This is a genomic window from Paenibacillus antri (genome assembly GCF_005765165.1).
Classification (GTDB): domain Bacteria; phylum Bacillota; class Bacilli; order Paenibacillales; family YIM-B00363; genus Paenibacillus_AE; species Paenibacillus_AE antri.
In genome coordinates, this window is sequence record NZ_VCIW01000018.1 from 56525 (window position 1) to 112280 (window position 55756).

59 protein-coding genes (2 of these 59 cut by a window edge) are annotated in these 55756 nt (G+C 62.4%); 11 read left to right on the forward strand and 48 right to left on the reverse strand.

Annotation, left to right across the window (positions count from 1 at the left end):
• The 9 genes from codY to sucC all read right to left on the reverse strand — a co-directional run.
• Positions 1–664 carry the 5' portion of a GTP-sensing pleiotropic transcriptional regulator CodY gene (codY, locus tag FE782_RS22905; RefSeq protein WP_138196675.1) on the reverse strand. It extends 134 nt beyond the left edge of the window, so 664 of the gene's 798 nt are visible here — the first part of the coding sequence; it begins with the start codon at positions 662–664; the stop codon falls past the left edge of the window.
• A gap of 25 nt (positions 665–689) precedes the next feature.
• A complete protein-coding gene (gene hslU, locus FE782_RS22910) occupies positions 690–2090 on the reverse strand; it encodes an ATP-dependent protease ATPase subunit HslU (RefSeq protein WP_138196676.1) in 1401 nt (466 codons plus the stop codon).
• Positions 2091–2099: 9 nt separating this feature from the next.
• Entirely contained in the window at positions 2100–2651 is a 552-nt protein-coding gene (hslV, locus tag FE782_RS22915) for an ATP-dependent protease subunit HslV (RefSeq protein ID WP_138196677.1), read from the reverse strand.
• Positions 2652–2690: 39 nt separating this feature from the next.
• Entirely contained in the window at positions 2691–3635 is a 945-nt protein-coding gene (gene xerC, locus FE782_RS22920; protein ID WP_338016913.1) for a tyrosine recombinase XerC, read from the reverse strand.
• A 39-nt stretch (positions 3636–3674) separates the two neighbouring features.
• The gene (gene trmFO / locus FE782_RS22925) at positions 3675–4994 is read right to left on the reverse strand and encodes an FADH(2)-oxidizing methylenetetrahydrofolate--tRNA-(uracil(54)-C(5))-methyltransferase TrmFO (RefSeq protein WP_439116453.1); all 1320 of its coding nucleotides are present in this window, start codon (positions 4992–4994) and stop codon (positions 3675–3677) included.
• Between the two features lie 20 nt (positions 4995–5014).
• Positions 5015–7114, reverse strand: coding sequence for a type I DNA topoisomerase (gene topA / locus FE782_RS22930; RefSeq protein WP_138196679.1), 2100 nt, complete (start codon positions 7112–7114; stop codon positions 5015–5017).
• Positions 7115–7135: 21 nt separating this feature from the next.
• Complete coding sequence (gene dprA / locus FE782_RS22935) at positions 7136–8224, reverse strand: DNA-processing protein DprA (protein WP_138196680.1); 1089 nt, start codon at positions 8222–8224, stop codon at positions 7136–7138.
• A gap of 102 nt (positions 8225–8326) precedes the next feature.
• The gene (sucD, locus tag FE782_RS22940) at positions 8327–9259 is read right to left on the reverse strand and encodes a succinate--CoA ligase subunit alpha (RefSeq protein WP_138196681.1); all 933 of its coding nucleotides are present in this window, start codon (positions 9257–9259) and stop codon (positions 8327–8329) included.
• Positions 9260–9294: 35 nt separating this feature from the next.
• On the reverse strand, positions 9295–10455 hold the full coding sequence (gene sucC, locus FE782_RS22945; protein WP_138196682.1) for an ADP-forming succinate--CoA ligase subunit beta: 1161 nt from the start codon (positions 10453–10455) through the stop codon (positions 9295–9297).
• Between the two features lie 262 nt (positions 10456–10717).
• On the opposite strand from sucC, the gene FE782_RS22950 reads away from it, so the two are divergent.
• A complete protein-coding gene (locus FE782_RS22950; RefSeq protein WP_138196683.1) occupies positions 10718–12337 on the forward strand; it encodes a YifB family Mg chelatase-like AAA ATPase in 1620 nt (539 codons plus the stop codon).
• Here FE782_RS22950 and FE782_RS22955 read toward each other — a convergent pair.
• The 13 genes from FE782_RS22955 to FE782_RS23015 all read right to left on the reverse strand — a co-directional run bounded on the left by FE782_RS22955 (position 12334) and on the right by FE782_RS23015 (position 21550).
• A complete protein-coding gene (locus FE782_RS22955) occupies positions 12334–12711 on the reverse strand; it encodes a YraN family protein (RefSeq protein WP_138196684.1) in 378 nt (125 codons plus the stop codon). The two genes, FE782_RS22950 and FE782_RS22955, sit on opposite strands and share 4 nt — an antisense overlap.
• Entirely contained in the window at positions 12708–13010 is a 303-nt protein-coding gene (locus tag FE782_RS22960) for an EscU/YscU/HrcU family type III secretion system export apparatus switch protein (RefSeq protein ID WP_138196685.1), read from the reverse strand. Before FE782_RS22960 ends, FE782_RS22955 begins: the two co-directional genes overlap by 4 nt.
• Entirely contained in the window at positions 13007–14770 is a 1764-nt protein-coding gene (locus FE782_RS22965) for a TP0910 N-terminal domain-containing protein (protein WP_138196686.1), read from the reverse strand. Before FE782_RS22965 ends, FE782_RS22960 begins: the two co-directional genes overlap by 4 nt.
• Before the next feature lie 121 nt (positions 14771–14891).
• On the reverse strand, positions 14892–15509 hold the full coding sequence (gene rnhB, locus FE782_RS22970; protein ID WP_138196687.1) for a ribonuclease HII: 618 nt from the start codon (positions 15507–15509) through the stop codon (positions 14892–14894).
• Positions 15510–15631: 122 nt separating this feature from the next.
• Positions 15632–16501 (reverse strand): ribosome biogenesis GTPase YlqF, encoded by an 870-nt coding sequence (gene ylqF / locus FE782_RS22975; protein WP_138196688.1) that lies wholly within the window; start codon positions 16499–16501, stop codon positions 15632–15634.
• 69 nt (positions 16502–16570) lie between these two features.
• Positions 16571–17155, reverse strand: a complete 585-nt coding sequence (gene lepB, locus FE782_RS22980) for a signal peptidase I (protein ID WP_138196689.1) — start codon at positions 17153–17155, stop codon at positions 16571–16573.
• Between the two features lie 86 nt (positions 17156–17241).
• Complete coding sequence (rplS, locus tag FE782_RS22985) at positions 17242–17586, reverse strand: 50S ribosomal protein L19 (RefSeq protein WP_138196690.1); 345 nt, start codon at positions 17584–17586, stop codon at positions 17242–17244.
• Between the two features lie 213 nt (positions 17587–17799).
• Complete coding sequence (trmD, locus tag FE782_RS22990; RefSeq protein WP_138196691.1) at positions 17800–18576, reverse strand: tRNA (guanosine(37)-N1)-methyltransferase TrmD; 777 nt, start codon at positions 18574–18576, stop codon at positions 17800–17802.
• Positions 18573–19094 (reverse strand): ribosome maturation factor RimM, encoded by a 522-nt coding sequence (gene rimM / locus FE782_RS22995; protein ID WP_138196692.1) that lies wholly within the window; start codon positions 19092–19094, stop codon positions 18573–18575. Before rimM ends, trmD begins: the two co-directional genes overlap by 4 nt.
• Positions 19095–19175: 81 nt before the next feature.
• Positions 19176–19406 carry a KH domain-containing protein gene (locus FE782_RS23000; protein WP_138196693.1) on the reverse strand — a complete coding sequence of 77 codons (231 nt, stop codon included), beginning with the start codon at positions 19404–19406 and terminating at the stop codon, positions 19176–19178.
• Positions 19407–19429: 23 nt separating this feature from the next.
• Positions 19430–19702 carry a 30S ribosomal protein S16 gene (gene rpsP / locus FE782_RS23005; RefSeq protein ID WP_138196694.1) on the reverse strand — a complete coding sequence of 91 codons (273 nt, stop codon included), beginning with the start codon at positions 19700–19702 and terminating at the stop codon, positions 19430–19432.
• A gap of 72 nt (positions 19703–19774) precedes the next feature.
• On the reverse strand, positions 19775–21160 hold the full coding sequence (ffh, locus tag FE782_RS23010; RefSeq protein WP_138196695.1) for a signal recognition particle protein: 1386 nt from the start codon (positions 21158–21160) through the stop codon (positions 19775–19777).
• A 30-nt stretch (positions 21161–21190) separates the two neighbouring features.
• Positions 21191–21550: a putative DNA-binding protein gene (locus tag FE782_RS23015; RefSeq protein ID WP_138196696.1), complete on the reverse strand. Its 360-nt coding sequence runs from the start codon at positions 21548–21550 to the stop codon at positions 21191–21193.
• A 159-nt stretch (positions 21551–21709) separates the two neighbouring features.
• On the opposite strand from FE782_RS23015, the gene FE782_RS23020 reads away from it, so the two are divergent.
• Positions 21710–22345 (forward strand): MOSC domain-containing protein, encoded by a 636-nt coding sequence (locus FE782_RS23020; RefSeq protein WP_138196697.1) that lies wholly within the window; start codon positions 21710–21712, stop codon positions 22343–22345.
• 76 nt (positions 22346–22421) lie between these two features.
• Here the strand turns inward: FE782_RS23020 and FE782_RS23025 are convergent, their stop codons facing one another.
• From FE782_RS23025 to FE782_RS23110, 18 genes are all read right to left on the reverse strand, one after another.
• On the reverse strand, positions 22422–23054 hold the full coding sequence (locus FE782_RS23025) for an ABC transporter permease (RefSeq protein WP_138196698.1): 633 nt from the start codon (positions 23052–23054) through the stop codon (positions 22422–22424).
• Positions 23051–23953: a glycine betaine ABC transporter substrate-binding protein gene (locus FE782_RS23030; protein WP_138196699.1), complete on the reverse strand. Its 903-nt coding sequence runs from the start codon at positions 23951–23953 to the stop codon at positions 23051–23053. The genes FE782_RS23025 and FE782_RS23030 overlap by 4 nt, the downstream gene beginning before the upstream one ends.
• The gene (locus FE782_RS23035; protein ID WP_138196700.1) at positions 23950–24591 is read right to left on the reverse strand and encodes an ABC transporter permease; all 642 of its coding nucleotides are present in this window, start codon (positions 24589–24591) and stop codon (positions 23950–23952) included. Before FE782_RS23035 ends, FE782_RS23030 begins: the two co-directional genes overlap by 4 nt.
• Positions 24592–24598: 7 nt before the next feature.
• Positions 24599–25732 (reverse strand): betaine/proline/choline family ABC transporter ATP-binding protein, encoded by a 1134-nt coding sequence (locus FE782_RS23040; RefSeq protein WP_138196701.1) that lies wholly within the window; start codon positions 25730–25732, stop codon positions 24599–24601.
• Positions 25733–25769: 37 nt separating this feature from the next.
• Positions 25770–26618, reverse strand: a complete 849-nt coding sequence (locus tag FE782_RS23045; RefSeq protein WP_138196702.1) for a tyrosine-type recombinase/integrase — start codon at positions 26616–26618, stop codon at positions 25770–25772.
• Between the two features lie 299 nt (positions 26619–26917).
• Positions 26918–27910: a signal recognition particle-docking protein FtsY gene (ftsY, locus tag FE782_RS23050; RefSeq protein ID WP_138196703.1), complete on the reverse strand. Its 993-nt coding sequence runs from the start codon at positions 27908–27910 to the stop codon at positions 26918–26920.
• Between the two features lie 19 nt (positions 27911–27929).
• Positions 27930–31502, reverse strand: coding sequence for a chromosome segregation protein SMC (gene smc / locus FE782_RS23055; RefSeq protein ID WP_138196704.1), 3573 nt, complete (start codon positions 31500–31502; stop codon positions 27930–27932).
• A gap of 66 nt (positions 31503–31568) precedes the next feature.
• Entirely contained in the window at positions 31569–32270 is a 702-nt protein-coding gene (gene rnc, locus FE782_RS23060; protein WP_138196705.1) for a ribonuclease III, read from the reverse strand.
• A 10-nt stretch (positions 32271–32280) separates the two neighbouring features.
• Positions 32281–33522, reverse strand: a complete 1242-nt coding sequence (gene fabF / locus FE782_RS23065) for a beta-ketoacyl-ACP synthase II (RefSeq protein WP_138196706.1) — start codon at positions 33520–33522, stop codon at positions 32281–32283.
• Between the two features lie 155 nt (positions 33523–33677).
• Positions 33678–33911, reverse strand: coding sequence for an acyl carrier protein (gene acpP / locus FE782_RS23070; protein WP_138196707.1), 234 nt, complete (start codon positions 33909–33911; stop codon positions 33678–33680).
• Positions 33912–33975: 64 nt separating this feature from the next.
• Positions 33976–34716: a 3-oxoacyl-[acyl-carrier-protein] reductase gene (gene fabG, locus FE782_RS23075; protein WP_138196708.1), complete on the reverse strand. Its 741-nt coding sequence runs from the start codon at positions 34714–34716 to the stop codon at positions 33976–33978.
• A 30-nt stretch (positions 34717–34746) separates the two neighbouring features.
• Positions 34747–35688 carry an ACP S-malonyltransferase gene (fabD, locus tag FE782_RS23080; RefSeq protein WP_138196709.1) on the reverse strand — a complete coding sequence of 314 codons (942 nt, stop codon included), beginning with the start codon at positions 35686–35688 and terminating at the stop codon, positions 34747–34749.
• 65 nt (positions 35689–35753) lie between these two features.
• Positions 35754–36743 carry a beta-ketoacyl-ACP synthase III gene (locus FE782_RS23085; protein WP_138196787.1) on the reverse strand — a complete coding sequence of 330 codons (990 nt, stop codon included), beginning with the start codon at positions 36741–36743 and terminating at the stop codon, positions 35754–35756.
• An 8-nt stretch (positions 36744–36751) separates the two neighbouring features.
• The gene (plsX, locus tag FE782_RS23090) at positions 36752–37753 is read right to left on the reverse strand and encodes a phosphate acyltransferase PlsX (RefSeq protein ID WP_138196710.1); all 1002 of its coding nucleotides are present in this window, start codon (positions 37751–37753) and stop codon (positions 36752–36754) included.
• A complete protein-coding gene (gene fapR / locus FE782_RS23095; protein WP_138196711.1) occupies positions 37737–38345 on the reverse strand; it encodes a transcription factor FapR in 609 nt (202 codons plus the stop codon). Before fapR ends, plsX begins: the two co-directional genes overlap by 17 nt.
• A 147-nt stretch (positions 38346–38492) precedes the next feature.
• Positions 38493–38669: a 50S ribosomal protein L32 gene (gene rpmF, locus FE782_RS23100; RefSeq protein ID WP_138196712.1), complete on the reverse strand. Its 177-nt coding sequence runs from the start codon at positions 38667–38669 to the stop codon at positions 38493–38495.
• Positions 38670–38716: 47 nt separating this feature from the next.
• A complete protein-coding gene (locus FE782_RS23105) occupies positions 38717–39217 on the reverse strand; it encodes a YceD family protein (protein WP_138196713.1) in 501 nt (166 codons plus the stop codon).
• Positions 39218–39278: 61 nt separating this feature from the next.
• On the reverse strand, positions 39279–40487 hold the full coding sequence (locus tag FE782_RS23110) for a copper amine oxidase N-terminal domain-containing protein (protein ID WP_158299510.1): 1209 nt from the start codon (positions 40485–40487) through the stop codon (positions 39279–39281).
• A gap of 163 nt (positions 40488–40650) precedes the next feature.
• On the opposite strand from FE782_RS23110, the gene FE782_RS23115 reads away from it, so the two are divergent.
• The 4 genes from FE782_RS23115 to FE782_RS23130 all read left to right on the forward strand — a co-directional run bounded on the left by FE782_RS23115 (position 40651) and on the right by FE782_RS23130 (position 44741).
• The gene (locus FE782_RS23115; RefSeq protein WP_138196715.1) at positions 40651–42318 is read left to right on the forward strand and encodes a PhoX family protein; all 1668 of its coding nucleotides are present in this window, start codon (positions 40651–40653) and stop codon (positions 42316–42318) included.
• A gap of 128 nt (positions 42319–42446) precedes the next feature.
• A complete protein-coding gene (gene tatA / locus FE782_RS23120) occupies positions 42447–42641 on the forward strand; it encodes a twin-arginine translocase TatA/TatE family subunit (RefSeq protein WP_138196716.1) in 195 nt (64 codons plus the stop codon).
• A 20-nt stretch (positions 42642–42661) separates the two neighbouring features.
• Positions 42662–43387 carry a twin-arginine translocase subunit TatC gene (tatC, locus tag FE782_RS23125; RefSeq protein WP_138196717.1) on the forward strand — a complete coding sequence of 242 codons (726 nt, stop codon included), beginning with the start codon at positions 42662–42664 and terminating at the stop codon, positions 43385–43387.
• Positions 43388–43469: 82 nt separating this feature from the next.
• Positions 43470–44741 (forward strand): nucleotidyltransferase, encoded by a 1272-nt coding sequence (locus FE782_RS23130; RefSeq protein WP_138196718.1) that lies wholly within the window; start codon positions 43470–43472, stop codon positions 44739–44741.
• Here the strand turns inward: FE782_RS23130 and FE782_RS23135 are convergent.
• Entirely contained in the window at positions 44693–45760 is a 1068-nt protein-coding gene (locus FE782_RS23135; RefSeq protein WP_138196719.1) for a YlbL family protein, read from the reverse strand. The two genes, FE782_RS23130 and FE782_RS23135, sit on opposite strands and share 49 nt — an antisense overlap.
• A gap of 96 nt (positions 45761–45856) precedes the next feature.
• On the opposite strand from FE782_RS23135, the gene FE782_RS23140 reads away from it, so the two are divergent.
• Positions 45857–47137, forward strand: coding sequence for a nucleoside recognition domain-containing protein (locus FE782_RS23140; protein ID WP_138196720.1), 1281 nt, complete (start codon positions 45857–45859; stop codon positions 47135–47137).
• Positions 47138–47161: 24 nt separating this feature from the next.
• Here FE782_RS23140 and coaD read toward each other — a convergent pair whose 3' ends face one another.
• Together coaD and rsmD are read right to left on the reverse strand one after the other, a co-directional pair.
• The gene (gene coaD / locus FE782_RS23145; RefSeq protein WP_138196721.1) at positions 47162–47674 is read right to left on the reverse strand and encodes a pantetheine-phosphate adenylyltransferase; all 513 of its coding nucleotides are present in this window, start codon (positions 47672–47674) and stop codon (positions 47162–47164) included.
• A complete protein-coding gene (gene rsmD / locus FE782_RS23150; RefSeq protein ID WP_238392623.1) occupies positions 47671–48237 on the reverse strand; it encodes a 16S rRNA (guanine(966)-N(2))-methyltransferase RsmD in 567 nt (188 codons plus the stop codon). The genes coaD and rsmD overlap by 4 nt, the downstream gene beginning before the upstream one ends.
• Before the next feature lie 371 nt (positions 48238–48608).
• Here rsmD and FE782_RS23160 point away from each other — a divergent pair, with 371 nt between their 5' ends.
• The 4 genes from FE782_RS23160 to FE782_RS33145 all read left to right on the forward strand — a co-directional run bounded on the left by FE782_RS23160 (position 48609) and on the right by FE782_RS33145 (position 50256).
• Positions 48609–49130 (forward strand): hypothetical protein, encoded by a 522-nt coding sequence (locus FE782_RS23160; RefSeq protein WP_138196724.1) that lies wholly within the window; start codon positions 48609–48611, stop codon positions 49128–49130.
• A 126-nt stretch (positions 49131–49256) separates the two neighbouring features.
• The gene (gene sda, locus FE782_RS32395; RefSeq protein WP_158299511.1) at positions 49257–49403 is read left to right on the forward strand and encodes a sporulation histidine kinase inhibitor Sda; all 147 of its coding nucleotides are present in this window, start codon (positions 49257–49259) and stop codon (positions 49401–49403) included.
• Positions 49404–49630: 227 nt separating this feature from the next.
• Entirely contained in the window at positions 49631–50131 is a 501-nt protein-coding gene (locus FE782_RS23170) for a CBO0543 family protein (protein WP_138196726.1), read from the forward strand.
• A complete protein-coding gene (locus FE782_RS33145; RefSeq protein WP_274388749.1) occupies positions 50128–50256 on the forward strand; it encodes a hypothetical protein in 129 nt (42 codons plus the stop codon). Before FE782_RS23170 ends, FE782_RS33145 begins: the two co-directional genes overlap by 4 nt.
• Positions 50257–50352: 96 nt before the next feature.
• Here the strand turns inward: FE782_RS33145 and abc-f are convergent, their stop codons facing one another.
• From abc-f to recG, 5 genes are all read right to left on the reverse strand, one after another.
• On the reverse strand, positions 50353–52206 hold the full coding sequence (gene abc-f / locus FE782_RS23175) for a ribosomal protection-like ABC-F family protein (protein WP_138196727.1): 1854 nt from the start codon (positions 52204–52206) through the stop codon (positions 50353–50355).
• A 468-nt stretch (positions 52207–52674) separates the two neighbouring features.
• On the reverse strand, positions 52675–53031 hold the full coding sequence (locus FE782_RS23180; RefSeq protein WP_138196728.1) for a YolD-like family protein: 357 nt from the start codon (positions 53029–53031) through the stop codon (positions 52675–52677).
• 54 nt (positions 53032–53085) lie between these two features.
• Positions 53086–54327 carry a DNA polymerase IV gene (locus FE782_RS23185; RefSeq protein ID WP_238392624.1) on the reverse strand — a complete coding sequence of 414 codons (1242 nt, stop codon included), beginning with the start codon at positions 54325–54327 and terminating at the stop codon, positions 53086–53088.
• 101 nt (positions 54328–54428) lie between these two features.
• Positions 54429–54719: a stage VI sporulation protein F gene (locus FE782_RS23190; protein ID WP_238392625.1), complete on the reverse strand. Its 291-nt coding sequence runs from the start codon at positions 54717–54719 to the stop codon at positions 54429–54431.
• 135 nt (positions 54720–54854) lie between these two features.
• Positions 54855–55756, reverse strand: partial view of an ATP-dependent DNA helicase RecG gene (gene recG, locus FE782_RS23195; RefSeq protein ID WP_138196729.1) — the 3' end only. 1150 nt of this gene lie beyond the right edge of the window; 902 of the gene's 2052 nt are visible here — the last part of the coding sequence; its start codon lies off the right edge, out of view; its stop codon occupies positions 54855–54857.

Genomic DNA, 55756 nt, shown 5'->3' on the forward strand with positions numbered 1-55756 from the left:
GCGCGTTGACGATAACGGAACGCGTGATGCCGACTCGATCCGCCACCTTGCTCGCCACGAGCAAGCCTTCCTTGCCGTTCAGCTCCTCGAAAATATGCTCCACCGCCTCGAGCTCGCTGAAGCTGAGCGAACCGACCGCGACCTGTACGGCCGCCTTCGTTCTCGCCTCCAGCTCGCTCTCCTCGGCCCGCTCTCGCAAAATCTCCATCCCGACGATCGTCGAGCCGTACTCCGCCAAAATCAGGTCGTCGTCGCCGAACGGAGACTCCGCGCGCGTAATCAGCAGCGTTCCGATCCGGTCGCCGGCGCCGAGGATCGGCACGACCGTTACGTACCGATCCTCCATCAGCTCGTGCACCTTCTCGACGAGGTTGCGGTACGGACTGTCGTCGTCCGTATTGCCGGTCGTCTCGTCGATGCTGGAGAACCAATGGTTCGCTTCCTGCGGAAAGCGTCGGTCCTCTAGAACGAATCTGGCGAGGTCTGCCCCTTGCGGATTCCGCGCCAGGCCGCAGCCGAGTATTTTCCCTTTGCGGCTGACGACGAATACGTTCGCGTCGATGACGTCCCGCAGCACCTCTCCCATCTCCATGAAGTTGACGGACGTGCCGGCCGCTTTTTGCAGCAGTTTATTCAACCGCCTCGTTTTGGATAACAATGTCATGTTGATGCACTCAAGCCTCTCGAGATTATAGGATATACTGACTTAAATCGCGGTTTTTCGCTACTTCGCCGAGCTTCTCCCGCACGTATTCCGGCGTGATGACGATGTTCTCCAGCGTAATATCGGGCGCTTCGAAGCTCAGATCCTCCAGCAGCTTCTCAAGAATCGTATGCAGTCGTCTCGCGCCGATATTTTCGGTATTTTGATTCACTTCCGCGGCGATTCGCGCGATTTCCGAGACGGCTTCCGGCGAGAACTCGACCTCGATGCCCTCGGTTCGCAGAAGCGCGGCGTATTGCTTCGTCAGCGCGTTCTTCGGTTCCTTCAAGATGAGCTCGAAGTCGCTCTGGGTCAGCGAGCTTAGTTCGACGCGGATCGGGAATCGGCCTTGCAGCTCCGGAATGAGGTCCGACGGCTTCGCCACATGGAACGCGCCGGCCGCGATGAAGAGTACGTAATCCGTCTTCACCGGTCCGTATTTCGTGACGACCGTAGAGCCTTCCACGATCGGCAAGATGTCGCGTTGCACGCCTTCTCGCGATACGTCCGGACCGTTCCCTCGCGAAGAGCTGGCGATCTTGTCGATTTCATCGATGAAGATGATTCCGGATTGCTCCGCGCGCCGGATCGACTCCTGCGTCACGTCGTCCATGTCGATGAGCTTCTGCGCTTCTTCTTGCGTCAGCACCTTGCGGGCTTCCTTGACGGTCAGCTTGCGCTTCTTCGTCCGCTTCGGCAGGAAGTTGCCGAACATCTCCTGCATATTCATGCCCATCTGCTCGTTGCCGCCGGGACCCGACAGCATGTCGAGCATGTTCGGCGCGTTCTCTTCGACCTCGATCTCGATCTGCTCGTTCTCGAGATGCCCGTTCGCCAGGTTGCGGCGCGCGATGTCGCGACGGTCGTTCAACGTCGGATCGTGTTCCTGCGGAGGCTGTTGCTGCTGCGCCTGTCCGAAAATCATCTCGAGCGGATTTTTCGGCGTCTTCTCGCGCTGCGGCGAAGGGACGAGGATCGAGACGATCCTCTCGTTGGCGAGCGCCTCCGCCCGGTCCTTGACCTTCTCCGTCCGCTCGGCCTTCACCATCCGAATCGCCGTTTCCACGAGATCGCGAACCATCGACTCGACGTCGCGTCCGACGTATCCGATTTCCGTGAATTTGGTCGCCTCGACTTTCACGAACGGCGCGTTCACGAGCTTCGCGAGGCGGCGCGCGATTTCCGTCTTGCCGACCCCGGTCGGTCCGATCATAAGCAGATTCTTCGGCACGACCTCGTCTCGGATCGACTCGTCGAGTTGACTCCGGCGGTATCGATTCCGCAGGGCGACCGCCATCGAACGTTTCGCCTTCTTCTGACCGACGATATATTTATCGAGCTCCGCGACGATTTGTCTAGGAGTATAGGCTTCATTAGATGTAGACATAAGACCTCTCTACCCCTCCATCTCTTCGACGATGATGTTATCGTTCGTATATACGCAAATCTCGGCGGCCATCTTCATGGCGGCCAAGGCGATTTCTTTCGCTTCCATATGGTCGCCCGCGTACCGCTTGAGCGCTCGCCCCGCGGATAACGCGTAGCTCCCGCCGGAGCCGATGGCGAGAACGCCGTCGTCGGGCTCGATGATTTCCCCGTTGCCCGAAATGAGCAGAAGGTGCTGCGAGTCCATGACGATCATCATCGCCTCGAGCCGGCGAAGCACTCGATCGGACCGCCATTCCTTGGCCAACTCCACCGCCGCGCGCTGCAAGTTGCCTCCGTGCTCTTCCAATTTGCCCTCGAATTTCTCGAACAGCGTAATCGCGTCGGCCACCGAGCCGGCGAAGCCGGCCGCGACCTTGCCCCGATACAGACGACGCACTTTCTTCGCGCCGTGCTTCATGACCATCGCGTTGCCGAACGTCACTTGTCCGTCCCCTGCGATCGCTCCCTTGCCCTTATGCCGAACCGCGAAGATCGTGGTGGCGTGAAAGCTCATCTCCATCGTCGCGCGTCCCCCCTTCGAAATAATTATTGTCGGTGCCTACGCTCTCGGATGAGCGCGGTTATAAATCGATTGCAGATGATCCTTCGTGACATGCGTGTACACTTGCGTCGTCGACAAATGCGCATGCCCCAGCAGCTCTTGGACCGAACGAAGGTCGGCCCCGGCCTCCAGCAGATGCGTCGCGAACGTGTGACGCAGCGTATGCGGGCTGATGTCGTTCACGTCGGCGAGCCTAGCGACGTATTTGTCCAGGATGCGACGAACGCTGCGATCGCTGAGCCGGGTGCCGTCGCGGTTCAAAAACAACGCCCGCTCCCCCGCGCCGGAGGCCGACTTCTCGAGAAGAGCGGAGCGCCCTCTCTCTACATATACGCGGAGCGCGTCCGAAGCATGTTCTCCGACCGGAACCCACCGTTCCTTGCCGCCCTTCCCGAGCACGAGCGCCATGCCGAGATCGAGACGAACCGCGTCCATGTCGAGGCCGACGAGCTCCCCGACCCGTAGACCGCTTGAATACAGAAGCTCGAACATCGCCCGGTCTCTAGCTCCGAGGGGCGTCGCTTCGTCCGGCGACGTCAGGAGCCGGAGCGTCTGGTCCGGATATAAGAACTTCGGCAGCGGCTTGTCGAGCTTCGGACTGCGAATGGCCCCCATCGGATTCGACTCGATTCGGCCTTCCTGCATCAGAAATCGAAAAAACGATCGCAGCGCGGACAGCTTTCGCGCGACGGATCGCTTCGCTAATTGCTTCTCATGCAGTCCGGCGAGGAACGTGCGCACCGTCACGTACGTGACGGCGGACAAGTCGTCGCCGGATTGCGTTCGTAGAAATTCCAAAAACTGCGATAGGTCGGAGGCGTAATGCCGGATCGTATAAGGAGAAGCGTTATGCTCCATCTCCTGAGCGAGTAAAAATCGCGTTACCCATTCGTCCGAATTCATGCCGTGATCGATCCCCCCGACGCGTGCGTATGAAGCCAATCTTGCGCTTCCTTCATCGTATCACAGCGCGAATCGCGTTTACAAGACAGGGGCTCTGACGATTGTCGAAAAATTCTGAATTCGCTCGAGCGCCCGATTCGCGATTCGTTCGTTCTTTTCCTTTTTGTTTCGGATTTTCTCGCCGAGCGGCGGGAACAAGCCGAAGTTGGCGTTCATCGGTTGGAAGTGACGGAAGTCGGCCGTCGTGATGTAGTGCGCCATACTGCCCAGCGCCGTATCTTCCGGGAAGACGAGCGGCTCTTGTCCGAGCGCGTATCGAGCGGCGTTAATACCCGCGATCAAACCCGACGCCGCGGATTCCACGTACCCTTCGACGCCCGTCATCTGGCCCGCGAAAAACAAATCGTCGCGGTCCCGATATTGATACGTCGGGCGGAGCAACTTCGGCGAGTTGATGAACGTGTTGCGGTGCATGACGCCGAAGCGGACGAATTCCGCGTTCTCGAGGCCCGGGATCATGGAGAATACCCGCTTCTGCTCGCCCCACTTCAGGTGGGTTTGGAAGCCGACTAGGTTGAACAGCGTTCCGGCGGAATTGTCCTGTCGCAGCTGAACGACCGCGAACGGCTGCTTGCCGGTGCGGGGATCGACGAGGCCTACGGGCTTCAGAGGACCGAACAGGAGCGTCTGCTTGCCCCGGCTCGCCATCACTTCGATCGGCATACAGCCTTCGAAGTATACCTCTTTCTCGAACTCCTTCAGCGGCGCCGCTTCCGCGGTCGTCAACGCTTCGTAAAAGGCGTTCCACTCCTCTTCGTTCATCGGACAGTTCAGGTATGCGGCTTCCCCCTTATCGTAGCGGGAGGCGAGGAATACTTTGTCCATGTCGATCGAATCCTTCTCGACGATCGGCGCCGCCGCGTCGTAGAAGTAGAAGTAGTCCTCCCCGGTAAGTCCGCGGATGCGTTCCGACAGCTCCGGCGACGTCAGCGGGCCGGTGGCGACGACGACGACGCCGGACGGCAGCTCCGGCATCTCTTCGGTGCGCACGTCGATGTTCGGATGCGTCCGAAGCCGGGACGTCACTTCGCCGGAAAATCCGTCGCGGTCGACGGCGAGCGCCCCGCCCGCCGGGACCGCATGCCGGTCCGCGGCGGAGAGGATGAGCGAATCGAGCAAGCGCATCTCTTCCTTCAAGACGCCGACCGCGTTGCTGAGGCCGTTCGCCCGAAGACTGTTGCTGCAGACGAGCTCCGCGAATTTATCGGTATGATGCGCCGGGGTTTTCCGAACCGGCCGCATCTCGTATAACGTGACGCGTACGCCGCTTTCGGCGATCTGCCAAGCCGCTTCGCTGCCGGCCAGCCCCGCGCCGATGACGGTCACATGCGGTTCCATGCTGCTCATATCTCCTTTACTTACGCTTCTTCTTGATCCGTATCCTGTTCCTCCTGCTTATGCGTGCACGCCGTGCATTGGATAACGGCGCCGTTGCGCGTCCGCTTCTTCACCAGCAGGGCGCCGCAATCCGGACAGGGATCGGATACCGGTTGGTCCCACGACACGAAGTCGCATTCCGGGTACACGTCGCAGCCATAGAAGACGCGGCCGCGCTTGCTCCGGCGTTCGACGATGCTGCCCTTCTTGCACTTCGGGCAAGTCACGCCGACGTCCTTGACGATCGGCTTCGCGTTGCGGCAATCCGGAAAGCCGGAGCAGGCGAGGAATTTACCGAAGCGCCCCATCTTGTATACCATGTGGCGTCCGCACTTGTCGCATTGCTCGTCGGCGATCTCGTCCTTCAGCTCGACTTCCTTCATCTCTTCTTCGGCCACTTCGAGACGCTTCTCGAACGATTCGTAAAACTCGCCGAGCACCTTCACCCAGTCGGCCTTGCCTTCTTCGACGAAGTCGAGGTCTTCCTCCATGTGCGCCGTAAATTCGACGTCCAGAATTTCCGGGAAGAACTCCTCCATCATCGCGATGACCATGTCCCCGAGCTCCGTCGGGAAGAACTTCTTCTCCTCCATCGCCGCGTAGCCTCTCCGCTGAATCGTGTCCAGTATCGGGGCGTACGTACTCGGACGTCCGATGCCGAGCTCCTCGAGGGCGCGCACGAGCCGGGACTCCGTATAACGCGGCGGCGGCTGCGTGAAGTGCTGCTTCGGAAGGATCGACTCCGCCTTCAGCTTCTGCCCCTTCTCGAGCGGCGGCAAAAACTTGTCGTCGTCGGTGACGCCGTCGTCATTGCCTTCTACGTACACCTTCATGAAGCCGGGAAACTTCACCTTCGACCCGACGGCTCGGAACAGGACGCCGCCCGCCTCGAGGTCCGCCGTCACCGTGTCCAGCACGGCCGACGTCATCTGACTCGCGACGAATCGTTCCCACACGAGCTTATACAGCCGGAATTGGTCCCTAGACAGAAACGGTTTCACCGCTTCGGGCTCGTAAGCGACGGACGTCGGGCGAATGCCCTCGTGCGCGTCTTGGGCGTTCGCGTTTTTCTTGGAGTAATTGCGAGGCGTCTCCGGCACGAACGCCGGGCCGAACTGCTTCGCGATATACTCCCGCGCTTCCTCTTGCGCGATCGGCGAGATGCGGGGGGAGTCGGTACGCATATACGTAATGAGACCGACCGTGCCTTCCTTGCCGAGATCGACGCCCTCGTACAACTGCTGGGCGATCTGCATCGTCTTGGCGGCGCGGAAGTTCAGCTTGCGCGCCGCTTCCTGCTGCATCGAGCTCGTAATGAACGGCGGCGACGGATGACGCTGCCGCTCGCGCTCCTTGATCTCGGAGACGACGAACGCATTCTTGCCGACGGCCGCGAGAATCCGATTCACCTCGGCTTCGTTCGGGAGATCCTTCTTCTCGCCGCCTTCGCCGTAAAACTTCGCTTCGAACGCGATGTTCTTCTCCGCGAGCGTCGCCGTGATCGACCAGTATTCTTCCGGCTCGAACGCCTTGATCTCCTTCTCCCGGTCGGAGATGAGCTTGACCGCGACCGACTGCACGCGGCCGGCGGACAGTCCCTTCTTTACTTTCTTCCAAAGGAGCGGACTGATCTTGTACCCGACGAGCCGGTCGAGAATGCGTCGCGCCTGCTGCGCGTTGACCAAGTCCATATTGATTTTCCGCGGCTGCTTGAACGCTTCCTTCACCGCTTGCTTCGTAATCTCATTGAACACGACGCGGCAAGGCTCGGTTTCGTCGATCTCGAGATAATGCGCCAAGTGCCAAGCGATCGCCTCGCCCTCCCGATCGGGGTCGGCCGCGAGATAGACGCGCTTGACCTTCTTGCGGGCGTCCTTCAATTCCTTAAGTACGTCACCCTTGCCGCGGATCGTAATATATTTCGGCGTAAACCCTTGTTCGACGTCTACGCCGGTCTGGCTTTTCGGTAAATCGCGGATATGCCCCATCGAAGCCTTAACGATAAACTTGCTGCCCAAGTATTTCCCAATCGTCTTCGCCTTGGCCGGAGACTCCACGATGACGAGCGTATCGGCTGCCATCTCCCCTGCACCCCATTTCCGTCATTTCATTCTTGCGATGTATCGCGAACCGGGAAGCGCCCGGATACGGTTCTTTACGAGTAACGATAACAAAACCGTGTGCAAATGTCCAAAACTGCGATTCGTGCGGACGATCATCTCATCGAGCGTCGCCGCTTCGGCCCCCATCGCCTCGAGCAGTTCGACCTCTTCCGGCGTAAGCGCTTCGTCTTCCTTGGCGGCGCCTCGCGCCGTCTTGGCGATGCCGAATTCGGCCAAAATATCGTCCGGCGACGCCGCCATGAGAGCGCCCGCCCGAAGCAGCCGATAGCAGCCTGCGCTCTTCGGCGAGGTGACGAGCCCGGGCACGGCGAAGACGTCCCGGCTCGCGTTCGTCGCGCACTTCGCCGTATGCAGCGAGCCGCTCTCCGACGCCGCTTCCACGACGATCAACGCTCGCGAGATGCCCGCGATCAGCCGATTGCGCCACGGGAACGTCAGCTTCGACGGCTTCGCGTCCCAGCTGTACTCGCTGACGACGAGGCCGCGCTTCGCGATGGCGCGCTGCAGCGGTTCGTGCTCCGGCGGGTAACAGACGTTCAGTCCGTTGCCGAGCACGGCGATCGTCGCCCCCGTCGACCGCATCGCGCCTGCGTGCGCGTAGCTGTCGATACCGCGGGCGAGGCCGCTGACGACGCTTACCCCCGCTAGAGCAAGCTCCGCGCCGAACCACTCGGCCACTTCCCGGCCGTACGCGGTCGGGTGCCGCGTGCCGACGATGCCGCAGCAATTGCGCTGCAGCAGCGAGACGTCGCCCTGCGCGTACAGCACCCACGGCGGCTTCTCGATGCCGTGACGCAGCAGCGGGGGATACGTCGGATCGAAGTATGTGATCGGAACGACGCCGCGACTCTCGTAGAACCTAAGTTTACCTAGAATGTATTCATTCGTCAAAAGCGTTTGGATTCGCGCCGCTTTGCTCCTCGGAACGTCCGTCCCGGCCAAGAGCTCCGTCGCGGGGCGATCCAAAAAGCTGCGGAAATCCGGCACCGCGTCCACGATCTGTCGCATCGTCTCCCAACCGATGCCCTCCATCTCGTGGATCGCCAGCATGATTTGGTTTTCGTTCAACGTCGATCCCTCCCCGGAAAATGAAAAAAACCTCCCGCCTTCGGCTTGTCCGCCGAAAACGAGAGGTTGCTTACCTGCTCGGATGGTAAAGCTTCTATTAAATTATTTGCGAACGATGCACTTCTCGAGCAGACCCTTCTCCTCGAGCACCGATACGAGCGTCGAGCCCATCTCGGACGGCGTCGGAGCGACCTTCATGCCGCAGCGCTCCATCGTCGCGACCTTCTCGGCCGCCGTGCCCTTGCCGCCGGACACGATCGCGCCCGCGTGGCCCATCCGGCGTCCCGGAGGCGCCGTCTGGCCGCCGATGAAGCCGACGACCGGCTTCGTCATGTTCGCCGCGATCCACTCGGCCGCTTCCTCTTCCGCCGTACCGCCGATCTCGCCGATCATGATGACCGCATACGTCTCCGGGTCTTCGTTGAACAGCTTCAAGATGTCGATGAACTCGGAGCCCTTCACCGGGTCGCCGCCGATGCCGACCGCGCTCGATTGGCCGATGCCGCGGGACGTCAGCTGGTGCACCGCTTCGTACGTAAGCGTACCGGAACGGGAGACGACGCCGACGTGGCCCGGGAGGTGAATGTAACCCGGCATGATGCCGATCTTGCATTCGCCCGGCGTGATGACGCCCGGGCAGTTCGGCCCGATTAGGCGCGTCTTCTTGCCTTCCATGTACTTGCTTACGCGAACCATGTCGAGCACCGGAATGCCTTCCGTGATGCAGATGACGAGATCGAGTTCGGCGTCGACCGCTTCCATGATCGAATCCGCGGCGAATGCCGGCGGAACGTAAATCACGGACGTATTCGCGTCGGTCGCCGCTTTCGCTTCCTTCACGGTATTGAACACGGGGAGCGATACCGTCGAACCATTTTCCAGCGTAAAGTCGACCTTCGTGCCGCCCTTGCCCGGCGTAACGCCGCCGACCATCTGGGTGCCGTAGTCGAGGCCGCCCTTCGTATGGAACATCCCGGTCGAACCGGTGATGCCTTGGGTAATGACGCGGGTATTCTTGTTAACTAAGATACTCATGGGTACTCCTCACATCCTTATAGTATAATGAGGCTCTACTTCACAAGAGCGACGATCTTCTGCGCGCCGTCCGCCATCGAATCGGCAGCCGTAATGTTGAGGCCCGACTCGTTGAGGATCTTCTTGCCGAGCTCCACGTTCGTGCCTTCGAGACGCACGACGAGCGGCTTGTCGAGGCCGAGCTGACGCGCCGCGCCGACGACGCCGTTCGCGATGACGTCGCACTTCATGATGCCGCCGAAGATGTTGACGAAGATGCCCTTCACCTTCGCGTCGGAGAGGATGATCTTGAACGCTTCCGTGACCTTCTCTTCCGTAGCGCCGCCGCCGACGTCGAGGAAGTTCGCCGGCTCGCCGCCGTAATATTTAATGATATCCATCGTCGCCATCGCGAGGCCGGCCCCGTTGACCATGCAACCGATGTTGCCGTCGAGAGCGACGTACGACAGATCGAATTTCGACGCTTCGATTTCCTTCTCGTCTTCTTCGTCCAAGTCGCGAAGCTCGACGATGTCCTTATGACGGAACAGCGCGTTCGAATCGAAGTTGAGCTTCGCGTCGAGCGCCATGACGTCGCCGTCGCCCGTGACGACGAGCGGGTTGATTTCCGCGATGGAGCAATCCTTCTCGACGAACGCTTGGTACAGCGCCGTCATGAAATGAACCGCCTTGTTCACGAGCGGACTCGGAATGTTGATCGCGTACGCCAGCTTGCGCGCTTGGAACGCCGCGAGACCGATGGACGGATCGACGACTTCCTTGAAAATTTTCTCCGGCGAATGCTCGGCCACTTCTTCGATTTCCGTGCCGCCCTCTTCCGAAGCCATCATGACGACGCGCCCCGTCGCCCGGTCGACGACGAGACCTATGTAGTATTCTTTCTTGATATCGCAGCCTTGCTCGATCAAGATTCGCTTCACTTCTTTGCCTTCCGGCCCGGTCTGGTGCGTCACCAGCGTCTTGCCGATCAACTCGGATGCATAATTGCGAACGTCGTCGAGGCTCTTTGCAATTTTAACGCCTCCGGCTTTACCGCGGCCGCCGGCGTGGATTTGCGCTTTCACGACAGTCACCGGCGTGCCGAGCTTCTTCGCCGCTTCCACCGCCTCGTCCGGGGTGAACGCCACGTAGCCTTCCGGAACTTTCACGCCGTACTGCTTGAGCACCGCTTTCGCTTGATACTCGTGAATGTTCATCTCGAAACCTCCTATTCGATTCTCTGGACACAACTTCTCTATTGTATCACGAACGTGAAACATTTTCCTCTTTCGCGCGCGTCGATTCGACATTAAATTTGGTTGTACCCCTAATAACTTTTCCCAATAGCGGCGGATTAACAAGAACTTTGGTGAAAAATTTAATTTCTCGGGAAAATGTGGTATACTCCTCGCAAACGAGCAAGCGATGAGGAAGCACCTCTCCTTCGAAGCATTACATTCGAAGAAGGGGTGTTTTTTTATGTACGGAACCTGTTACGGGGCATGCATGCACGGCATCGACGGGCGGACGGTGACGGTGGAGATCGACCTGGCCAACGGGTTGCCCGCGTTCTCTATCGTCGGTCTGCCCGACAACGCGGTGCGCGAATCGACGGAGCGCGTGCGCGCCGCGCTGAAGAACGGCGGATTCGAGTTTCCGATGCGGCGGATTACCGTCAACCTCGCGCCGGCCGACGTGCGCAAGGAAGGCGCGTCGTTCGATCTCGCGATCGCGGTCGGCATCCTGCTCGCGAGCGGCCAGTGGCCGGCGAGCGTCGCCGACGGCGCGATGTTTCTCGGCGAGCTCAGCCTGCTCGGCGACGTGCGGCCCGTGCCAGGCGTCCTGTCGATGGCGCTCGCCGCGAAGGATGCCGGCCTTGCGCGCATCGTCGTGCCCGCGGAGAACGCGCGGGAGGCGTCGCTCGCGGGCGGCATCGACGTCGTGCCGGTCGCGCGGCTGCGCGACGTGCTCGACGCGGCGCTCGGCGTCGACTACGCCGGCGAGCAGTCGCGGACGGCGGACGATCGGAACGCTGCGGCCGGCGACTCGGACGAACTCGACTTCTCCGACGTGGTCGGGCAGATGCAGTCGAAGCGGGCGCTCGCGATCGCCGCGGCCGGGCGGCACAACATCGTCTTCATCGGTCCGCCGGGCTCCGGGAAGACGATGCTGATGCGTCGGCTCGCCACCATTCTTCCGCCGCTCGAGGACGACGAGGCGCTCGAGGTGACGAAGATCTACAGCGCGTCGGGCCAGCTCGCCGACCGCGGGGCGCTCGTCCGGCGCCGGCCGTTCCGCTCGCCCCACCATACGATATCGCCCCAAGGGCTCATCGGCGGCGGGGCGACGCCTCGCCCCGGCGAAGCGAGCCTCGCGCATCGCGGCGTCTTGTTCCTCGACGAGCTGCCGGAGTTTCCTCGGACGGCGCTGGAATCGCTCCGCCAGCCGCTCGAGGACGGGGCGGTGACGATCGCGCGGGCGCGCGGCGCGTTCACGTACCCCGCCCGTTTCGCGCTCGCGGGGACGATGAATCCGTGCCCGTGCGGTTACGACGGCTACGAAGAAGGCGGCCGGTCCTGCACGTGCTCCCTCCCCCGCAAGCTGGCGTATTTGTCGCGGTTGTCGGGGCCGCTCATGGATCGGATCGACATGACGATGGACGTGCCGCGGCTGCGGCCGGAAGAGGCGGAGCTGCGCATGCGCGAAGGCGAATACGGAGCCTTAGGCGGTCCCCGATGGGATACGAAGTCGCTGATCCGGCTCGTCGACAAGGCGCGGGCGGCGCAGCGGGAACGATATGCGGGGCTTGGCATCCGCTCGAACGCGGAGCTGTCCGGCAAGCTGCTGCATCGATTTTGCCGGCTCGGCGCCGAGGCGTCCGGCAAGCTGATGCGCGCGTACGGCGCGCTGGAGTTCAGCGCCCGGGCGCATGACCGGGTGCTCAAGGTGGCGCGAACGATCGCGGACGCGGAAGGGTCGGAACGGATCGAGCCGGAGCATATGAACGAGGCGCTGACGTATCGGGCGTTGGACTTTCGCCGGCAGCGTCTGCGGGACGGGGATATGAAAGAAGCGACATCGCCCGCGGGAGGCGATTAGAACGCGTTGTCGACGTGGTTGATGGAGACGGACCTGCCGTCCGCGTCGAGCACGACGCCGATACAGTCGAACCGGACGGCGGCGGGGGCCGACGGCAGCCGCTGCAAGTACGACTGCGCGCATCGGCGCAGCGTCGCTTGTTTCTTCGGGGTGATCGACTCGAGCGGCGCGCCGAAGCGGCCCAGCGTGCCCTCCGAACGGGTGCGCACCTCGACGAAGACGAGCGCGCCGTCCTTCGCCTCGGCGACGAGGTCGACCTCGCCGTAACGGCAGCGCCAGTTGCTCGCGACGACGGCGTACCCGACGCTTCGGAGATACGCGGCCGCCGCCGCTTCGCCGGCCGCGCCGGTCGCCTTCCTTCGTCCTCCGTTCATCGATCCCCGTCCTTCCTCGTCGCCCGATCTTGCGCCGCTTGGTCCGCACGGTAGACGAAGCTTAGTATTTCCGCGACGAGCCGGTACAGCTCCGGCGGAATTTCTTGCTCAAGGTCGAGCTTGGAGAGCACCTCGACGAGCGAAGCGTCCTCCCGCACCGGGACGCCGTTCTCGGCGGCGATCGCCACGATCCGCTCGGCCGTCTCGCCCTTCCCCTTCGCCTTGACGACCGGCGCGGCCGCGGCGTCCTTCGAATACGACAGGGCGACCGCTTGTTTCGGTTGCGATGATTTCGTCATACGCGAAAGTCGACTCCTTTGTACTTCGGCGGGGCGTACGCCGATGAGACGTTCATCTGCCCGCCCGGCGCCTGCGACTCTGCGTCGGTCGCGGCAGTCTCCTTCGGCTTTGCGGAGTGCTTGAACGTCAGGAGCTGATACCCGATCTCCCGCAGCGCCCCTTCCATCCCCGACTTCTGCGTCTCCATCAACGCTTGCGCGGCTGGATGATCGTTCCAGACGTGCAGCCCGACGATCTTGTTCATCACCGTTACGTCGACCCACGTTTCGCCGAGCGAGGCGAGCGACAACTGGAACCACAGGCGGCAGTTGTCCGCGTCGAGCTCGCCCTTCTTCCCGCGCCGGGTATGGATTTGCACCGACGCATTGCCGTCGCCTTCGCCGTCGCGCCCCTTCAGCGGGACGAACATCGTGACGTGCGCGAACGGCGCGGACTTGTCTTGGGCCATGAGCAGCTGCTGGCCCGTTATCGACTGCAGCGCCGTTTGCGCCGCTTCTTTGAGCGCCGGAGGCACGTCGGCGTCCGCCGCGATTTGCGACAGCAGCGACTTCAGCGTCTCGACGGGCGCCTTGTCGGCCGCGGAGGACGGCGACGCGGCCCCGTCCGCGGCGTGGGCGGCGGTCGGCGGCGCCGGAGGCGGCAGCACGTCGAGCGGCCGGAGCGGGCGCTCCGCAAGCGGCGAAGGCTTCGGCGCTTCGCCGCCTTCCGGCGCATCCATAGGCTGCGACTGCGCTGCCGCCTCCTGCGCTGGCCGCGGCGGCGGCGAAGCGGCGAGCTTCAGCCATTCGCGCTCCGCGTCGACGCCGAGCAGCTTCAGGAACGACAGCAGCGGCGGTCGTTCCGGGGCGGCCGGCGGCGGAGCGCTCGTCGGCGCGCCGCCGGGCGCGGGCAACGCCGACGCGGGCGCCCCGGTCGCGGCCGGCCCCGGCGCTTGCGCCGTCGGCGCGGCCGCCTGCGGTCCCGCGGCGCTCGCCGGCGCCCCAGGCGCCGCAGCGGCCCCGGGCGCGCTAGGCGGCGCCCCCGCCCCGGCGGCCGGCGCCCGCGCGCCGCCGGCATCCGCTGCCGCCTGCGGCCGCAGCGCCTCCCCCAGCAGCGCGTCCGCGCGCTGCAGCACCTCCAGCAGGCGCGTCGCCGCCTGCTTCGCCGCCGCGCTCGTCCCCGGCGCGGCCAGCGCGTCCCGCGCGCCCGTCTCGAGCGCGCGATGCAGCTCCGTCGGCGACGGTCCCGTCATCGCCGTATGCAGCGCGCGCACCGTCTCCGCGGTCGGCGGCAGTCCGCGCTTCGCCGCGGTCGCGGCGGCGCGCAGCAGCGCGTCCGTCTCGGCGTCGCCGGAGGGCGCCAGCGCCTCGACCGCCGACGCGACCGCCCCGTTCGTCGCGCGCGACATCGGCACGCCCTCCTCGTGAAGCACGCGCACGACGGCGCGGTTCAGCGGCGTATCCTTCATGCCGAAATTCTTCAACACGCCCGCGAACGACTCCGTCGCGATGTCGACCGTCGAAGCGGACAACGGCTTCAGCAAGACGGCGAGCGAGCCGGAATCCGGCTGCACCTGAAACAGCGTCGCCTGACCGACCGGAATCGGCGTCTCCAGCTTGGCGCGCATCGTCGTCCCGCCTATATTGAGCAGCGCTTCGTTTTCCGCGAACAGCTGCAGCACGATGCCCCGAACGACCTGCCCGGGTTTCAACTCGAGCGTCTTCGGCTCCGCGGGCGCCGCATCGCCCAGCGCCGCGCGCATCAATCGACCGACGTCCATCTTCCCGTCCCCTTCCGTCCGGATCTTGCGAATATCCTTATATATCGACGGCGAATCCCGAATTCGTTACGTGTTTTTCCCAATCCGCGATCCGTTCGCGGATTCCCGCGTATCCCGAGGATTAAAATAATTCCAGCTGCTCCATCCGTTCCGCGAACAGCTTGCCGAGGAACGACTGCCGATGCATCGGGCTCGCGCCGAACGCGAGCAGCCGCTCGCGGTGCAGCTTCGTCGCGTAGCCCTTATGTCCGGCGATGCCGTATTCCGGATACAGCGCATCCCACTCCCGGCACAACCGGTCCCGGGTCACCTTCGCGACGACCGACGCCGCGGCGATCGACAACGACAAGGCGTCGCCGTGAATGATGGCCGTCTGCGGCACGTCGACATCCACCGATTCCGCGTCGACCAACAAATGATCCGGCGTAAGTCCTAACGCGCGAACGGCCTTCTTCATCGCGAGCCGCGACGCCTGGCGAATATTGATCGCATCCACCGTCTCGGCGTCGACGCGCCCGACGCCGATGGCGATCGCCCGTTCCTCGATCAACGGCAGCAGCGCTTCGCGCTGCTTCTCCGTCAGCTTCTTCGAATCGTCCACGCCTTCGAGCGAGCAGCCCGCCGGCAAGACGACCGCCGCCGCGACGACGTCGCCGAACAGGCAGCCTCGCCCGACCTCGTCCACCCCCGCGACGTGCGCGCGGCCGGCGGTCCATAATTCATTTTCGTATGTAAGCATAACCCCGATCCTCCAACGAAACAGCGATAATAACCCCCATTGTACAGCAAAAAAAGCCCATCGTCTTCGATGAGCTCTTCCCAATGTTTCCCGCCGCACGCGGCGAACGCGCGCCGATCGAATTATACTAAACCCGGCAGCTCCAACGTAATCCGCCCCAGCTTGCCGCTTCGCAAATCGTGCAGGAAGACGTCGGACGCCTTGGCCAGATTGATCTTCCCGCCGCTCATGACCGCGCCGCGCCGGCGGCCGATCGCTTCCAGCAGCTCGACGACCTGGTTCGGATCTTCGAGATCCTCCGGAAGGGTTTCGATCCCGTACCGCTCCTGGAACACGCCCGGATACCGCTTGCATAGAAACTTCGCCGTGAAGAACGCCACGTCTTCCGAATTCAAGATTTCGTCCCGGATCGCTCCCGTCGCCGCCAATCGAAACCCGACTTGCGGATCTTCGAACTTCGGCCACAGAATGCCCGGCGTATCGAGCAAATCCATCTCCTTGCCGAACTTGATCCACTGCTGCCCCTTCGTCACGCCCGGCCGGTCCCCGGTCGCGGCGACGGCTCGCCCGGCGAGCCGGTTGATGAGCGTCGACTTGCCGACGTTCGGAATGCCGACGATCAACGTGCGGATCGGACGGGGCTCCATCCCTTTCTTCCGCCACGCCTCGTACTTCGGCGCCATGAGCTCCTTCGCCCGAGGCAAGATGTCGCGCACGCCGGTTCCCGTGCTCGCGTCGATCGGAAGCACCCGCACTTGATCCGCCGCCAGCTTCTCGACCCACCGTTCGGTCGCCGCCGGATCCGCCAGATCGCTCTTATTGAGCAGTACCAGACGGGGCTTCTGGCCGAGAATGTCGCCGATCATCGGATTGCGGCTCGAAGCCGGCAATCGGGCGTCGAGCAGCTCGATCGCCACGTCGATCAATTTCAGCTTTTCTTCGATTTGCCTTCGTGCCCGGGTCATATGTCCCGGAAACCATTGAATCGTCATCGCTTGCGCCCTGCCTTCTATCGCAGCCGTCCTCGAAGCGGAACGAACGTCCACGCTCCGGGCGGTCGATTAATGATGTCCGATCAACCGAATGTCCCCGATCGGCCAAATGACGACATCCGCCCGCCCGACGATTTCCTCGTACGGGACGAACCCGATATCCCGGCTGTCGTGCGAATTCGGCCGGTTGTCGCCCATTACGAACACATGCCCTTCCGGGACCGTCTGGGCCGAGAAATCTTTGTTATTGTAGGTTCCCCCCGACGCCGCGGCCGTATCCACCGGCTCCCGGATATACGGCTCCGGCAGCGGCTCCCCATTGACGAGCACCGTGTCGCCGCGCACCTCGACCGTCTCCCCGGGCAGCGCGACGACGCGCTTGATGTAATCCGCGTCGTATCCGGAATGAAAGACGAGCACCTCGCCGCGCTGAGGCTTGCGGATGTCGTACAATATCTTATTCACGATGATACGCTCCCCGGTATGGAAATTCGGCTGCATCGACGGCCCGTCCACGATATAGGGGGAAAACAGAAACCAACGAATGACGACGACGAGCACGCCGGCGACGATCAACGCCTTCGCCCAGTCGACCGCTTCCCGCTTCCACTCCGAAGCGGAGGATTGTTGTTGCCGAGACTCTTGCTCCTCCATGACGTCGGTCCTCCCGAAGCGTAAAAAGATTTTGGGATAAAGAAAAAGGACTTGGTGTGATGAACCTTACCAAGCCCCCTGTATTCTTATCGAATTTCTTTAATTCTCGCCGCTTTACCGCGCAGGTTGCGCAGGTAGTACAACTTCGCGCGACGAACTTTACCTCTGCGAAGCACTTCGATCTTATCGACGCGCGGGCTGTGAAGCGGGAACGCTCTCTCGACGCCTACGCCGTAAGAAATCTTACGAACCGTATACGTCTCGCTGATACCGCCGCCGCGACGCTTGATAACGACGCCTTCGAAAATCTGGATCCGCTCGCGCGTTCCCTCTTTAACCTTTACGTGCACGCGAAGCGTGTCGCCGGGGCGAAAGTTCGGGAGATCGCTGCGAAGCTGCTCGCGAGTGATTTCTTGAATCAGGTTGCTCATGGTTTGACCTCCTTCCGCCATAGGCGTTCGTATCGCTCCCGGAATGTCAGGCATTCCGTTCTCTGCTTAATAGAGGACCGCCCGTTCCTTCAAAACACACAACTAAGATCATAGCACAGCGCCCAGAAAAAGACAAGTGGAAACTCCCGGATTCGTTTCATCGTTTTCGACTTTCCGTTCCCGGTTTCCGAAGAGCCGTTCACGCTCTCCGGATTATTTCGTTTCCTTTTCCTTCTCTTCTTCCTTCCACCGTTCGATCAGCTTCCGCTCTTTGTCGTTCAGCTCCGCGCGTTCGAGCAAGTCCGGGCGGCGGCGCCACGTCCGGTACAGCGACTGCTCCCGGCGCCAAGCGTCGACGTTCACGTGATGGCCCGAGATCAGCACGTCGGGCACCTTCCATCCCCGAAACTCGGCGGGACGCGTGTAGTGCGGATGCTCGAGCAGACCGGTGCTGTAGCTGTCCGTAACCGAAGAAAGCTCGTTCCCGAGCGCTCCCGGCAGCAGCCGCGTGACGCTGTCGACGATGGCGCACGCCGCGATCTCGCCGCCCGTAAGCACATAGTCGCCGATCGAAATTTCGTCGGTGACGAGATGCTCCCGGATTCGTTCGTCATACCCCTCGTAATGGCCGCATACGAGAATGATATGGTCTTCCTTAGCGAACTCCTCCGCCTTCCGCTGCGTATACGTCTCGCCCTGCGGGCACATCAGCACGACGCGCGGCGCCCGCGGCTCCCGTTCCCCCGCCTCGGCGCGCGCCGCGGCGACGACGTGCTCGACCGCGTTGAAGATCGGCTCCGCCTTCAGCACCATGCCGCCGCCGCCGCCGTACGGATAATCGTCGACGGTATGATGCTTGTTTCCGGAAAATTCGCGGAAGTTGATCGCGTTCAGCGAGACGATGCCCTTCTCCTGCGCCTTGCCGAGAATGCTCGTCGTGAACATGCCGGAAAACATCTCGGGAAACAACGTCAACACGTCGAACCTCATTCGAGCAACCCTTCCATCAATCGGATCGTGACGACCTTCCCCGCCACGTCCACGTCAAGCACGACGTCCGCAATGTAAGGGATGTACGCCGTCTTCCCGTTCGTCCGCTTCACGACCCACACGTCGTTGGCGCCCGGCCGCAAAATATCGGTGACGACCCCGACCGCCTCGCCTTCCTCGGTCCGTACGTCGCAGCCGATAATGTCGTGGAAGTAAAACTCGTCCCGATCCAGCTTCGCGCGTTCTTCCGACGATACCTTCAGGCTCCAGCCCTTATAAGCTTCCACTTCATTGATATTGTCGAATTCTTTGAATTTCACGATGTATACCGTCTTTTGCGGTCGCGCGGTTACGACGGTAAGCGGCATCGTCTTGGCTTCGTCCGGAGAGACCAGCAGCAGTCCCGCGCCGCTCTTGAAGCGCTGCTCCGGGAAGTCCGTCTCCGGCCACACCTTGAGCTCGCCGCGGATGCCGTGCGTGTTCGCGACCTTGCCGACGGTCAACAGTTTCGGTTTCATGATTGTCCTCGCTTTTCCTTGGGGAAGTCCGCGGATAGATACGCAAGAGGGCTAGGACCCGTGTCCTAACCCTCTCGTTCATTATGATGCGATTTCCACGGCGATTCGCTTGCCGCTCTTCGCGGAAGCGGACGTCACGACGACGCGCACCGCTTTGATGATTCGGCCGCCCTTGCCGATGACCTTGCCCACGTCCTCCGGATGAACGGTAAGTTCATAGAGGACGGAATCGTCGTCTTCCGTTACATCCACGCGCACGTCGTCCGGATGGTCGACCAACCCTCTGACGAGTGTTCGTACCAATGCTTCCATCTCGCACCTCCGTGCCGCCGCGATTACTTCTGCAGCTTGGACTCGTGGAACTTCGTCATAATGCCGGCCTTGCTGAACAAGTTGCGAACCGTGTCGGACGCTTGCGCGCCGCTTTGGAGCCACTTCAGCGCCTTCTCCTCGTCAAGCGTTACCGCTTCGGAGGAAGCAAGCGGATTGTATGTGCCGATCTCTTCGATGAATCGACCGTCGCGCGGGGAGCGCGAGTCGGATACGACCACGCGATAGAAAGGTGCCTTGTGAGCGCCCATACGCTTCAAACGGATACGTACTGCCATGAAACTGTCACCTCCTTCAAAGGATGAACCGCATCGGCGAAAATATACGCTTCGCCCGATATCGATCTATGATCAGAACGGGAATCGTCCGCCGCCGCCGAAACCGCCGCGTCCGCCCTTCATCATCTTCTTCATTTGCTTCGAACCCTTGCCGCCCATCATGCCCGAGAGAGACTTCATCATCTTCTTCATGTCCTCGAACTGCTTGAGCAGCCGGTTCACGTCGGCCACCGTCGTGCCGCTGCCGGCCGCGATGCGCTTGCGGCGCTTCGCGTCGATGACGACAAGCCCTTGCTTCTCCGCTTTCGTCATGGACAGCACGATCGCTTCCGTTCGCGACATCTGCTTCGGGTCGATCTTCGCGTTCTGCAGCTGCTTCATATTGCCCATGCCCGGAAGCATCTCGAGGATGTTCTCGATCGGGCCGAGCTTCTTCACTTGCTGCATCTGCTCCAGGAAATCTTCGAACGTAAATTCCGCCTTGCGGAACTTCCGCTCCATCTCCTTCGCCTTCGACTCGTCGAGATTCATCTGCGCCTTCTCGATGAGCGACATCATGTCGCCCATGCCGAGAATCCGGGACGCCATCCGCTCCGGATGGAACGGCTCGAGCGCGTCGAGCTTCTCGCCCATCGCCGCGAATTTGATCGGCTTGCCTGTGACGGCTTTGACCGAAATCGCGGCCCCGCCTCTCGTATCGCCGTCGAGCTTCGACAGGACGACGCCCGTCAGCTCGAGCTGCGAGTTGAAATGTTCGGCGACGTTCACGGCGTCCTGACCGGTCATGGCATCGACGACGAGCAAGATTTCGTCCGGCTTCGTCGCCTCGCGGATGTTATGAAGCTCGCCCATCAACGTCTCGTCGATGTGAAGCCGGCCCGCGGTATCGATAATGACGTAATCGTTGCCGTGCTCCTTCGCGTGGGCCAGTCCCGCCTTCGCGATGTCGACGGGATTCGCTTGATCTCCTAGCGTAAATACCGGCGCCTTCACTTGTTCGCCGAGCACCTGGAGCTGCTTGATCGCCGCCGGACGGTAGACGTCCGCCGCGACGAGCAGCGGGCGATGGTTTTGCCCAAGCAGCATCTTCGCCAGCTTGCCGGTCGTCGTCGTCTTGCCCGCGCCTTGGAGACCGACCATCATGACGACCGTCGGCGGCCGGTTCGAGCGAGCGAGCTTCGATTGAGAGCCGCCCATCAGCTCGGTCAGCTCTTTGTTGACGATGTTCACGACCGTCATCGCCGGATTGAAGCCCTTCTCGAGCGTTTGCCCGACCGCTTGTTCTCTCACCTTCGCGACGAAATCCTTCACGACTTTGAAGTTCACGTCCGCTTCCAACAATGCGAGCCGCACCTCGCGAAGCGCTTCGTTCACGTCGTCCTCGGTCAGCTTCCCTTTGCCTCTCAGCTTGCTGAATACGTTCTGCAGTCGGCTGGACAATCCTTCGAACGGTGCCATGGGCCGCCCCCCTTTCCTACAATGCTGCTTCTAAATTACCGACATCAACTCGCGAAGCCGCTCTCTTGCGCGTTCCGCCTCCGGGGAAGGGCCGAGCTTCCCGAGCTCGTCCTCCACCCGCTTCGCGGCCGCCTCGCGGCGTTCGTGCTTCGCGAGCAGCTGCAGCTTCGCTTCGTATTCTTCGAGCGCCGTCTCGGCGCGCTTGATATGTTCATAGATCGCTTGTCTCGATACGGAAAATTGCTCCGCGATCTCGCCGAGCGAGTAATCGTCATGGAAGTAAAACTCAAGGAACGTCCGTTGTTTCTCCGTCAACAGCGGTTCGTAGAAGTCGAACAGCGAGTTGATGCGGTTCGTCTTGGCCAGCGCGTCGCGCTCCCGCTCCGTCATCCGGTAAGTCCCTCCGCCCGTTCCCGACGTCGTCAAGTCCTAGCGCTTTACAGCGACATTCGTTAGTGTACCGGATAGCCCGAACGTTGTCAAGGTTCAATCCTTGATAGGCGGATTTCCGATATGATACAGTTGCAATCATAGGGAGGGGAACGGTACATGGAGCTTGAACTCTTTTCGTTGAACGTCGGCAAGCCGACGACTGTGCTGTATAAAGGGAGAGAAGTCGTTACCGCCATCGCGAAGTCTCCCGTCGCCGGGCCGTTGCGACTCGACGCGGCGCCGCTCCCGGGGGACGAACAAGCCGACGCGGTACATCACGGCGGACCGGATAAGGCGATCTGCGCGTATTGTTACGAACATTATCCTTATTGGGAACGAACCATCGGGAAGCCGCTCTCGCCCGGCGCCTTCGGCGAAAACTTCACGCTGCTCGGCGCGACGGAAGACGAGGTTCGCATCGGCGACACGTTCCGCCTCGGCGACGCTCTGCTGCAAGTATCGCAGCCGAGAGTACCCTGCTTCAAGCTGTCGGCCCGTCACGAACGGCCGACGCTGGAAGCCGAAGTGACGGCGTCGGGTTTTACAGGCTTCTACTTACGGGTTCTGAATCCGGGCGCGGTCGCCGCCGGAGACCGCCTCCGGCTCGAAACGCCTCATCCGGCCGGCGTCACCGTCGCCGAGGCGAACCGGATCATGCATCGAGATAAGCGCGATGCAGCCGGGCTTCGCAGACTGCTCGACGTCGATGCGCTCGCAGATAGCTGGCGCTCCCAATTATCCAAGCGACTGTAACGCGAAGAAGACGCCAGGCCGATGATGGGCGTTGGCGTCTTTCTTCTTTGATTAATCTCAATAATATTACACGTCGTTAACTGTTTTTGACGTTAAGTTTTCGTTCCCAACGGCCGAGGGACGCATCCGCGACGATCGCCAGCAACGCGGCGGGAACCGCGCCGGCGAAGATGCGAATATCGTTGCGCAAATTGATGCCGGCGTAAATTTCCTTGCCGAGACCGCCTCCCCCGATGAGCGGAGCGATCGTCGCCACCCCGATCGCGATGACCGCGGCTACGCGGATACCCGCGAGGAGGAACGGCAGCGACAACGGGAACTGCACCTTCCAGAGCAGCTGCCAAGCGTTCATTCCGATGCCCCGCCCCGCTTCGACGACGACCTTATCGACTTGCTTCAAGCCAACGGACGTATTCCGGATGATCGGCAGCAGCGAATATAAAAACAAGCCGACGACGACGGTTTTAAATCCGAGGCCGAGTACGATCATAAGGAGCGCCAACAACGCAAGACTCGGAAACACCTGAATGACGTTCGCCGCGCCGAGAATCCACCGCCCCAACCGTTCGCGTCTGGCGCACACCATGCCGAGCGGGATGCCGACGAGTAAAGCGAGCCCGAGCCCGGACGCCACCATCGCGATGTGATCGATCGTCATGCTTAAGATCGTATCGCCGTGCTTTGCCACGTACTCGAAGAAGTCGTTCATTGCAGCAAGCCTTTCTCTTGAAGGAATTCCTTCGCGACCTCGGCGACGTCACGCTTATTAACGTCCACCTCGAAGTTCAGCGCCGTCATCGTCTCGGTGTCGATTTGCCCGACGAGCAGCTCGACGACTTCCTTCAATTCCGGATGGCTCTCCAAGACATCGTTGCGTACGACCGCCGAGCCGTCGTACGGCGGGAAAAATTGCTTGTCGTCCTTCAGCACCTTCAAGTCGAACTCCTTCAGGCGCGGATCGGTCGTGTACGCCAAGACGACGTCGACCTCGTCGTTCGCGACCGCCTCGTATACGAGACTGATTTCCATCGGGAACGTCTCGCCGAATTCGTAGCCGTAGAACTCCTTGAACGCGCCATATCCGTCATTATCCCGCTCCAGCCAGGTCGTATCGACGCCGAGCCGCATCTCGCCCGCCGCCTCGGCCAAATCCGACACCGTCTCGAGACCGTATTGCTCGGCTACGTCCTTGCGCACGGTGAAGCCGTACGTATTCTCGAAGCCGTAGCCGTCGAACCACGTAAATCCGTAGTGCTCGTCGAAGCCGGCTTGCGCTTGTTCCATGACGCGAGCGCGGTCTTTCGTCTGTTCGATGTCGAAATACCCGTTGAAGATTTCGCCCGAATACAAGATGGACGCCATCTGAATCTCGTTTTCCTTCATCGCGTTAATGACGACCGGACTGGCGGCCAGATCGGGCACGATTTCCGCGGTCAGCTCCGTGCGGTCCTCGATCAACGCCTTATACATCTCCGCGACGATTTTCGGCTCCGTATACGTTTGGGTTCCGATCTTGATCGAGTCGCCTCCCGAACCGCCTTGCGCTCCGCATCCGGCGACCACCCCTGCGACGACGGCCGATAGTACCGCTAAACCTAGTTTTTTCATGAAACGACTCCCCCTTTGAATGCTTTTTCGATTTTTCCTAAGACGAGATCCGCCGCCAAGGCGAGCGCGATCGCCGCGGCCGCTCCGGTAAAGATGAGCTCTTCCTTGTTGACGCCGAGTCCCGAAAAGATGAGCTGCCCGAGACCGCCGGCCCCGATTAACGTCGCGAGCGTCGTCCAGCTGATGACGTATACGGTCGTCACCCGGATGCCGGACATGATGTACGGGAACGCCAGCGGCAGCTGAATGGTCCACAACCGCTGCCAGCCGCTGTACCCCATGCCTCTCGCCGCTTCCAAGATGCCGGCGTCGACCGAGCGGAACCCGGCGAACGTATTCCGGAGAATCGGCAGCAGCGAATACAAAAACAAGGCGAACACCGCCGGGCGCAGCCCGATGCCGAACAACGGAATCAATACCGCGAGCAAGGCGAGGCTCGGAATCGTCTGGAACACGTTCGCGATTCCGAAGACCGTCGTCCGGACCCATCCCGGCCGATCGCCGGAAATATACGCCCCGAGCGGTACGGCCGCGAGGCAGCCGAGCGCGACGGCGATTCCGGAAATCGTCAGATGCTCTCCCGCGGCACGCAAGACGTCGGGGTATCTGTCGAGCAGGAACGTCCAGTAATCGTTCATCGCAACGTCACGCCCCCTCCGTCGGGTAGACGTCCGCCAGATGCTTGACGACGCTGCCTCTCGTTACCATGCCGAGGAACCGGCCCTCCCGATCCGCAACGGCGACGTATGGCGCTTGATGCTCCGTCATGATCCGCAGCGCTTCGGACAGCGGCGTCCCCGACGGAAGGACGTGCGGGAACGGCCTCGCCAGCTCGGCGAGCGTCTTCGTCTCGTCCCGGTAATGCTCGAGCACGCTGTATACCGTTACGGTGCCGCGGAGCTTCTTCCATTGATCGACGACGAGCAGCGAATCGACCCGTTTGTTTTGCATGATTTTGACCGCTTCGGCCAATCCCTTGGTAGGCTGGGCCGTGACCGGCTGCGTCGTCATGACGTCGTCCACCGTCGGAATGTCCGAGAAATCCTGCCCGAGCAGACGCTTCTTCCCGACGAAGCTGGAGACGAATTCGTTGGCCGGGCGCCTTAGGATCGCCTCCGGGCTGCCCTGCTGCACGACGCGGCCGTCTTTCATGAGCACGATATGGTCCGCGATCTTGATCGCTTCGTCCATGTCGTGGGTGACGAAGACGATCGTCTTCCTCAGCTCCTGCTGCAGCCGAACGAGTTCGTCCTGCAGCTGCTCCCGGCTGATCGGGTCGAGCGCGCTGAACGGCTCATCCATCAAGATGATATCCGGCTCCGCGGCGAGCGCCCGAATGACGCCGATCCGCTGCTGCTGCCCGCCGCTCAGCTCCGACGGATACCGGTTCCGATACGTATCCGGATCCAATCCGACGAGCTCGAGCAGCTCGTCGACGCGCCGTTCCGTCTTTTTCGCGTCCCACTTCAGCAGCTTCGGCACGACCGCTACGTTCGCCGCGATCGTCATATGCGGGAACAACCCGATGCTCTGAATGACGTAGCCGATGCTGCGGCGCAGCGTCACCGGATCGATCGCGGAAATATCCTTGCCAGCGACTGAAATTTTCCCGCTCGTCGGCCGAATCAACCGGTTGATCAGCTTCATCGTCGTCGTCTTCCCGCAGCCGCTCGGCCCGATCAAGACGTTGAGGTCTCCCTCGCGGAATTGCAGTTCGATATCTTGAAGCGCCTTGAACCCGTCATCGTACACCTTATTGACATGTTCTAACGTAATCATTGCTCGATTCGTCACTTCCTCTCTTACCTATAGATCTTCATAGATCTTCGAAATAGCGAACGGTCGTCTGCGGCGACTTGTGTCCGGCCCAATCCCGGATCCGCTCGACGCTCGCCCCTTCCCGAGCGAGCCGTCTGCAGTACGAATGCCGCAGCGCGCTGCAGCGTACGGGAAAGCCCGCCTTCGCCGATAACGACTCGACGGCGAACTGTACCGCTCTCGGCTGCATGAACCCCGAGCGTTCCGTTACGAACAAGAAGTCGCTTTCTTTATGCTTCGAACGAATCGCCTCCGACCGATGCCGGCGCCAACAGAGGAGCGGGACGAGCGCGCGGTCGTCCAGCGGCACGCCCCGGAGGAACGAGCCTCCTTCGTCGGACACGACGAGCCGCGAGCCTTGAAGACTGTCCAACCGAAGGTACGAAACCTCCTTCACGCGAAGACCGGCGTAGAGCATCGCGGCGAGCAGCGCCTCGTTCCGAACGCCGTTCTCGTCGGTCAATGCGTTCGAGGCGGCGGCGAGCAGCGCGCGCTCCTGCGCTTCGGACAGCCATTGGATCGGAGGCGGCGCGTTCGCGTCGAGGCGCAGCCCCTCCGCGGCCGACGAATCCGCGATGCCTTCGCGGCCGGCCCACTGGAAGAACGTTCGCGCGATCGACATCCGTTTGTTGATCGTTGCCGGCTTCATGCCGCCGGCTTGCAAGTCGTTCCGGTAGCGGAGCAGGTCGTCCGTCGTCGCCTCGGCCAAGCCGCCCGGACGTTCGCCGAGCTTCGTCAGGAGCGCTTCCAGCTCGGCGACGTACAGCTTAATCGTGCTTTCCTCCTTTTTCTCGTTCCGTAAGTAAAGCGCGAACGCTTCGAGGAGCATCCGGTTTACCCGTTCCACGAAGAGTCACCTTCTTTCCGCGGGACATTCACGGCCGATTAATTCCGCGATGAATTATTAATTCTATGATGAATATTATATGGGCTTCTTTGCCATCGCTCAACCCGGCTCAGACGCCTCCTTCCTGCTCTATCCAGCCTCAGCCGGGCTCACGCCCGGATACATAAGCAATCCTTATAAATCCTCCCCGATCCTCCCGGATGCTGTAACGTCGGTTTTCTCGCCGGAAAAAGAAAAGAACCCGTCGCCGCTTTCCGGCAACAGGTCCTTCCTCGTTCGCTTCTTATGAAATTGCGTAATTACTCCGCTTCCTCCGCCGCGCCTCCGAGCCCCAGAAACAGCGCGTTCACGAACTGCTCGGAATCGAAAGGCTGCAGGTCGTCGATCTTCTCGCCGAGCCCGACCATCTTGACCGGAAGCTCCATTTCCTGGCGAATCGCGATGACGATGCCGCCCTTGGCCGTGCCGTCCAACTTCGTTAACACGAGGCCGGTGACGCCGGTTTTCTCGCCGAACAGCTTCGCCTGCTGCAGCGCGTTCTGCCCCGTCGTCGCGTCGAGCACCAACAGCACCTCGTGAGGCGCTTCGGGCACCTCGCGGCGGATGACGCGGAAAATTTTGTTCAGCTCTTCCATCAAGTTCACCTTGTTTTGCAGTCGACCCGCCGTATCGCAAATCAGCACGTCGACGTTCCGCTGCTTCGCGGCATGGACCGCGTCGAAGATGACGGCCGCCGGATCGGAGCCTTGCCCTTGCCGGATCACGTCCACGCCGGCGCGCTGCCCCCATACTTCCAGCTGCTCGATCGCCGCCGCGCGGAACGTATCGCCGGCCGCGAGCAGCACGGACTTGCCGTCTTGCTTCAATCGATGGGCGAGCTTGCCGATCGTCGTCGTCTTGCCGACGCCGTTCACGCCGACGACCAAGTAGATCGTCAGCCCGTCCGGCGCCGTCTTGAGCCGCTCCGTCTCTTCTCCGCCGGAGAGCAGCTCGACGAGCTTCTCGGTTAGAATCGGGCGCAGCTCCTTCGGATCTTCGATCTTCCGCTTGCGCACTTCGACGCGCAGCTCGTCGATCAGCTTCAGGACGGTATTGATGCCGACGTCGGCGCCGATCAAAATTTCCTCGAGCTCCTCGTAGAACGCTTCGTCGATCTTTTTCCGACGGGAGAACAGATCCTCGACCTTGCCGACGAACGCGTCGCGCGTCTTGGACAAGCCTTCCTTAAACTTATTCGTGACCTCTTCCGCCTTGGAAGAGATGCTTTCTCTCAGCCTTTTAAAAAAGCTCATGCTTTTCGTTACACGCTCCTTACGCTGTCATCGGCTGTTCATCTTGATCGAGGCGCACCGACACGAGCTTCGATACGCCGCCTTCTTCCATCGTGACGCCGTACAATACGTCCGCCTCTTCCATCGTCCCCTTGCGGTGCGTTACGACGATGAATTGCGTATGCATCGAGAACTCGCGCAAATACTGCGCGAATCGCGCGACGTTCGCTTCGTCCAGCGCCGCTTCGACTTCGTCGAGCACGCAGAACGGCACCGGCTTGATCCGGAGTATCGCGAACAGCAGCGCGATCGCCGTCAGCGCCCGCTCGCCTCCCGAGAGGAGCTGCAGGTTTTGCAGCTTCTTGCCCGGCGGCTGAGCGACGATGTCGATGCCCGTCTCGAGCAAGTTATGCGGCTCCGACAAGACGAGATCGGCCCGTCCGCCGCCGAACAGCCTGGAGAAGACGTCGGTGAACTGCTCCCGGATCAACTCGAACGATTGCAGGAACCGCTTCGACATCTCCTCTTCGATCTCGCGAATGACGCCGTACAGCGTCGTCTTCGCTTCGATGAGGTCGTTCCGCTGCCCCGCCAAAAATTCGTAGCGCTCGGACACCCTCGCATATTCCTCGATCGCGCCGAGATTGACTTCGCCCAGCGCCGAGATCGCCCGTTTCAAATCGCGAACCTCGATCTGCACGGCGGGCACGTCCTCCGGCACGTCGTAGCGTTCCTTGGCGAGCTCGTAGCTCAACTCGTAATCCTCCGCGAGCTTGCGAAGCAAGTTGTCCAGCTCCACGTCCAATCGGTTGACGCGAATATCGGTTTGCCTCGTCTGCTCTTCGACCGAACGAAGCCGGTTCCGTTCCTCGCGCGTCGCGTTCTCCTCGCGCTCGAGCGCGGCGGTCTTCTCCGCCCGCTCCGCGCGGGCGAAATCGAGCTTCTCGGCGCAAGCGTCCTTCAAGATGCGCAGATGGTTCGCCTGCTCCGTCCGCGCGTTCGATTCGCGTTCGTACCCGGCGAGCTCTTCCAGCAGCCGCGCTTCCGCTTGCAGCGCCGTCGCCCGCTCTTCTTCGAGCGCGTCGGTTTCGGTTTGGAGCCGGGTCAGCTGCGCGGTCACGGCCATCTTGTCCTGCGCCGCCGCCGCCGCCTTCACCTTCCACTCCGTCAGCTGCTGCTGCGTCTCTTCCTTCGCCGATTGGGCCGCCTTGCGGCGAAGCTCCGCTTCGCGGATCGCCTCCGTCAGCGCCGTCTCTTCCCCGGCGAGCCGTTCGATGCGCTCCGCGAGCTCCGCCCGCCGGTCCGCTTCGGTGGACGTTTCTTCGGCGAGGGTCGCCGCGTCCGCTTCGAGAATGTCCAGCTGCTGCTTCGCCGCGCGAAGCTCGGAGTCCATGCGATTGAGCTCCGATCTCGCCTCGGTTTCTTCCCCGCGCTTGCGCTCGCCCGCGTCGCGGCATCCTTCCAGCTGCTTCTGGAGCGCGGCCGCTTCGGCGCGAACCGCGTCCACCGACTCGCGCAGCTTGCCGATTTGCTGTTCGGCCGCCTCGATCTCCTTCGTCAGCTCGTCGATCTGACGCGTTCGGCCGAGCAGCGACACGTTCTTCTTCTGCAGGCTTCCTCCGGTCATGGAGCCGCCCGCGTTCACGACGTCGCCTTCGAGCGTGACGACGCGGTACCGGTACTGCAGCTTCGCCGCGATCCGGTTCGCGTGCTCGAGCGTGTCGGCGATGACGACGTTGCCGAGCAAGCTGTGCACGATGCCCGAGTACGCCGCGTCGAACGAGACGAGCTCCGCGGCGACGCCGACGAAGCCTTCGGCGCTCGACGCCGCGCGGCGTTCGCTTTCCGGAATCGAACGCGGCTTAATGACGTCGAGCGGCAGGAACGTCGCCCGTCCGAGCTGGCGGGATTTCAAATATTGAATCGCTTCCCGCGCCCGCGCTTCGTTCTCGACGACGATGTGCTGCAGCGCGGCGCCCAGCGACGTCTCGACCGCGAGCTCGTAAGCGCCCGGCACGCGGATGATTTCCGCGACGGCGCCGCGAATGCCTTGCAGGGAGCTCTTCTGCTTCGCCTTCAGCACCTCCCGGACGCCGAGCGCGAAGCCGTCGTAATCGTCCTGAAGATCTTGGATCGTCTGCTTCCGCGAGACGAGCGCGTCCACCTTCTGCTCCCACTTTCGGACCGTCGCCTGCACTTCTTCCAACAGCCCTTGCTTCTCGTGGATCAGCTGGCTGAGCTCCATGTATCGATTTCGCTCGCCTTCGATTTGCGCCTTGAGGGACTCGAGGCGGGCCAGCCAATCTTCCCGGCACGCTTCCAGCTCTCGAAGCCGAACGCCCGCTTTCTCGCGGTCTTCGGCGAGTCTGGCGGCGCGCCGGCCGGATTGCTCCGATTGCGCCTCGACGTATTTCAATTCGTTGCGGGCCGACGCCAGCTCGTTCAGCTTGTCGAGCAGCTCCGCCTTCAGACGCTCTTCGGTCTCGCCGAGGGCGCCGCCCGTCTCCGCGAGCAGCCGATCCTCCTCGAGGCGAATGTTGCGATTGAGCTCGTCCAACTCTCGCGTGATCGCGTCGCGCTGCGTTCTTAGCTGCTCGTTTTCCGCAACTCGCTCTTCCAGCTTTCTCGCGAGCGACTTCGCCGTGTCCCGCTGCGTCTCGACGTTTTCTTCCGCGTGCTTGCGCCGCTCCTTCAAAATCTCGCCGGCGCTGATCGTCTTCTCCAGCTCTTCGCTCGTATGTAACAGCTCGGATTGCAGCCCTTCGAGCGTCTCGTCGAGCTTTCGCAGCGCGAGACGCCGGTCTTCCAGCTCCGCGTCGTGGGCGGAGACGACCGCGGCGAGCTTCAGCTCCTCGTCCTTCAATCGCTTCAACGTCTCCGTCGCTTCCGTCCACGACCGGTGAAGCTCGCCGATGCTATGCACGTACAGCGAAACCTCTTTCGACTTCAGAAGCTCCTTCAACCGCTTGAACTCGACGGCTTTCTCGGACTGCTTCTTCAGCGGCTCCAGCTGATCCTCGAGCTCGGAGGTCAGATCGCGGATCCGCACGAGATTCGCTTCCGTCTCCTCGAGACGCTTCGAAGCTTCTCTCTTCCTGGACTTATATTTGACGATCCCGGACGCTTCCTCGAAGATGCCGCGGCGGTCTTCGGACCGCGTGCTTAAAATCTCTTCGATGCGGCCTTGTCCGATGATCGAGTAAGCTTCCTTCCCGATGCCGGTATCCATGAACAGCTCGGTGATGTCCTTCAAGCGGCAAGGCTGCTTGTTAATGAAATATTCGCTCTCGCCGTTGCGGTGCAGTCTGCGGGTGACCGTCACTTCGCTGAAGTCGAGGGACAGCGCGTTGTCGCCGTTATCGAGCGTCAGCGACACTTCGCTGAAATTCACCGCTTTGCGCGCGTCGCTGCCGGCGAAGATGATGTCCTGCATGTTGCCGCCGCGGAGGCTCTTCGCGCTCTGCTCGCCGAGCACCCAGCGAATGGAATCGGATATGTTGCTCTTGCCGCTGCCGTTCGGACCGACGACCGCCGTAATGCCGGACACGAATTCCAGCTCCGTCCGGTCGGCGAACGACTTGAAGCCGGCCAGCTCTAGTCTCTTAAGAAACAAGTGAAATCACCCCAGCCTATTGTAGCACAACAACGACGCCTTCCGCCTAAAAAAAGAAGCCCGCCGCTATCGGCGAGGCTCGCGGCCCGCCGCGGCGAACCGTTGCAGCGCTTCGGCCGCGGCTTCTTGCTCCGCCTCTTTCTTCGTGCGGCCCGAACCGGCGCCGTACGATTCTCCTTGAATGCGGGCTTCGATGATGAATTCCCGTTCGTTGGCGGGCCCGCGCTCTTCGCGGACGACGTATTCGACGGCGCCGAGCGCGAGCTGCTGCACCTTCTCGTGCAGCCGCGACTTCGCGTCGATGACGCCGCGCTCGACGTACGCTTCGATCTCGGGGAACATATGCGCCGTCAGAAACTTGATGACGGCGTCCCATCCGGCGTCGAGATACAAAGCGCCCACGAACGCTTCGAACACGTCCGCCAGCAGCGAGGGCCGCTCTCTGCCGCCGGACAAGTCCTCGCCGCGCCCGAGCAGCAAATATTCGCCGAGCGACAACGTCTTCGCCAGCTTGCTTAGCGCCTGTTCGCGGACGATCGCCGCGCGGACGAAGGTGAGCTTTCCTTCCGGCCAGGAGGGGTACAAGCGGTACAGGTGCTGGGACACCGCGAGCTGCAGCACGGCGTCGCCCAGAAACTCGATCCTCTCGTTATGCGTAGCGTCCTTATGCTCGTTAACGTAGGAAGAATGGGTAAACGCTTCGCGTAATAGCGAAGCGTCCCGGAATTGAATATTCAATTGCGCTTGAAGTCGTTCGAATCGGTCCATCGGTGATCGCCTATGCCTCTTCGTATTTCCGCAAGATGATCGTCGCGTTATGACCGCCGAAGCCGAAGGAGTTGGACAACGCCACGCGGACGTTCGCCTCTCTCGGCGCGTTCGGCACGTAATCGAGATCGCATTGCGGATCTTGGTTGTCGAGATTGATCGTCGGCGGCAGCTTGCCGCGCGTCAACGCCAGCGCGCAGATGACCGCTTCGACGCCGCCGGCGGCGCCGAGCAGATGACCGGTCATCGACTTCGTGGACGAGACGGCCAGCTTGTAGGCGTGGTCGCCGAACGCCGTCTTGATCGCCGTCGTCTCGGAGACGTCGCCGACCGGCGTCGACGTGCCGTGCGCGTTAATGTAATCGACGTCCTCCGGCGCGATTCCCGCGTCCGAGAGCGCCTTCTTCATGCAGCGCGCCGCGCCGTTCGGATCGGGATCGGTCATATGGTGCGCGTCGCCGCTCATCCCGTAGCCGATCACTTCGCCGTAGATGCGAGCGCCGCGCTTCTTCGCGTGCTCGAGCGTCTCGAGCACGAGCACGCCGGCGCCTTCGCCCATAACGAAGCCGTCGCGATCGACGTCGTACGGGCGGCTCGCCCGCTCCGGCTCATCGTTGCGGGTCGACATCGCCCGCATGGAGCAGAAGCCCGCGAGTCCCGTCGGACGAATCGTCGCTTCCGCGCCGCCGCACAGCATGACGTCCGCTTCGCCGTTCTGCAGCAAGCGGAACGAATCGCCGATCGTATGCGTGCCCGTCGCGCAGGCGGTGACCGTCGTCGAGTTCGGCCCCTTCGCCCCGGTAAGGATCGACACTTGGCCGGAAGCCATATTCGCGATCATCATCGGGATGAAGAACGGGGAGACGCGCTTGGGTCCCTTCTCGAGCAGCGTGCGGTATTGATCCTCGAACGTGCCGAGGCCGCCGATGCCGGAGCCGATGTAGACGCCGACGCGCTCCGGATCCGTGTCGTCCTGAATCGACAGGTTGGCGTCCTTCAGCGCGAGTCCGGCCGCCGCCACCGCGAACTGCACGTATCGATCCATGCGGCGCGCTTCCTTGCGGTCCATGTACGTCTCCGGATCCCAGTTCTTGATCTCGGCCGCGATCCGGGTCGGATATTCGCTGACGTCGAACGCTTCGATCGGCGTTACGCCCGACTTGCCTTCCATCAAGTTGTTCCAAAACGTATCTAAATCCTGGCCGAGCGACGTAACGGCGCTCATGCCGGTGATTACGACTCTTTGTTTCATGACGACCCACCTCAACGTTTCCGATTGTGTTGTGGAAAACCTTACATAATAAATCCGCTTGCCATGCTATGTCATAACGCAAGTCGATGCGTTCGGTAGATGTGGAGAAGTCCCGCTCCTTGGGAGAGACGGGACTTGCGTTGGTGTCCACTCGATTACGTATGAGCTTGTATGTAATTCACTACTTCGCCTACGGTAGTGATCTTCTCCGCGTCTTCATCGGAGATTTCCATATCGAACTCATCTTCCAGCTCCATTACCAATTCGACGACGTCAAGCGAGTCGGCGCCCAAGTCCTCCTTGAAAGAAGCTTCAAGCGTCACTTCAGCCTCATCTACGCCAAGGCGGTCGACGATAATTTTCTTCACGCGATCCAATACGTCGGACATCCGGTTCACCTCCTCATTTGGTATTATACGAGACGGACAAGCAAAAAGCCATATCCTGCAAGTCTTACATATACATGCCGCCGTCGACGTGAAGCGTCTGGCCCGTCATGTAAGACGACTCGTCGGACGCGAGGAACCGAACGACCTTCGCGATCTGTTCGGGCTGGCCCAAAGCGGCGAGCGGAATTTGCTTCAGCATCGCTTCTTTCAGCTCCGGGGTCAGCTTGTCGGTCATATCGGTTTCGATGAAGCCCGGAGCGACGCAATTCACGGTAATGCCCCGGGACGCGAGCTCGCGCGCGACCGACTTCGTGAGCCCGATGACTCCCGCCTTCGCCGCCACGTAGTTCGCTTGCCCCGGATTGCCGAGCGCGCCGACGACGGACGAGATGTTCACGATGCGCCCGCTCCGCTGCTTCATCATAGGCCGGGTCACGGCCTTGATGCAGTTGAATACGCCCTTCAGGTTCGTGTCGATGACTTCGTCGAACTCTTCTTCCTTCATCCGCATGAGCAGATTGTCGCGCGTGATGCCGGCGTTGTTGACGAGAACGTCGATCTTCCCGAACCGCTCGATCGCGCCGGCGACCATCGCGTCCACCTCCGACGCGGACGCCACGTTGCACTTGACCGCCGCCGCCGACCGTCCGAGCGCTTCGATCGCGCCGACGACCTCGAGCGCGGCCGCTTCGTTGCCCGCGTAATTGACGACGACGTCCGCTCCGCTCTTCGCGAGCTCGATCGCGATCGCCCGGCCGATGCCGCGCGACGCGCCGGTGACGAGCGCCACTTTGCCTTCCAGCATGCCGATTCCTCCTCCCGCGCGCAGGCGCGGCTACAGCAGCGTCGGAACGGCGGAGACCGCCGCTTCCGCGCTGTTCACCGTCACGATGCGCACGTCTTTATTGATTTTCTTAATCAATCCGCTTAATACCGCCCCCGGGCCGAATTCTACGAACGTATCGACGCCGAGCGCGATCAGGCGCAGCACGCTGTCTTCCCAAAGCACCGGAGCGCACACCTGCTTCACGAGCAGACCCCGGATGTCCGCCGGGTCGACGACGACGTCGGCCGTCACGTTCGCGACGAGCGGCGTCGACGGCGCGGCGAACGCGACTTCGCCGAGCAGCGCGTCCAGTCGGTCGGCCGCGGGCGCCATGAGCGAGGAATGGAACGGACCGCTCACCTCGAGCGGAATGACGCGCTTCGCGCCCGCTTCCTTCCCCCGCGCCGCGACCGCTTCGACGCCCGCCCGCGAGCCCGACACGACGATCTGCCCCGGACAGTTCACGTTCGCGAGCTCTACGCGGCCCGCTTCGCCGGAAACCGCTTCGCAGAGCGCCTGCAGCGCCTGGCGTTCCGCGCCGAGCACGGCCGCCATCGCGCCTTGCCCGCCGGGCACCGCCTCTTCCATGAAGCGGCCGCGCAGGTGCACGAGCCGAGCCGCTTCGGCCGCCGGGAGCGCCCCCGCCGCCGCAAGGGCGGTCCATTCGCCGAGGCTGTGCCCGGCGACATAATCCGGCGTCAGCTTCGCGCCGCCCGCCTCGCGGAACGCCTCGAGATACGCGAGGCTCGTCGTAAGCAGCGCCGGCTGCGTATTGGCCGTGCTCTTCAGCCGCTCTTCCGGCCCGTCGAAGACGATGCCGGACAGCGCATACCCGACCGCCTCGTCGGCGGCCTCGTACAACCGCTTCACCCCGGGGATATGTAATGCGTCCTTCCCCATGCCGACCGCTTGCGCGCCTTGGCCGGGGAAGACGAATGCGATCTTGCCCATCGTTCGTTCGCCCTCCCGATATTCATCCTTCCGTTCCCTGCGCGAATCCTACGCGGAAGCGCGTCTTACCAAGTCAAGACGGCGCCGCCCCACGTAAGGCCCCCGCCGAAGCCGACGAGCACGACCGTGTCGCCCTTGGACACGCGGCCGGCCTCGACCGCCTCGGACAGCGCGATCGGAATCGTCGCCGCGGAGATGTTGCCGTACCGGTCGACGTTGATCATGACTTCGTTTTCGGTCAGCTCGAGCTTGTCCATGGCCGCCTGAATGATGCGGATGTTCGCCTGGTGCGGGACGAGCAGCTTGATGTCTTCCTTCGACTTGCCGGCTTTGGCGAGCACGCTTTCCGTCAAATTTTCCATGATCCGCACCGCGAACTTGAACACTTCCCGGCCGTTCTGCCAGATGTAATGCGTTACGCCCTCCGGCAGACACTCCTTGTTCGGATAACGCGATCCGCCGACGCAGCCCCCGCGAAGAAGCGGGCCGCCCGCGCCGTCGGCGCCGAGCTCGAACGCTTCGAAGCCGCGGCCTTCCTCCGTCGCGCCCAGGACGACCGCGCCCGCGCCGTCGCCGAACAGAATGCACGTATTCCGGTCGGTGTAATCCGTTACGCGGGACAGTACCTCGGCGCCGACGACCAGCACATAATCGTACATGCCGGAGGCGACGAAATTCGCGCCGTTGGCGAGGCCGTACACGAAGCCGGAGCACGCCGCGGCGAGATCGAACGCCGCCGCCTTCTTCGCGCCGAGCTTATCCTGCAAGATGCACGCCGTCGACGGGCACATGACGTCCGGCGTCATCGTCGCCACGATGATCAAGCCGAGCTGATCCGCCGCGATGCCGGCATTGGCCAGCGCCTTCTGCGCAGCTTCGTAGGCCAGATCCGACGTAGCCTGATGGTCGGCCGCGATCCGGCGCTCCTTAATGCCCGTCCGCGTCACGATCCACTCGTCGTTCGTCTCCACCATCGCTTCCAGCTGCGCGTTCGTCAGCACCTTCTCCGGCACGTAGTGTCCCGTCCCGAGGATGCCGACAGGTCTCCCTATCATCATGCCGCTCATTCCCCTTTCCCCAATTCGGAGCGGATCGTACCTACGACGTCGGAACGTATCGCGGATACGGTCTGTCTCACAGCGTTCTTAATCGCCCGCGCGTCGCTCGAGCCGTGGCTCTTCATGACGATGCCGGTCAGCCCGAGCATCGGCGCCGCGCCGACCTCTTTATAATCCATCTTGTTCTTGAACTTGCGCAGCCCCGGCTTTAAAATCGCCGCCGCGAGCTTGCTGATCGTATTGCGGGTGAACTCTTCCTTCAGCGCGCCGAACAGCGCGGCGGCGGTCCCTTCGAGCGACTTCAGCATGACGTTGCCGACGAAGCCGTCGCAGACGAGCACGTCGCAGACGCCGTTCAACACGTCGCGCGCTTCGACGTTGCCGACGAACCGAATCGGCGCCGCTTCCAGCAGCGGATACGCCGCCTTCGTCACCTCGTTGCCCTTCCCCGGCTCCGTGCCGACGTTCAGCAGTCCGACGCGCGGCGAAGCGATGCCGTGCGCTTTGGCTCGGTACACGCTGCCCATGACCGCGTATTGCGTTAGCTGCTCCGCCGTCGCGTCCATATTGGCGCCGAGATCGAGCGCCAGCACGCCGACGCCGTCCATCGTCGGAATCATCGGGGCGAGCGCCGGACGCTCGATGCCCTTCAGACGTCCGACGACGAGCAGACCCGCCGTCATTAAGGCGCCTGTGTTGCCTGCGGAGATGACGGCGTCCGCCTCTCCGTCCTTCACCATCGCGGCGGCGACGACGAGCGACGCGTCCTTCTTGCGCCGCACCGCTCGGACCGGCTCCTCGTCGGTCGAGATAACCTCCGACGCATGGCGCACGGAGAGGTTCGGGAGCGCCGTTCCTCCGTTCGCCGCGATCAGCTCCCGGACGCGCGCCTCGTCGCCTACGAGCGTGATCGCCGCTTCCGTATATTCTTTCGCCGCTTCCACGGCGCCCGCTACGATTCCTTCCGGGGCGTTGTCTCCCCCGAACGCGTCAATGGCGATTCGCATCGACCGAATCTCCTCTCATGGCATCGGCCGACTTGCCCGACCGATATATTACGAAATGTCCTTGAAACACTAGATCTTCACCGACGTACGTGAAAACTTCGACCTTCGCCTTCCCCTTGTCCCCCGGCGCCGACTTGACGTAGCCCTTGGCCACGCATCGCTCGCCGAGCCGAACCGACCGCAAATATCGGATGTCCGCCGACGCCGTCAGCGCGACCTCGTCGTTGATCAAAGCGACCGCCAGCGAGTTCGCCTGCGCGAAAATATGATGTCCGCGCGCGATGCCCGTGCGGGAAAACACGTGCTCCTCGCCGATTTCCATGATCGAGATGCCCGATTTGTCCAACTGCAGATCGATGACGTCTCCGATGACTTCGTCCATCGGCAACGACCGCACGATGCTCTGCGAGACGGCGGCCATCTGCTTTATTCTTTCCCGAACCTCGGGAATTCCGAGCTCCATCCGGTCGAGACGAATCGTCTGGATGCTGACGCCGAAGTCCCCCGCCAGCTCCTCGTCGGTGACGAACGGATTCGATCGCAAGGTTTCCGCCAGACGCTCCTGGCGCTTCGGTTTCGGTAATCGCTCCATGACGGACACCCCCGGGTGCGCAACGTTAATCTTCTATGACGTTAAAGATTAGTACCTAGTCTTAATACTAGTATATAGTACTTACCCAAAATCATGCAACAAAAAAAGCACCTCGATCGAATCGAGATGCTTCTTTTATCCGAATGATCAGCCTTGCTTCACGATGTCGCGAGATTTGTACGTCCCGCAAACTCCGCATACGTGATGGGCTAATTTCAACTCGCCGCAGTGATCGCACTTGACCATGCCCGGAACTTCCAATTTGAAGTGAGTCCGGCGCTTGTTCTTGCGCATCTTCGACGTTTTTGCAAATGGTACTGCCATGTTCCCACCTCCTTGCGAGAGTGCTCGTGAAACAACACCGTAGTTTGTTAAGATTTGAAAAAATCTTTGAGACCGGCGAGCCGCGGATCGACCCTCTCCTGTACGCAACCGCAGGACTCGACGTTCCGGTCCTTGCCGCAGACGGGACACAGCCCCTTGCACGATTGTCCGCATACCGCCGCCATCGGCAGCTGTACGACGAACGCGTCGCGAAGGTACGGCGTCAAGTCGACGATCTCCTCGTGGACGAGATGAACATCCTCGTCGCGCTCGGCGATTCCGCGCTGCAACGTGAACAACTCCGTTACCGGAACCTCCGTCTTCTCCGAAACCGCCCGCAGACACTTCGAGCAGATCAGCTCTAAGTCGGCCGACAGCGTTCCGTTCACGATCGCCGTTCCGGAATCGGAACGCGCGGTCAATCTTGCTTCCAACGGCCCGGCGACTCGAATGTCGTTCCGTCCGGTTACTTCCTCTTCGAGGGGCAGCCGGCCGTTCAATTCGATCGGAGCGCCGCGGAGCGCAAGCTCGCGCAAATTCAGGTTCACGAAGCATCACCTCAAACACACAAAGTTTATTATATCCAGTGCACCAACGGTTTGTCAACAACTATTGCGGAATGGACAATGCCTCGGCTTTGCCTTGGATCGTGGCGTATAGTTTCCACTGTCCGTTCGCGAGCCGGAGCGTATGGATCGAACGCGTCCGCACGTCGGCCAGCTTCGGTCCGGCGGACTTCCGCATCGCCTGCACCGTATGGACGTACATCTCGTCGCCGGAGCGCTCCAGCACCCGGACGTTCTCCAGCTCATGCGTCAGCTCGTACGTTTCGAACATCCAGGCGAGCGTCTTCTCGGTCGCGCTTCGCATCGGCGAATCGGCGTGAACGAGACGAAGCGCCGCGGTGAGATCTTCTCGATTTAATGCTTCCATATATGATGCGATTGTATTCCGAGCGATCGTCTCGTCGGCCGCATCGACGTCCGCGCCCGTGTCGGCGCCGAACGGCTGGAGCCACTCCTGCCCCAGCGTCGCGGCGTCGTAGATCGCCCACGCCCCGCTCGCGTCCTGGCGCATCGATACCTTCAGATCGACGCGGTTGTCGACGTAATAAGCGCCGGCGGTTCGCCGATTCGATTCGGTGACGAGCACCGTCGCCTGACCGCCGTGCAGCTCCTCGACGACGAGCGACTCGACCGTCGTCTCGACGTCGCGGCGCGCGAACGCGTCGGCCGCGGATTTGTACAGCGTCGTCCGCAGCGGCGACTGCGCGTGCAGCGCGCGCAACACGGCCGAAGCGTCTTCCCGGTTCGCCGCCGCGACGTACGCCTCGTACGCGGCCCGCACCGCCGCTTCCCGTTCCGCGATCGACGGTCCGGTGACGATCGCGATCAGCCGCTCCGCGCCGTTCCAGGCGACGTCGGCGCCGGCGTTCTCGCTGACGAAGCGCAGCGGCACGAACGTGCGCCCGCCTACGATCGCCGGCGGCTCGAGCAGCGGCTTGGCATCGCCGTTCACGATGGCCTCCGCGTTCCCGACCCGCAGCGTCATCGTCACGCCGCCGCCTTGCCCGGTGACCGTCCTCGTCGCCGGATCCCAGCCGACTTCGAGCCCCAGCCGTTCGAACAGCGCGCGGAACGGCACGAACGTCGTTCCGTTCTTAATGAACGGCTCGGCGTCCGAGACGAGCGTCTCGCCGTCGAACCGGATTTCGATCGGCGGATCCGCCGCGACCGCGCTTCCGCTTCCGTACGGCGCAAGCGTCGCCGCCAGCAATCCGCCGACGAGCGCGAGCGCCGTCAACTTCCTCTTGTTCATCATCCTCTTCCCTTTCGATCGACATTGTCCCATTGTATCAAATCGAGACAGCGAGTACTAGATTAACAAATTCTTCATCTCCGCTTTAAACTCCATTTACATTTCCCTCCTATGCTTGTCTATGACTAGCGAAATCATAAATATTTCGGGAGGCTATCCGCAAATGAACAAAGCCATGAATCGCCGTACGTTCCTCCAATACCTCGGCACCGGCGCCGCCGCGCTCGCCGCGGCGTCCGCGGGTCTCGGCACGCTCGACGGCAAGGCGAACGCCGCGACGGCGGCGGACCACATGTTCGGCTTCAAGACGAATAAGGTGTCCGGTTACTTCGAACCGATCGGCCCCTCCACGGAAGACAAGCTCATCCTTCCCGCCGGCTTCAAATACGATGTCGTAGCCGCCTACGGCGACGTCATTAACCAGAAGGGCGACACGTTCGGCTATAACAACGACTTCACCGTGTACTTCCCGATCGACGGCTCCAACGAGCGCGGGTTGCTCTGGGTCAACCATGAATATACGAGCGAGCTTTGGGTGACGGGCGAGCCCAAAGACGGCAAATTTACGCCTGCGCAAATCGAGAAGCTGCTCTATAACCAAGGCGGTTCGGTCATCGAAGTGTATCGGGACGAGGACGGCGTTTGGAAAATGGACACCAAATCGAAATACGCCCGCCGCGTAACGGGTCTCACGAAGGGCATCCAGCTGACGGGTCCGGCGGCCGGCTCCAAAGCGGTGAACGGCGCCAAGACGGTGCAAGGCACGTTCGCGAACTGCTCCGGCGGCATGACGCTCTGGAATACCCTGCTCACCTGCGAAGAAAACTACGAAACCACGGCCGGAGACGCGGGCCTCGACGTTACGCATTACGGCTGGGTCGTCGAAGTCGATCCGTTCGACGATAAAGCTCCGATCAAGAAGCATACGGCGCTCGGACGGTTCAACCACGAAAATACGGCGATGGGATTGTCCAAAGACGGCCGCGTAGTCGTGTACATGGGCGACGATAAGAAAGACGCAGGCGTGTACAAATTTGTTTCGAAGGGCAAATACGATCCCGCCGCGGGCAAAGCGAACAGCAAGCTGCTCGAAGACGGCACGCTGTACGTCGCGAACATGAAGGCCGGCAAGTGGGTCGCCGTCACGATCGAAGCGCTCAAGGCCGTTATGGAAAAGGAAGGCTGGAAGCCGAGCAAGGGCACGGCGGAGGAATGGAAGAAGAAGTACGTCTCGCAAGCGGACGTCGTCGTCAATACGCACGAGGTCGCGATGGCGCTCGGCGGCACGCCGACCGACCGCCCGGAGGACATCGAAATTTCGCCGTTCGACAACACGTTCTTCGTCTGCCATACGAACAACGACTCGCACGGCAACATTCACGGCCACATTACGCGCTACATGGAAAAGGACAACGACCTCGGCGCGATGGAGTTCGACTTCGAAATTTTCGCGGCGGGCGGACGGCAAAGCGGATTTTCCGCGCCGGACAACATTACGTTCGATTCGAACGGGGATCTCTGGACGGTCACGGACATGTCGAGCGGCTCCATGAACAAGGGCGTCTTCGCGGCGTTCGGCAACAACGGCGTGTTCGTCATTCCGAGCAGCGGTCCTTCTAAAGGCGAGGCGCTGCAATTCGCTTCGGCGCCGAAGGACGCCGAGCTGACGGGCCCTTGGTTTACCCCCGACGAGAGGACGCTGTTTCTCGCCGTGCAGCATCCGGGCGAAAATACGGAAGACGCGGCGAAGCCGACGTCGATGTGGCCGCATCGCAAGGGAGACGATCAACCGCGTCCCGCCGTCGTCGCGATTTCCGGTTTCAAGTTCTAATACACTTTGTCTTTCAGGTTTGATATAATGGAAATTACTTTGTAGAACCAATCAACGCGCGACGCGAAAGACGGGGCTTCCCCGTCTTTCGCGCGCGCGATTTTCACGCGGGGGAGCTGTTCTTAATTATGTCGTTCAGCAGCATCGGGATCCCGGGCTTGATTCTGATTTTGATCATCGCCCTCATCATCTTCGGTCCGTCCAAGCTGCCGGAGCTCGGCCGCGCCTTCGGCCGGACGCTCAGCGAGTTCAAGTCGTCCACGCGCGAGCTCGTCTCGCACGACGATAAGGACGAGGACAAGACGTCCGCGAACAAGAATTAAATTCGTCTTCAGGAGTTAACATGACCGAACAAGACATGCATCTTACGGAACATCTCGCGGAGCTGCGCAAGCGCCTCATCGTCACGCTGTGCACCTTCCTGGTCGCTCTATGCGGCGCATTCGTATACGTGGAACGCATCTACCTCTGGCTGACCCGAGACTTGGACGGCAAACTCCAAGTGCTCAGTCCGTCGGATCCGCTGTGGGTGTACTTTATGATCGCCGGGGTGTTCGCCATCGCGGTGACGATCCCGGTCGCCGGCTTTCAAGTATGGCGGTTCATCGCGCCGGGCCTTCGGCCCGCGGAGCGCCGCACGTCACTGGCGTACATCCCGGCGCTCGCCGTCCTGTTCCTGATCGGCCTCGCCTTCGGCTACCTCGTCATCTACCCGATGGTGCTCTCGTTCCTCGGCGGCCTGTCCGGCAACTTCGTCACGTCGTATACCGCGGACAAGTACTTTCGTTTCATGATCAATATGACGGTGCCGTTCGGCGTGTTGTTCGAGATGCCGGTCATCGTCATGTTTCTGACGTCGCTCGGCATCCTGAATCCGGTGCGGCTCGCGAAGATGCGCCGGGTCGCGTACTTGGTGCTCACGATCGTCGCGGTCACCATCACGCCGCCCGACCTCGTGTCCGACATCCTCGTCATTATCCCGCTGTTTTTGCTGTACGAAATCAGCGTCGGCTTGTCCCGCTTCGTCTATCGGAAGCGGCTGGCCAAGCTGGAAGCCGTCGCCGATTGAAGCGAGCGGCTCGCGTGTCGCCCCTTCTCCGCTCGCGCGGCGGGAGGGGCGTATTTTTGCTATGGAGGAGGCTGGACCGCATATGAGCCGCGTCGTAGGCGTCATCGTCGAATACAATCCGCTGCACAACGGACATGCCTATCATCTGGCGGCGTCCAAGGAAGCCGCCGGAGCCAGCGCGGTCGTCGCCGTCATGAGCGGCCACTGGCTGCAGCGCGGCGAACCCGCGCTGATGAACAAGTGGGCGCGCGCGGAAGCCGCGCTGCTCGCCGGCGTCGACCTCGTGCTCGAGCTGCCGGTCGCCTACAGCGCGCAGCCCGCCGAATGGTTCGCGTACGGCGCCGTCTCTTGCCTCGCGCGGACCGGGGTCGTCGACGCGTTCTGCTTCGGCAGCGAGAGCGGCGACGTCGACGCGCTCCGCTCGCTCGCGGAGCGGCTCGCGGCCGAGCCCGAGTCGTTCGCCGGCCTCTTGCAGGCCGAGCTTAAGAGCGGCGCCCCCTACCCTGCCGCCTACGCCGCGGCGGCCGCCGCGCTGACGGGCTCGCTTGACGCCGCGCGGGCGCTGGCCGAGCCGAACAACTCGCTCGGCTTCCACTACCTGCTCGCGCGGGAGCGGCTCGGCGCCGACTTAGAGCCGCTGACGATCCGTCGCGTGAAAGCCGGCTACCATGACGCCGGCTTCGCGGACGCCTCCATCGCGAGCGCTACGGCGATTCGGAAGCGCTTGCTGGACGCGGACGGCGACCGGGCCGCGGCGCTGGCCGCGATCGAGCCGTACGCGCCGGCGGCGACGCTGCGGATCCTGTCGCGCGAATGGGACGCGGGACGCGCGCCGATGCATTGGGAGCGGTACCGGACGCCGCTGTTCCATCGGCTGCTGACGATGCCCGAGGAGCGGCTCGCGGCCGTGCGCGAAATCGTCGAAGGGCTCGAGGGCCGCATCAAAAAGACGCTTCCGACCCTAGGGCCGGAAGCGTCCGTGGAAGCGCTGCTCGATGCGCTGAAGACGAAGCGGTATACGCGAACGAAGCTGCAGCGGATGCTCGCCGCCGTCTACCTCGAGCACGCGAAGGACGCGACGTCCGGCGCGGCGCTTCGGGGCGGCGCGCCGTACTTGCGCGTCCTCGGCTTCACCGAAGCGGGCCGGGCGCTGCTCTCGCGGATGAAGCGCGAAGCCGGAGCGCCGGTCGTCACGAACGTCGGCGCCGCGGAGCCGCATCCGCTGCTCGCGCTCGACGCGGCGGCGACGGCGGCGTACGCGCTCGGCTACGAGACGTCGGGGCCGGACGACTGGTTCGCCGACTACTACAAGCCGCCGATCCGCGTCGGCTTCTCGGGCAGCGACGCCAAGTAGTCGAGCGCCTCCTGCAAGTTCGCCACCGTCACGACGTCCATCTCGGTGCCGATCGCCGCCGCCTTCGCCAGCGCCGCCTCGGCGTTGCCCGGCGGCACGAAGAACAGTTCCGCGCCGCTCCGATGGGCGCCGACCACCTTGTGGACGACGCCGCCGATCGTCCCGACGCTCCCGTCCGGGGATATCTCCCCCGTCCCCGCGACTCGGTACCCGCGCGTCAAGTCTCCCTCCGTGAATCGGTCGTACATCTCCAACGCGAACATCAGCCCCGCCGACGGTCCGCCGATCGATCCCGCTCGGATTTCGACCCGGTACGCGGGATCTTCGCTTTCGATCGTGAGCAGCGCGCCGTACGTAATGCCCATGCCGGGCCTCGGCGGGTCCGAATTCGGCAGCGCCCGAAGCGTCAATCGCGCCGTCTCCTCCGCGCCTCCGCGGCGGAACGTCACTTCCGCTTCCTCGCCGACCGCCTTGCCCTCCATCGCCGCTCGGACGTCCTCGTCTCGCTCGACCGGCTTCCCGTCGATCGCGAGCAGCCGGTCGCCCGGTCGAAGCACGCCGTCGGCCGCGAAGCCGTCCAGCACCGAGAAGACGACGATGTTCTCCGTCCGCGCCTCGTACGGAATGCCGAGCGTCCGGTAGACGGCCTCCAGCGCGTCGCTGTGCGACGAGCGCATCTGCAGCTGCTGCCGCTGGACGTAATCGGTGCGGCTCGCCCCCCGCGTAATCGTCTCTTTCTCGTAAATTTCCGCATGCGGATCGTACGTCGCGGCGACGTATTTGAAGACGTTCGCGTACGTCCACCGCACCGTCGTCATGAGGAACGCCCCTTCCGACGGTACGGCGTCCCGATCGGCGGCGGCCTTCGTCTCGACCATCGGCCTCGTCTCCGCGGCCGGACCGGGTTCGTATACGATATAAGGAACCGGGATCAAAAACCAAATCGCGATCGTGCCCATCAAACCGGCGAACCCCGGCCAAGCGACGCTCAACCAGGAATGCCAACGGCGTCTTCTCAATCGGACCGCCTCCTCTCCGCGCGCGGGGCTTGGTCTTTTTTGCGCGATCGGCGCGTAAACTTGTACCAACTCTATGTATGGTCCGGGGGTCTCCGCATGAATCGAAACCAAGCCGCCGGCAGCCGCGCGCAAACCGGGCTGCTGGCGATCGCAGCCGTCACGTTGGTCTCCCTCATCGTCGCGTACCCCGGGCAAGCGTTCAACGCTTCGCTCTCCGGGCTGAAGGTGTGGTGGGATTTCGTCTTCCCGGCGCTGCTCCCCTTCTTTATTCTATCCGAGCTGCTTCTCGGCTTCGGCGTCGTGCACGCCCTCGGCGCCCTGATGGCTCCCGCGATGCGGCTGCTGTTCCGCTTGCCCGGCGCCGGCGGCTGGGCGTTCGCGATGAGCTTCGCCGCCGGCTTCCCGAGCGGCGCCAAGGCGGCCGCCGACTTGCGAAGGGACGGCGTCGTTAGCCGCGCGGAAGGCGACCGCCTGCTCGCCTTATCCCATCTGTGCAGCCCGATCTTCCTCACGAGCGTCGTCGCCGCCGGCTTTCTCGGCCGCCCCGAGCTCGGGCTGCCGCTCGTCGCGATCCATCTGCTGTCGGCGCTCGTCGTCGGCGCGGGGATCGGCCGGATCCGGTTCGACGGCTCGATCGAGCCGGAGCCGGCGCCGGCTCCGATCTCGAGCCTCGGCGCCGCGCCTCGAAGCGGACCGCGGACTCTCGCCTCCGTCATGGCGGACGCCCATCGGAAGGACGGCCGCCCTCTCGGGCGGCTGCTCGGCGACGCGGTCGCTTCCGCCGTGCAGTCGCTGCTCGTTCTCGGCGGACTCATGATCGTCTTCTCCGTCTTGCTGCAGCTCTTGTCGCTCATCGGCATCGGCGAAGCGCTCGATTGGCTGTGGATGGCGCTGCTGCAGCGGGAAGCGCCGTCCGCGTTGGCCGACGGCGCGCTCGCCGCCGCGTTCGAGGTGCATCTCGGCGCGTACGCGATCGCGAACGGCGGCCCGCCGAGCGCCTGGACGGCCGCTCTGCTCAGCGCCGTGATCGGCTGGGGCGGACTGTCCGTCCACGCGCAGGTGAAGAGCTTGATCGGCGGCACCGATCTCCGGTACGCGCCGTTCCTGCTCGCTCGGCTCGCGCATGCGGCCGTCGCCGGCCTGCTCGCCTTCGCGCTCTGGAACCCGCTGTTGCGTTGGTTCGGCGTCGCGGCGGAAGCGTTCGCCGCGCGCCCGGGCGGCGCTCCGGCGAGCGCGGAGCCGATCGCCGCCTTCGGCGGCGCCCTGCCGTACTACGCCGCTTCCGCCCAAGCGCTCGGCGTCTTCCTGCTCGCCGCACTCGCCTTGTCGGCCGCGATCCGCCTGTTCCGGCGGATCCGCGGCTCCGCTGTCCGGTAGCTCCTCCGCCGATGCGCTGCGGCTTCAGTCGTATTTCGCCCGCAGCGCCTTCTCGATGCTCGGCGGCACCAAATCGGCCACAGGGCCCCGGAACATGGCGATTTCCTTCACGATGCTCGAGCTGAGGAACGAATATTCCGGGCTCGTCATCATGAAGAACGTCTCCACGTCGGGGCTCAGCTTATGGTTCGCCGAGGCCAGCTGCAGCTCGTATTCGAAATCCGATACCGCTCTAAGCCCGCGTACGATCACGTGCGCGTCTTTTTGCTTCATGTAATTGATCAGCAAATCCCGGAACCCGTCGATTTCCACGTTCGGCAGATCGGCCGTCACGTCCCGCAGCAGCCCCATTCGCTCGTCCAACGAGAAGAGCGGCTTCTTCGACGTATTGTTCAGCACCGCGACGATCAATCGATCGAACTGCTTCGCCGCCCTCCGGATAATATCCATATGTCCGTTCGTGACCGGATCGAAGCTCCCGGGATACACCGCCACCTTCAGGGGCGCTTGTCCTGCTCCTGCCGACGCATCGTTCATGACTCCATCTCCTTCTGAAAGCTGTAGATGCTAACCGCCGTATCGCCGTAATCGGCGCGACGCCGCAGCGCGAAACCGCCGAACGCTTCGGGGTACGCATGGGACGCCTCATGCTCCGCCACCGCCGTCGCCCCGTCGCGCAGCATGCCGTGCTCTTCCATATATAATAAGTAATCCGGTACGTCTTTCATGCGATACGGCGGATCCAAAAACACAAGGTCGAACGTCCGCCCCCGCTTCGCGAGCGCCTTCAGCGCCAGCATCGCCTCGTTGCGATAAATTTCCGCCGCCCCTTCCACCTTCGCCGCTTTCGCGTTGTCCCGCACCGTTTCGACCGCCTTCCGGTCGCTGTCGACGAATACGGCGCGCTCTATGCCGCGGCTGAGCGCCTCGATGCCGAGTCCGCCCGAACCCGCGAACAAGTCGAGCGCCTCGCCCCCGTCGAAATACGGCCCGATCATGCTGAACAGCGCTTCCTTTACCTTATCCGTCGTCGGCCGCGTACCGGTGCCCGGCACCGCCTTCAGCGGCCGCCCCTTCGCGCTTCCCGAGATGACTCTCACGCTTCGTACCCCCATCGCGCGTATTCGTTTTCTGAATGTATCGAAAATATGGTAACACACCTTGCGGCCATTTGAAAAAAGTACCGCGACCGATGTATAAAACTTCCCGGACTGGCAATGCTAGAGCTAACGACATCTTGTATGTCGTAGACAACCGCGGAGAAGACTTACGTTTCCCCATAAGCTCTTCGTCCGGTTTCTCCTCTCCCATGAAAGGAGTCTGCGAAAGCAGGCTCCGGCGTAAAACTCGCGTATAGCCTTGTGCTATGCGCTTTTTTTGTCGTCATTCGTTTTTTCGAAAGCTGTATCCCGTTTTCGGTTATTGGGGATGTTATTCTCATTCGATGCTTTGGGAGCGGGGGGCCTTTCTTATGTTACTTACGGCGATTATGTGGGGAACGTTAATCCTGCCTTGGCTCACCCTTCTTTTCTTACCGAAAGGTGCGCTAAGGCGCTATATGCCGGTTGCTATTTTCACCGCTTTACTGATGACCATTTACGATGAAATCGCGATCGACGCCACGGACTGGATTGTAATAAAACTAAATCTTGTCCCCTGGACGACCTTCGTTCCGTTGATCTACGGCGCCTTCTTCACGAGTACGATATGGATCTTTTCGTTAACTTACGGGCGCTTCCTGGTGTACGCGATCACGAACGTCGTTTGCGATTTCATCTTTTTGTTTGTCCTGAGTCCCGTTTACGAATGGCTGGGATTTTATTCTTTTGCGGAACGCAGCCGTTTCGGAATCTATGTCGACATTGTGTTGGTGTCTTTCGTTATTTACGGCTACCAAATGTGGCAAGAGAAAATCATGAATCCCCATGACGCTCCTCCTAAGCGATCGTCTCTAGATCCCATTACGTTTGGTCTAAGGCGGAAAGCGAGATGAAGAACGGCCGGAATGCCGAAGCGTCTTAACCAGCCCTTTTGGAAGGGACTGGTTTTTTTGTTGCTCTCAGGAACGCATAATTATCCTCGGGCGAGGGGAGGGCCGGCTGCTTGCAAAGGAGATATCATGCGAACATTACCTGACGACGCATTGATCGCGGCATACATTGCAGCCGTAAGTCTTGAACTGGAAGGAGATTTCATCGAGATGCTGCACCGAGAGATCGTTCGAAGAGGGCTCACAGACAGAGTGTATAACATTCGAGATCATTGATTCGATGATAACGTCCGGGGAGTGACCCTTCCCGGTTTGCATTCCAATCTATAGAGCGTCGGTCCCATCCCTTCGCCTCCCTTGGCTCATATCGAGCCAAGGGTTATTTTTGTTCGACGCCGCTCCCTGCCTTTTTTTGCCGTCGCCCCTATGTAATAATCTCCCAACGGCAAGCGCAAACTAACGTCGTGCCAAAAGCTGCGGAAGGAACGAGGGAGGTCGCACCCTTGCTGCTGAATCGAATCGTACTCGTCGGCGCATGGGCCGCCGCCGCCGCCCTGATGGCGTGGGCCACGCCGCGACAGCGCGTTCGCGACGCCCTCGTCGTCTTTATGTTCAAGCAGGTCATCACATGGCCGCTCGGATTGCTCGTCGTCCAATACGGCTTTCTCGCTTATCCCGTTCGGGAGTTTCCGCAAGCGACGTTCGCGAGCTTCTCCTTCGAGTATTTCATCTACCCGGCGACTTGCGTCGCTTTCACGCTGCGCTTCCCGGAACGGCGCGGCGTCTGGGCGAAGCTCGGGTGGTACGCCTTCTTCCCGACTTGGATGACGGCGCTGGAGTTCGCGATCGAACGGTATACGGATCTCGTCCGATACATTCATTGGTCGTGGCACTGGACATGGTTGACGCTCTTGATCACCTTCCATATGACGCGCATGTTTTATTGTTGGTTTATCGAAAAAGGCGCGGTCGCCCCCGCCGTTAAAGGAGGAACTTCGTCATGACGGATAAGGAACAGGATTTGTCCGCGGAACCGGCCGAGCCGGTCGAAGCCGCGGAAGCGGCGCTCGAGGAAGTCGTCGAAGAAGAGCCCGGCGAGCTTCACATCGAATGGGCGGGGTTCATTTAGAGCGAAAACGAAGCCGCTCGGCGTCCGAGCGGCTTCGTTTTCTTCTGCAGGATAAGGGGGGTGGGCTCGCTTGCGAACCCGGCGTTGGGGGACGTCTCATTGCCGCCCTCCGCGCAGCGCGTCGATCTCGCGGGTCAGCGCGAACAACCGCGCGCGATCCTCGTCGGTCAGCTCCGCCTTCGCCATTAGCGCCGTCCGCTCCAGCTCCGCGAGGCGGATCGCCGCGTCGCGGTCCCTCGCTTCCGGCGACGGCGGCGGCGCCGGATCGTCGGTCTCGTATTCCGCGAACGTCTTCTCGTGCACGCGCCACCCGCCCCCGCCGCCGGACAGCGACACGACGCGCGAGGCGACCGCCCGCAGGAAATACCGGTCGTGCGACACGGCGATCAGCGCGCCGGGGTATGCCGCGAGCGCCTCTTCCATTCGCTCCCGCGTGTCGATGTCGAGATAGTTCGTCGGCTCGTCGAGCAGCAGCAGATTCGCCCCGCTGAAGTACAGCTGTAGGAAAGCGGCGCGGCACCGCTCGCCCATACTCAGATCGCCGATGCGGCGGAAGACGTCCTCCCGCCGGAACAAGAAGCAGCCGAGAATCGTTCGCGCGAACGACTCCGTCATGTCCGGCACGCGGAGCAAGCTGTCCAGCAGCGTCTCCTCGTCCCGCAGATGCTCGAGCTGCTGCGAGAAGTAGCCGATGCGCAGCTCCGGATGGCGCCGAATCGTTCCGGCGGTCGGCATCAGCTCGCCCGTCAGCAGCCGAAGCAGCGTCGTCTTGCCGGCGCCGTTCGGCCCGACGACCGCCAGCTTGTCGCCGCGATGCACGGCGAGGCTGCCGCCCGCGAACACCGCCGCGCCGCCGTTCTCGTACCGGTATGCGACGTTCTCCGCCTGCACCAGCGTCTTCGCCTCGAACGCGCCTTCCTTGAACGCGACCTTCAGCCGGTCCGCCTCGCGGGGCTTCTCCACGCGATTCTGCTCGAGCCGCTCGAGCTCCTTCTCCTTGGCATGGTATCGCGCCGTATGCTTGTTGGCCCTGGCCGCGTAATACGGCTTCATAATGCCGAGCTCGGCTTTCGCCGCGTCGCGGCTCGCCTTCAGGTACCACTGCTGGTACATGCGGATCGACGCTTCGATGCTCTCCCGCTCTTGCTCTTGCTTGCGGTACAGCGCCGCCTGCGTCTTTCGCTCCAGCTCCTTCCGCTCCCGGAAGGCGGCGTAATTGCCCTTGTACGACTTCGCGCCGTCCGGCGTCAGCTCGACGATCCGGTCCACGACCGCGTCGAGGAACGTCCGGTCATGCGATACGACCAATACGGCGCCCGGATATTCGCGGATCCACGCTTGCAGCCAGCGAAGCGTCTCCTCGTCGAGATGATTCGTCGGCTCGTCGAGCAGCAGCGCTTTCGGCCTTCGAACGACGAGACGCGCGAGTCCGGCGCGGGTTTGCTGCCCGCCGCTTAAGGAACGGAACGGCCGCTCCCACGTCTCGGGCTGCAGCCCGACTTGGCGCAGCGCCCGTTCCACCTCGGCGTCCCACGCGTAGCCGCCGGCCGTCGCGTATGCGTCCAACGCCTCGCCGTACCGCTCCGCGGCGGCCGCCTGCGCCTCGGGCGTCGCGGCATCCCGCAGCGCCCGTTCGGCGGCCCGCTGCTCCGCCCCCGCGGCGGCGACGCGCGGGTCCGCTTCGCGCACGTAGTCGATCGCGGCTTGTTCGCCGTCGACGCGGGGATGCTGATCGAGCGAGCCCCACGACTCCGCCGGGACGAACCGCTGGATCGTGCCGCCCGTCGGCTCCTCGTCGCCGCGCAGCAGCGCCAGCAGCGTCGTCTTGCCCGCGCCGTTGCGGCCGAACAGCGCCAGCTTCTCGCCTTCGCGGACGTCCATCGTGACGCCCTTGAAGATCGTCTTGCCGTTCCACTCTTTTTCGAGGTCTTTCGTTTTCACTATAAACATATAGGTCGTTCCCCTTTGCCGTTGTCGTACGCTCCCGCCGCCGGCTTCGCCTCGGCGTTGCGGCGGCGGCGGCGCGTCGGTGCTCCGGATCCGGTCAAACGCGCCAAAAAACGCCCGGAAGCTGATCGCTCCGGGCGTTGGGGTGAACGAAACTATGGGTGCATGCATGGACGCATGGACGGAATGCGCGCGGGAAGGTTCGCCAAAAAAAAGATCGCGAACCAACGAACGTCGCATCGCTTAAAGAGTCCGGTCCCGAAGGCACACCGATTCCGCTTCCCTCCGCCATAGGCAGAGCGCTTGCCGCATCTCTCGCGTCAAGTTGTCATAAGCGTATCGAATCAGTGTTATTGCTCCATCGGTCGACGGAATCCTCCTTGCGCTTTCGCGTGCGTCTGCGTATCGGCGTTACGAACTTTGCCGACCAAGTGCATCTTACAATAGATCGCGCCGGATTGCAAGAAGGGATTATCGATCCGGGCGCCGAGGCGTCACGTGCACGATGTCCCCGAACGGGATCCACAGCGTCTCCTCCGGCGTCGTCAGCTTCACGTACCGTTCGATCGGGTCGATCTTCGCGACGACGCCGACCGTCGTCTCGTCGCCGTACGCGCCGAACGTCGTCACGGCCGTCGCGGCCCCGCTCTCGAGCGCCTCCGCGAGCGACGCGGACAGCTCCTCGACGCGCTGCTCGTCGAGCTCCGGCTTCATCCGTTCGTTCAATCTCGTGCGATGAGTGCGAATGGCCGACTTGTGCTCCGGCAGCATCATGCGCGACGCCTCCCATATGCCGTTGCCGCGCAGTTTCTTTCCTCGTGTCGTCATGATGATAAGCGCGCCTCCTTCGGTCTTTCGGTCTTTCGTTGCCGCCTGCCTTCGTTACTTGTAATGCCCGCCGATCTTCGCGGCGCGGCCGTACGCCTGCCCGGCGAGCCCCGCCGATACGGCGCGCACGAGCGACGATACGCCGAACCTCGCCTTGATCGCGTCGGTCGCCCGCTCGAGCGCGCGGTACGTCTCGCGCTCGTCGTCGATCTCGAGCTGGTACGTATCGTCGCGGACGAGGCCGCCGAGCGCAATGCTTACTTGGCGGACCGGCCTGCCGTCCCAGTGGACGCGGAACAGCTCCTTCGCCGCGCGGTACACGTGATTCGTCACCTGCGTCGGCATGAGCAGCGTCGTCTGCCGGGAGAAGCCGAACTCGAAGCCGGCCCCGGTGCAGCCGACCGACAGGACGCGGCCCATCACCCCGCGGAACCGGCAGCGCCGACACACCTCCTCCGAGAGCTCCAGGAGCACCGTCTCGATGTCGCGCGCCTCCGCGTAATCGCGCGGCAGCGTCATGCCGTGCCCGATCGCCTGCTGCGCCCCTTCGTGCGTGCCCGGCGTCACGGGGGAGTCGTCGATGCCGTGGGCGATGCGCCACAGCACCTCGCCGTTGATGCCCCACTTCCGCTTCAGCGTCTCGACGGGCGTGCGCGCGAGGTCTCCGATCGTGTAGATGCCCATCCGGTTCAGATGCCGCATCATGCGGCTGCCGACGCCGAACATGCCCTGCACCGGCACCTTCCACAGCTTCTCCTCGACCTCCGCCTTCCGCAGAACGTATACGCCCGCCGCGTTCTTCTTCGCGAACTGGTCGCACGCCATCTTCGCCAGCACCTTGTTATCGCTGATGCCGACGCGGGCGTAGACGCCCGTCTTCTCGAGAATTTCGCGCTGCATGCGCCGCGCCGTCTCTTTCGCGTCCCCGCCGTGGAGGTGGAGGCTGCCGGTCAGCTCGCAGAACTGCTCGTCGATGGAGAAGGGCTCCACCGCATCCGCGTACCGCTCCAGAATGCGCGTAATCTGCATCGAGACGTCGATGTACGTCTGCATGCGGGGACGGACGACGATCAGGTCCGCGCACTTGTTCAGCGCCTCGCCGAGCCGCTCCGCCGTCGTCACGCCGTACCGCTTCGCGATCGGACAGGCGGCCAGCACGATCCCCGAGCGGATCTTCGGGTCCCCGGCCACCACGACCGGCTTGCCCGCCGTCTCGGGTCGGCACGCCTTCTCGACGCTGGCGTAGAAGCTCTGCATGTCGGCCATCATGACGATGCGGCCTCCGCTATGATTCATCGGTCATCACCTTACCTGGGCAGAAAAATAAGAATGTACGTTCGGGGGCGGTTACGACTTATTATACACCGAACATATATTCTTATCCAGAGGCGAAATGGTCAACGGAACAGATTCCACATTTTGATCAGGTGCAGCGGGTTGTTCGGATCGAGCTTCTGATCGAGCACGAAGCGGATAACGTTCTCCTTCTGCGCGTCCGTCAGCTTCTCGTCGAGCGCCTTGCAGGCGAGGCCCAGGAGCCGCTTCACCGTCGAACGGCTCTGGAGGTCGGCCTTCGTCACGGTGCCGACCGCGGTTTTAAGCCGTTCCTTCGCCGCGGGATCTTTCAATTTCGTCTTCACGCGGTCCACCATCTGAACGCTGATGCCGTACTTTTCGTATGCGGGCACTCGAATCGCCTCCCGGGGTACAAACTACGATACCTATTGTATGTGGGGAGGCGGCGGAACCTGCTTTTTCGTTCAGGAAAAAGGTTTCGTAACGCAAACAAGGCGGCCCCCAAGGGACCGCCCCGTCGTAACCGCCTAGTCGATCAAATCGCCGTCCAAAATTTGCTCCCGGGCGAGCAGCGCCCGCAAATCGGCGTACGCCGCGCTCGTCCAGAACGTATCGCCCCGCACGAGCTCCGCCGCATCGTCGCGCGCCGCTTCCAGCGCCGCGAAGTCCGCCGACGGGTCGGCGAGCCGAAACTCCGGCGCGCCGCTCTGCTTCGTGCCGAAGAAGTCGCCGGGTCCCCGCAGCTCGAGATCGCGGCGCGCGACCTCGAAGCCGTCGTTCGTCTCCGTCATGACGCGCATCCGTTCGCGGCCTTGCTCCGACTTCGGATCGGCCACGAGCACGCAATACGACTGATGCGCCCCGCGCCCGACGCGGCCCCGCAGCTGGTGCAGCTGCGACAGGCCGAACCGCTCCGCGTCGTACACGACCATGACCGTCGCGTTCGGCACGTCGACGCCGACCTCGATGACCGTCGTCGACACCAACACGCCGACGTCGCCCGCCGCGAACCGGCCCATGACGTCGTCCTTCTCCGACGCCGTCATCCGGCCGTGCAGCAGCCCGACGGCCGCCGGCGGAAACACCGCCTGCAGCTGCGCGTACATGTCGAGCGCGTTCTGGAAGTCGAGCTTGTCCGACTCCTCGATGAGCGGACAGACGATGTACGCCTGCCGGCCCGCGGCCATCTCCCGCCGAATGAGATCCAGCACCTCGTCCATGCCCGAGTGCTTCACCCACGTCGTGCGGATCGGCAGCCGCCCCTTCGGCAGCTCCCGCAGCGTGGAGACGTCCATGTCCCCGAACGCCGTAATCGCGAGCGTGCGCGGGATCGGCGTCGCCGTCATCGTGAGCACGTCCGGATGCAGCCCCTTGCGGCGCAGAATGCTGCGCTGCGCCACGCCGAACCGGTGCTGCTCGTCCGTGACGA

What these genes read in the sequence shown, in the direction of transcription:
- hslU (WP_138196676.1), bottom strand. Translation starts at nt 2,090, where the DNA reads ATGTCTACATCTAATGAAGCCTATACTCCTAGACAAATCGTCGCGGAG.
- hslV (WP_138196677.1), bottom strand. Translation starts at nt 2,651, where the DNA reads ATGGAGATGAGCTTTCACGCCACCACGATCTTCGCGGTTCGGCATAAG.
- trmFO (WP_439116453.1), bottom strand. Translation starts at nt 4,994, where the DNA reads ATGGAACCGCATGTGACCGTCATCGGCGCGGGGCTGGCCGGCAGCGAA.
- topA (WP_138196679.1), bottom strand. Translation starts at nt 7,114, where the DNA reads ATGGCAGCCGATACGCTCGTCATCGTGGAGTCTCCGGCCAAGGCGAAG.
- sucD (WP_138196681.1), bottom strand. Translation starts at nt 9,259, where the DNA reads ATGAGTATCTTAGTTAACAAGAATACCCGCGTCATTACCCAAGGCATC.
- sucC (WP_138196682.1), bottom strand. Translation starts at nt 10,455, where the DNA reads ATGAACATTCACGAGTATCAAGCGAAAGCGGTGCTCAAGCAGTACGGC.
- FE782_RS22950 (WP_138196683.1), top strand. Translation starts at nt 10,718, where the DNA reads ATGTACGGAACCTGTTACGGGGCATGCATGCACGGCATCGACGGGCGG.
- FE782_RS22955 (WP_138196684.1), bottom strand. Translation starts at nt 12,711, where the DNA reads ATGAACGGAGGACGAAGGAAGGCGACCGGCGCGGCCGGCGAAGCGGCG.
- FE782_RS22960 (WP_138196685.1), bottom strand. Translation starts at nt 13,010, where the DNA reads ATGACGAAATCATCGCAACCGAAACAAGCGGTCGCCCTGTCGTATTCG.
- FE782_RS22965 (WP_138196686.1), bottom strand. Translation starts at nt 14,770, where the DNA reads ATGGACGTCGGTCGATTGATGCGCGCGGCGCTGGGCGATGCGGCGCCC.
- rnhB (WP_138196687.1), bottom strand. Translation starts at nt 15,509, where the DNA reads ATGCTTACATACGAAAATGAATTATGGACCGCCGGCCGCGCGCACGTC.
- ylqF (WP_138196688.1), bottom strand. Translation starts at nt 16,501, where the DNA reads ATGACGATTCAATGGTTTCCGGGACATATGACCCGGGCACGAAGGCAA.
- lepB (WP_138196689.1), bottom strand. Translation starts at nt 17,155, where the DNA reads ATGGAGGAGCAAGAGTCTCGGCAACAACAATCCTCCGCTTCGGAGTGG.
- rplS (WP_138196690.1), bottom strand. Translation starts at nt 17,586, where the DNA reads ATGAGCAACCTGATTCAAGAAATCACTCGCGAGCAGCTTCGCAGCGAT.
- trmD (WP_138196691.1), bottom strand. Translation starts at nt 18,576, where the DNA reads ATGAGGTTCGACGTGTTGACGTTGTTTCCCGAGATGTTTTCCGGCATG.
- rimM (WP_138196692.1), bottom strand. Translation starts at nt 19,094, where the DNA reads ATGAAACCGAAACTGTTGACCGTCGGCAAGGTCGCGAACACGCACGGC.
- FE782_RS23000 (WP_138196693.1), bottom strand. Translation starts at nt 19,406, where the DNA reads ATGGAAGCATTGGTACGAACACTCGTCAGAGGGTTGGTCGACCATCCG.
- rpsP (WP_138196694.1), bottom strand. Translation starts at nt 19,702, where the DNA reads ATGGCAGTACGTATCCGTTTGAAGCGTATGGGCGCTCACAAGGCACCT.
- ffh (WP_138196695.1), bottom strand. Translation starts at nt 21,160, where the DNA reads ATGGCACCGTTCGAAGGATTGTCCAGCCGACTGCAGAACGTATTCAGC.
- FE782_RS23015 (WP_138196696.1), bottom strand. Translation starts at nt 21,550, where the DNA reads ATGACGGAGCGGGAGCGCGACGCGCTGGCCAAGACGAACCGCATCAAC.
- FE782_RS23020 (WP_138196697.1), top strand. Translation starts at nt 21,710, where the DNA reads ATGGAGCTTGAACTCTTTTCGTTGAACGTCGGCAAGCCGACGACTGTG.
- FE782_RS23025 (WP_138196698.1), bottom strand. Translation starts at nt 23,054, where the DNA reads ATGAACGACTTCTTCGAGTACGTGGCAAAGCACGGCGATACGATCTTA.
- FE782_RS23030 (WP_138196699.1), bottom strand. Translation starts at nt 23,953, where the DNA reads ATGAAAAAACTAGGTTTAGCGGTACTATCGGCCGTCGTCGCAGGGGTG.
- FE782_RS23035 (WP_138196700.1), bottom strand. Translation starts at nt 24,591, where the DNA reads ATGAACGATTACTGGACGTTCCTGCTCGACAGATACCCCGACGTCTTG.
- FE782_RS23040 (WP_138196701.1), bottom strand. Translation starts at nt 25,732, where the DNA reads ATGATTACGTTAGAACATGTCAATAAGGTGTACGATGACGGGTTCAAG.
- ftsY (WP_138196703.1), bottom strand. Translation starts at nt 27,910, where the DNA reads ATGAGCTTTTTTAAAAGGCTGAGAGAAAGCATCTCTTCCAAGGCGGAA.
- rnc (WP_138196705.1), bottom strand. Translation starts at nt 32,270, where the DNA reads ATGGACCGATTCGAACGACTTCAAGCGCAATTGAATATTCAATTCCGG.
- fabF (WP_138196706.1), bottom strand. Translation starts at nt 33,522, where the DNA reads ATGAAACAAAGAGTCGTAATCACCGGCATGAGCGCCGTTACGTCGCTC.
- acpP (WP_138196707.1), bottom strand. Translation starts at nt 33,911, where the DNA reads ATGTCCGACGTATTGGATCGCGTGAAGAAAATTATCGTCGACCGCCTT.
- fabG (WP_138196708.1), bottom strand. Translation starts at nt 34,716, where the DNA reads ATGCTGGAAGGCAAAGTGGCGCTCGTCACCGGCGCGTCGCGCGGCATC.
- fabD (WP_138196709.1), bottom strand. Translation starts at nt 35,688, where the DNA reads ATGGGCAAGATCGCATTCGTCTTCCCCGGCCAAGGCGCGCAAGCGGTC.
- FE782_RS23085 (WP_138196787.1), bottom strand. Translation starts at nt 36,743, where the DNA reads ATGATAGGGAGACCTGTCGGCATCCTCGGGACGGGACACTACGTGCCG.
- plsX (WP_138196710.1), bottom strand. Translation starts at nt 37,753, where the DNA reads ATGCGAATCGCCATTGACGCGTTCGGGGGAGACAACGCCCCGGAAGGA.
- fapR (WP_138196711.1), bottom strand. Translation starts at nt 38,345, where the DNA reads ATGGAGCGATTACCGAAACCGAAGCGCCAGGAGCGTCTGGCGGAAACC.
- rpmF (WP_138196712.1), bottom strand. Translation starts at nt 38,669, where the DNA reads ATGGCAGTACCATTTGCAAAAACGTCGAAGATGCGCAAGAACAAGCGC.
- FE782_RS23110 (WP_158299510.1), bottom strand. Translation starts at nt 40,487, where the DNA reads ATGAACAAGAGGAAGTTGACGGCGCTCGCGCTCGTCGGCGGATTGCTG.
- FE782_RS23115 (WP_138196715.1), top strand. Translation starts at nt 40,651, where the DNA reads ATGAACAAAGCCATGAATCGCCGTACGTTCCTCCAATACCTCGGCACC.
- tatA (WP_138196716.1), top strand. Translation starts at nt 42,447, where the DNA reads ATGTCGTTCAGCAGCATCGGGATCCCGGGCTTGATTCTGATTTTGATC.
- tatC (WP_138196717.1), top strand. Translation starts at nt 42,662, where the DNA reads ATGACCGAACAAGACATGCATCTTACGGAACATCTCGCGGAGCTGCGC.
- FE782_RS23130 (WP_138196718.1), top strand. Translation starts at nt 43,470, where the DNA reads ATGAGCCGCGTCGTAGGCGTCATCGTCGAATACAATCCGCTGCACAAC.
- FE782_RS23140 (WP_138196720.1), top strand. Translation starts at nt 45,857, where the DNA reads ATGAATCGAAACCAAGCCGCCGGCAGCCGCGCGCAAACCGGGCTGCTG.
- coaD (WP_138196721.1), bottom strand. Translation starts at nt 47,674, where the DNA reads ATGAACGATGCGTCGGCAGGAGCAGGACAAGCGCCCCTGAAGGTGGCG.
- FE782_RS23160 (WP_138196724.1), top strand. Translation starts at nt 48,609, where the DNA reads ATGTTACTTACGGCGATTATGTGGGGAACGTTAATCCTGCCTTGGCTC.
- sda (WP_158299511.1), top strand. Translation starts at nt 49,257, where the DNA reads ATGCGAACATTACCTGACGACGCATTGATCGCGGCATACATTGCAGCC.
- FE782_RS33145 (WP_274388749.1), top strand. Translation starts at nt 50,128, where the DNA reads ATGACGGATAAGGAACAGGATTTGTCCGCGGAACCGGCCGAGCCGGTC.
- abc-f (WP_138196727.1), bottom strand. Translation starts at nt 52,206, where the DNA reads ATGTTTATAGTGAAAACGAAAGACCTCGAAAAAGAGTGGAACGGCAAG.
- FE782_RS23180 (WP_138196728.1), bottom strand. Translation starts at nt 53,031, where the DNA reads ATGACGACACGAGGAAAGAAACTGCGCGGCAACGGCATATGGGAGGCG.
- FE782_RS23185 (WP_238392624.1), bottom strand. Translation starts at nt 54,327, where the DNA reads ATGAATCATAGCGGAGGCCGCATCGTCATGATGGCCGACATGCAGAGC.